Here is a 56,128-nt window from a genome sequence, read left to right on the forward strand (position 1 = left end):
CAACCGCATCGAGATCATGTTTGGCAGGCTCAAGGATTGGCGGCGCGTGGCGACACGTTATGACCGCTGTCCGAAGGTCTTCCTTTCAGCCATCGCCCTCGCCGCAGTCGTCATCTACTGGTTATGAATCCTGACCCTAGATGACGACTGCGCATCCGAAAGCCAGAAGAGATCAGGCATGTTTACCGTTCGGTGTTCGGTCGTGAACCACGCAACCCAGCGGAAATCGATGGGTGCTGACCCTAACCCCGTCCACTTCTTCGGGGTAAGATCAACTCGCTACCGAAAACTCATATTAATATCAATAATGATATTATTGAATGTGAAATCATTATTGGATTAATTAATTAAAACCCTCTTCACTTGTGAAACGAGTTCAACAGGAGGTAATCAACGATGAAAATCAGATCGATTTGCGCCTTGTCAGCCATCGGCTTAATGACATCCGCCCTGACCATCTCGGGGCCTGCAATTGCAGAAGACGTGGTGGAGTTCAATGCAAGCGTCTGGCTCCCCGCCACACACCCGCTCGCGAAACACTCCTATGTTGAATGGTTGCCGCGTCTGGAGGCGGCCTCCAACAGTACACTCATACCCAACCTCTTCACCGGCCCGGTCCTGCTGGCTCCCAACGAGCATTTGAGCGGGATTCGGGACGGCATCGCTCAGGTGGGCTATCACGCTGGCACCTACACTCCCGCCGACATCCCAGAAGACAACGTTCTCGCCCAAGTGGCCTTTGGCTATTCTGATCCCTTCGTCGCTGCCTTCGCGATTACCGAGGCGAACATGACTCTGCCGCAACTCCAGCAGCAGTGGAAAGACAACAACATTGCCTATCTGGGCGGGTATTCCACGTCGCCCTACGCGCTGCTGTGCTCACGCAAGGTGGAAACGCTGGCGGACATGAATGGCGTGAAGGTGCGGGTGCCGGGTGCGGCACAGTCCGACTGGCTCGCAAGCGTTGGCGGTGTTCCAGTCAACGTCCCGTCGAGCGAGATGTATGACGGCCTCGACAAGGGCCAGCTCGACTGCGCAGCGATCTCGGCCATCGACCTGAAAAGCCGCTCGCTCTGGGATGTCGCGGATCACGTGACGCTTCTCAGCCTCGGACTTTACTGGTCCGGCTACTCGCAAGGCGCCAACCGCGATTTCTGGCAAAGCCTCTCGGATGCACAGCGACAGGCATTCTTCGACACGCTGCCCGAAGCGATGATTGATGAGACGATCCAATATGTCGAAGGAGATGCCGAAGCCCTCGCCGAAGCACCCGATCACGGTGTCACCATCGTGGAACCTGCCGACGACCTAGTAAAGTCGATCGACGAGTTCGCAAGCGTCGTACGGAGCAATGCCGTGGCGCTGGGTCGGGACAGGTTCGGTGTCGAAGAGCCGGACAAGCTGCTATCAGATTTCGAAGCGATCATGGCGAAATGGGAAACTCGCCTAAACGACGTGGACCGGAGTGATCGGGATGCGTTGGTCAAGATCGCTCGTAAGGAGCTGTTCGGCAAGGCTGATGCATCCACCTATTCGATGGACTGATGGAACGACAAGGGGATAGCTGAGCAGATGACTAACGCCCTGTTCCGGCTCATTCGAGGCCTAAATATCGTGATCATGGCGATTTCCGGCCTCGTCCTCTTGTCCATGATGCTGATCGTCACCTCGGATGTCTTGTTTACGACCTTCCTTGGCACACCGATCCAGAACGTCATCGAGATCGTTGCGTTCTACATGATGGTCGGCATCGTCTTCCTTCCGCTTGGAAGCGCCGAGCTGCGGGACGACCATATCAAGACAGATATCTTTACTCAGAAACTTCCGCGCAAGGTCTGGCTGGTCAGTCAGGTGCTTGTGGGAGTGATCTCGATCTCAATCCTGTCTCTCCTCACTTACGTTTCGTTCGGCAAGGCGATTGAGGCGACAAGGCGCGGCGAGGTGATGATGGGCACCACCTTGATAGAAATCTGGCCAAGTCGCTGGATACTCCTGCTGGGCTTCGGCTTTTTCGTAGTCTGCGTGCTGTACACGACCCTGTGCCTTGTCTCGAAGACGAAGCCGCCGCACAGCGAAGAAGAGGGCAACTGATGTCGGGCGAAATGATCGGTGTCATCTGCGTTCTCGCGGCCTTCGCGATGATCCTGTTTCGGCTCAGCATCGGATTGTCACTGATCTGCGTGTCCTTCGTCGGCTTCACCTGGATCGTGAACACGAAGGCGGCGTTCAGCATGCTGGCTTCGGTTCCGTTTTCCTTCGTCGGGGACTGGAACCTTTCCGCGATCCCGATGTTCCTGCTGATGGGCTACGTAGCCAGCGGCACGGGCCTCACGGCGGGTCTCTTCCGGGCGGCAAGGCTGTTGCTTTCCCGTCTCCCCGGCGGGCTCGCGGTTTCGAGCGTGGGCGCGAGCGGGCTCTTTGCCGCCGCGTCCGGGTCGAGCATCGCCACCTCGGCCGCTATGGCCAAAATCGCCACACCCGAGATGCTCAATCACGGTTACCATCCCGGCCTCGCCACGGGGGTCATAGCCGCCGGGGGCACACTGGGCTCCATGATCCCGCCCAGCATCTTGTTGCTGCTCTACGGGTATTACGCAGAGGTGTCCGTCGGCCAGCTCTTCATTGCGGGTATCGTCCCCGGCCTTCTCACCATGGCCTTCTACTCGGCAATGATCATCACGCGGTGCAAGCTGGACCCGCGCCTTGCGCCGCCGGTCGAGGAGCACCCGAGCCTTGGCGAAATCATCGAGGCGCTGCGCGATGTCTGGCCTCTGCCGGTTCTGATCGCCAGTGTCATGGTGGGAATATTCGTGGGCTTCTTCACCCCGACGCAGGCCGGTGCCGTCGGCGCGTTCGCCGCCTGTCTTATCGCCATCACCCGCAGGACGTTGACGTTCGGCGCGTTGCGCAGTGCCGTTGAGGAGACACTTTACGGCACGGCTAGCATCTTTCTCATCCTGATCGGCACCACGATGCTGACGAACTTCCTTGCGCTGTCCGGCTTGCCGACCGCCATCTCCGAAAACGTCATGAATTCGGGCATCGGCGTATACACGCTACTGATCGCGATCGCGATCGTTTACATCTTCCTCGGCATGTTCGTGGACTCTATCGGCCTGATGCTGCTCACACTGCCGATCATCATGCCGCTCGCCGATGCCTTCGGCATAGACCTGATCTGGCTGGGGATCATCATCGTCAAGTTGCTGGAAATCGGCCTGATGACGCCCCCCGTGGGACTAAACGTGTACGTCATCAGCAGCGCGCTGGGAAGCAAGGTCGGGCTGAACACGATTTTCCTGGGGGTCTCGTGGTTCATCGCGACGGACCTGCTCTGCTTGTCGGTTATCATTCTCTTTCCTGTACTCGCGACTTTCCTGCCCGGCTTCGTGATGTGACAGGCACGCCACACAACTGAAATACAAAAGGAATACGAGAAACATGAGGGATCAGAAGACCCGTGTCGGGATCGAAGTCGGCGGCACGTTCACCGACATCGTTGCCATTACCGACGGCGTGATGCGGGTGGCGAAGGTGCCGAGCACGCCCGCATCGCCTGACATTGGCGCCATGAACGCCCTTGCCAAGCTCGGCATCGCGCCGGGCAATGTAAGTGAGCTGGTCCATGGCTCTACCGTCGCCACGAACGCGGTTCTTGAACGCAAGGGCGCACGCATGGCCATGCTGGTCACGAAAGGCACCCGCGATATCCTCTCTCTTCAGCGGCATGACCGGAAATCCATCTATGACCTCCAATACAAGAAACCCGAGCCAATCATTCCCCGGAACGACATCTTCGAGATTTCCGGCAGGATATCCGCATCCGGCGACATCGTATCACCGGTCGACATATCCGCGTTGACAGACCTGCTGTCGCAGAACACCGCGTCAGGAAACTACGACGTCATCGTGATCTGCCTGCTCAACAGCTATGCAAATCCGGCACACGAACTCGAGGTAAAGGAGATCGTCCAGACCCTTGCGCCCGGCCTTGCCACGATCTGCTCGCACGAAGTTTCGCGGGAGTTCCGGGAATATGAAAGGGCCTCCACAACGTCCCTCGCCGGGTTCGTTCAACCGGTATTGAAGGGATATCTGGGGCGCTTTGCTGCCACGCTCGAAGAGCAGGGATTTGCAGGTGGCCTCAGCTTCATGCAGTCCAATGGCGGGCGAATGCCGGCCACCGCGGTCGGCGATCAACCCATCACGGCCTTGCTGTCGGGACCGGCTGCCGGCGTTGTCGGTGCCGTCAAGGCGGCCGAGTCGCTGGCTATAGACGATGTCATCACCCTCGACATGGGTGGGACCAGCACGGATGTCGCCATCATCCAGAACGGCCGTCCCGGCCTTACGGCCCAGCTAGAGATCGATGGTCTCCCGATCCGAACGCCGGTTGTCGATATCGTGACAGTTGGGGCGGGTGGCGGCTCGATTGCGTGGATCGATGACGGCGCCATGCTCCGGGTAGGCCCCAAATCCGCGGGAGCGGCGCCTGGTCCAGCCGGGTATGGACGCGGTGGGATTCTGCCGACCGTCACCGACGCCAACCTCATTCGCGGCAGCCTGCGCCCGGACTCACTCGTGGACCAGGAAATCGATGTGGATATGGACGCCGCACGCAAGTCCTTAGACAACCTCGCTCAACGTCTCTCGCTCTCGCATAAGGACATGGCAGACGCCGTCATCCGTGTCGCGGAGTCGAACATCGTGCGTGCAATTCAGAAAGTTTCGACCGAGCGCGGCAAGGACCCGCGCCGGTTCACGCTCGTCGCCTTCGGAGGTGCGGCAGGTCTGCACGCGGCACGCGTCGCCGAGGAGTTGAACATCGGGCGGGTGTTGGTCCCGGTCAATGCGGGCGTCCTTTCGGCGATCGGCCTGCTGAGTTCGGATCATGTACACTACACGGTCGCGACCCACAGATGCGCACTGTCGGAAGAGAATCTCGGTCAGATCAAGGATGTCATCGCGACCCTGAAGACGGACGCACAGAACTATCTGGAAAAGGAAGGGGTCACCGGCGAGCCCATTTTCGAGGTCTTCCTGGAAATGAGGTATGTCGGACAGGCTTTCGAGATATCGGTCAAGATCGACCTGGAAGCGGTCAAGGAGCTGACAACCGGCGCCATCGCCAGATCCTTCGCGGCAGAGCATCACCGGATCTTCGAATTCTCGAAATCCGAGGACGCGCTGGCTGAAATCGTGTCCTTCCGGGTGGGCGCCCGGATCGTCTCGCACAGCCGGCCCCCGAAAAGCACCATCTCCGAAGGCCCAGGCGCTGCCGACCAACCGGATCAGTTGATCTGCCTGCGCGAGAACGAAAGCACACTCGAATGCAGGGTGCTGCGCTCCGAGCGGCTGGGCTCCACGGCCGAACCCGGCCCCCTGCTGATTGAGGACGGCACGACCACCATTCTCGTCCCCGACACATGGTCGGCCCGCCGAACCGAGCCACAGCACATCATCCTTGAAATGAGGACTGACTAAATGATCCTTTCGGACGTCGACAACGCCATCCTGAATCGCGCACTCATCGCGGCAAGTCATGAAATGGGCGCCAAGCTGATCCGGAGCGCGCACTCGCCGATCGTGCGGGAGGCGCAGGATTGCTCCGCCGCACTGACCGATCCGAAGGGCCGGGTAGTGGCGCAGGCGGAACTGACGGCCATCCAGCTTGGCTCGATATCGCACACGCTCGACCGATGCCTGGCGCTCTTTGCGCCCGGAACCCTGACACCGGACGATTTCCTCATCACTAACGACCCCTTCAATGGCGGTCAGCACGTTCAGGATATCTTCCTGTTTTCGCCCGTTTTCTTTCAGGAACAGCTCATCGGGTTCAGCGCGTCGGTCGTGCATCACATCGATGTTGGCGGCGGTGCCCCTGGCCTGAACGCAGAGGCGCGCGACGTGTTCCAGGAGGGCCTGATTTTTCCGCCGACGAAATACAGCTTCGATCGGGATTGGAATGGAGGTCCGCTGGAGAGAATGCTTGGCGCCAATGTGCGGATGCCCGAGGCCACGATCGGAGACATCAACGCGCAGTTTGCAGCTAATCGGATCGGCGCGAAGCGCCTCGCCACTCTTGCGGAGCAATACGGAGTCGACAAGCTGCTTTCGGCTATGGGCCGCGCTCTCGATTACTCCGAGACGCGGATGCGCAATGCGATTGCCGAACTTCCAGATGGCACCTTCTCCGCCGATGCGGAAATTGAGGGCGCGACAGGTGCATCCCCTACGACGAAAATTCGTGTCGAGGTCGAGATTTCAGGCGACCAGATGGACATTTCCTTTGACGGCACCGACCCGCAGCTGAAGAACAACCTCAACTGCCCCTACGCCTCGACGATCGCTGCGGCCATCGCCTGCGTCAAATCCGTTCTGACGAGTGACGATGTGCCATTCAACGAAGGGATTGCGCGTGCGGTGAGGGTCTCAGCACCGCTGGGCTCGATCCTTAATCCACGACCGCCCGCGGCGGTCCGTGCGCGCCTTCTGGCCAGTCATCGCGTTTTCAACAGTATCATGATGGCCCTCGCGCAGGTCTGCCCGGACAAGGTGATAGCAGAAGGCTTCGATACCACGACGCCCATCTGCCTGTCCCACCAGGGTGCCTCCGGCTACAGCATCTATCTCGAGATCCTTGGCGGAGGCTATGGGGCCGGCATGAACAATGATGGTGCTGACGGCGTCGATTGCCCGCTCTCTAATTGCTCTAACATCCCGATCGAAGCACTGGAGATGGATTACCAATTCATGCGCATTGAGAATTACGCATTGCGGCCCGGGTCCGGTGGGGCGGGGCGCAGGCGTGGTGGCCATGGTTTCGAGCGCAGCTATCGCATGCTCAAGGATGATGTGCTCTTCTCCACCTATACCGACCGCTTCAACATCCAGCCACGGGGCCTCATGGGTGGCCAACCCGGTGCGACCTGTTCCATCCATATCGAGCGCGACGGCACAGAGATTCCGCTGACCTCGAAAGCAAGCTGCACGCTCGAGAAAGGGGATCTGCTTGTCGTTAGGACTGGTGGTGGCGCGGGGTTTGGAGAGCCCGAAGAAAGATCCGAGAGAAACATCAGCAAAGATCGTCGTCTCGGTCTCGCGTAACGCACATCAAGGGAGTCAGAAATGAGCGTGAAAGTCCTCTACCTCGTGAAGTACGAGAACGATCAGAAAGCGGCAATGTTGAAATCAGAAGCGATGCGCGAACGCGCCGCGATCCATCGCAAGGCGATCGCCGATTTCGGCGGCGTACCGATCGCTCAATACGGCGCCTTTGGCGAATATGACATGGTGTACATCTACGAGATGCCCGACAACGCCCACCTCGCCGCCAACCTGCACTTGACCGACTCCTTCGGCCTTGCGAAATACTCGAAGGCGATCGTGCTCATGGACGAAGAAGAGTTCTCCCAATCCATGGTGATCGCCGCTGAAACGGAAACCGAGTATTCTCCAGCGACTTGACCGGCGCGAATTTTGCCTTTCATGCTTCCCGGCGACAGGTTTGACTTGATTGGAATGGGGAGTCCACCGGCATGGTTTTACGCCCGACCATAAGGCATCTCGTCGTTTTGAAGACCGTGGTCGAGGTGCGAAACGTGACCAAGAGCGCGGCGTTGTTGAACTCTTCGCAACCCTCGATAAGCCGCACGATCAAGGAACTCGAAGGGATCATCGGGAGGCAATTGTTCGACCGGACCACGAGGTCCATCATCCCGACCAATGCAGGCCGCGAACTCTACAATCGGAGCGTCGAGATCCTTTCGGATGTCGACGCTGCCCTTGCCTCCACTCGCGACGTCGCAGATGGCCGCTCCGGCGTTCTCAAAATCGGCTACATGGATTTCGCCATAGTCGGCCGCTTGCCACAAATCCTTCGCAAGTTCGGCTCCCAGAACCCACGTGTCCGGCTCGATACGCAATGGCACATGACACAGGACCAGGTTCATCTTTTGAGCACTGGCGAACTTGATGTGGGCTTCATCAGCGGCTCTCCGAACCTCTCCGGGCTGGCGAAACGCGAAATTTCCCGCGAACGTTTGTTCGCCGTCTTCCCGGAAGATCACAGACTGGCGGAACAAATTTCGATCAGCCTTGAAGATTTGTCCGGCGAAAATTTTGTCACCGGGGGAGACAATTGGCACCACTACACGGATCTCCTTATAGAGCTCTGTGTGCAGCATGGCTTCGTTCCACGAGTATCTCAAACGGCCTTCACACGAGACGGAATACTCGGCTTCGTTCTCGCGGGTGCGGGGATAACGATCTATCCTGAATGTATTCTGAATGTGCCGCGGCAGGGATTGCGTTATGTCCCTGTAGACGGTGTCGGCCGCCCGGTTATCATTTCGCTGGTTTGGAACGAGGCCAGCCCGAACCCTGTGCTCGCGTCATTCCTAGAACAGATTTAGTCTCTATTGACCTGGTCATGTGTGAGCGGTGTTCTGCCGTCATCTGTGAACCGGCGTGCAATCTTGACCTCGCAATGGAGTGCGCCCCTCGGGACGCACAGAATTAGCGAATTGAATTTAACGGGAGCGGGCTTTGAGAGGAAGAAAGCCCAAGCCAAGACGCCATCGCCGCCATAGCATGGAGTTCAAGCGCCAAGTCAAAGCCGAGCATCATGCCGGTGAGACCCTGCACGCATTCTCGGCGCAGTTTCATCTGCACAGGCCATGTGACAGGCATGGCGCTCCTGAGCGCTCTCACGGGCTCTGTAATGAAGCTGCCTTGAATGACAGGTCACGGTGAGACGCGTTTCGTTGTTGAAAGGTGGAAAAAGGACCTGGCAAGTCGCCTCGCGCGATCTGCATCACGGGCGACCTGCCACGCCGTCAGAACTTCCTGCACACGCGCCTGAGCAGCTGCTCGCGGCGAAGCGTCGGGCGCGGATCGCGACCATTGCCGACCATCCGGAGGAACTCCACCCATGCGACCTCGTTGTCGGTCAGGTCTTCAGGACCTACGGAAAGCGGGCGCGTGCGTGCATGGGCCTCATTGCTGGACGTGGCGCTGGGTGCCTTCATGCCTCTACCTCTTGAAGATCGCCCGGATCGCCGCGCGGCCGCGGCTGGTCATGCGCGGGTCGCTGTGATCCGAAGCCTCGCGGATCTCCTGAAGCCAGCCGAGCTCGTTGCCGGTGATCGGCGTGCCCATGATTTCCACGAGAGCATGCGCGGCGGTATCGCCCTCGATCTGCTCGAGCGTCAGGCGCAACAAATATGCGGGATCGCATTCCAGCGCACGCGCCAGGCTGGGCACGCGATCGAGCGGCAGCTTGCTGGAGCCACCCTTCAGCATCGAGAGCATGTTGACGCTGACGAACCCGGCCTCGACGGCGATCTCGATCTGCGACTTCCGGGGCTTGAGCTCCATCACGCGCTTCTCAATGTATTTCGCGAGCCGGGTCTCAGCGTAAGGTTTCTTCGGCATGGTCTTCCCCTTGATCAGTTGTCTCACAGCGCATCAGCTGCTTGCTTTATTCATAGCAACGGCCTGACGGGGAACGGGCGGGGAACAATGTTTATCCCGATGCCATAACGGCGGGAGAACAGCCATGTAGGAGAGGCGCTCTGTCAACGTGGCTTCCAGGGACCCTCACGCCCCGAGGCGGGAAGCACACCAAAGTATTCGCTGCGCGAGCAAACGTGCGACGTGCGACGTGCGAATCAAGGTGTTCCTGGAACGGGTTGATATGCTTATCTATGCGTCGAAATATGTTGTCCATATCGTGTATCGATGCAGTTAATCGTGTCCATTTTTACGGCGGTTACAAAGTTACAAAAATCATTTTAACTTATTGATTTTATTAATTCATGTCAGAATTCGAGTCCCTCCGGGCCTACCATTTCGATCCTTGTCGTGGCTGCGGGAGCCCGGCGACGATGACCATTCGGATCGCGGCGGTTTCTCAGCGATAGGTGCGTTGCTCCATCGGGGTTGCCTCGATCCGGGCACGCAGGCCCGCGAGCAGGGCCTGTTCGGCGCGGTTGAGCACCGCCTGCGGGTTCCACACCACATGCACATCGACGGCCGCTGTCTGGTCGTAGGGCGGCAATTGCCACAGAAGACCGTCGCGCACGTCGCGCGCGGCCACGTGCAGTGGCAGGGGGCCGATCCCGAGCCCCGCGACGATCATGCGCCGCACTTCCTCCAGATGGCTCGACGTGGCGATGATCTGATCACCCAGTTCGGCCTGCGCGCGCATCAGCGTCACCGGTTTCAGCGCGTCCTGCAAGCGGTCGGTTTCGAAGCTGACGGCACTCTGCCCCGTCAGATCGGCGCGCGTGAGGTTGCTCCGACCGAACAGCGGGTGCGGCGGACCGCAAAAGAGGCCGAAGAACTCGCGGTAGAGGCGCAGGTATTCCAGCCTCGGGTTGCGCTTGTGCACGAGGCAGATCGCGAAGGAGGAGGCGCGCGCAGAGACCGTCTCGATCGCCTGTGCCGAGGAATGCACCTCGATCGACAGGGTCGCACGCGGGTTCTCGGCGTGGAATTCGGCCAGCACCTGGTCAAAAAGCGGGCAAATCACGTGGGACGCCAGCGAGACGCGCACATGACCGGTAACCTCGTCGGTCATGTCGCGCATCAGCGTGGAAAGCCGCAGGATCGCCCCCTGGATATCGAGCGCTTCGCGATAGAGCGTCTCGCCTGCCTCGGTCAGCTCGAACCGCCCCGGCGCGCGGTGAATGAGCCGTTTCTCGACGCGGTTTTCCAACCTTTTCAATGCAGTGGACACCGATGGCTGGGTCAGGCGCAACCGGTTCGCCGCATCGGTGACGGAGCGTGACTGTGCCAGAACGACGAAGGTACGCAAGAGGTTCCAATCCATCTCGCGCATGATGCGTTCGGGGCTGTCGCGGCTCTCCATAGTTTTCATCTATTATCACAATTCTTATTATCTATTTGATTAATGATTGGCCGGTTTGCACCCTCGACGCAAGCCCGCAATGGACGGGCGGCGCATGAAGGGGAGACGCATGTCGGTCGAAGCCCGCGAGGCGAGACAGCCGTGGATATTGCTTTCGCCCGCCCTGGGGGCGGTGCTGTTCCTGCTGATCATTCCGCTGATGTTCATCGTGGTCTATTCCTTCTGGCTGCGCTCGGCCATGGGCGCGGATACGGTCGGATTCTACCTCGACAACTGGCAAAAGGCGCTCTCGGACCGGTTCTATCGCGAAATCCTGCTCAACACGCTCAAGATCGCGGCAATCACCACGGTGATCTGCGGGCTGATGGGCTATCCGGCGGCCTATTTCATCGCGCGTTCACGCGGCAGCAAGATGATCCTGCTGCTGCTTCTGATGCTGCCCTTCTGGATCAGCTACATCATTCGCACGATGAGCTGGATCAACATCCTCGGGACCTCGGGCGCGCTCAACACGTTGCTGATGACGCTCGGGATCATCAATGAGCCGATGCAGATGCTTTATAACGAGGCGACGGTGATCCTCGGCCTCGTGCATTTCCTGCTGCCCTTCATGGTGCTCAATGTCTATGTGAGCCTGGAGGGCATCGACACCAATCTGGAGGATGCCGCCAATTCCCTAGGGGCGACCCGGTGGGAGGCATTTACCCAAGTCACCCTGCCACTGTCGCTGCCCGGCCTCGCCGCCGGGGGTTTGCTGTGCTTCGTGCTGGGCGCGGGCACCTACATCACGCCGGTGATCCTTGGCGGACCGACAGATGCGATGTTTGCCAACCTCGTGTACGAGGCGATCATCACGCAGCTCAACTGGCCGCTCGGCTCCGCGCTGTCGCTCCTGCTGCTCGCTGTGCTGGGCGTGCTGGTGGCGATCTACAATCGCTATCTCGGCATGGCGCAATTGGCGAAGGGGCTGGGCTGATGGGTTGGCAGGCGATCCGAATCTGGACCGTTCTGGTCTATGGCTTCATGTTCCTGCCGGTGGCGGTGGTGGTGCTTCTGTCCTTCAACGCCAATCAGTTCGGCAGTTTCCCGATGACCGGCATGTCGCTGCGCTGGTTCGTGGAATTGTGGAACAACGATGCGGTGATGCGCGCCTTTCAGACCTCGATCGTGCTGGGGCTGATGACGGCGGTGATCTCGACCACCCTCGGCATCCTCGCCAGCCTCGCGCTGGTGCGCTACAGCGTGCCCGGGCGCAACACGATCACCACGCTGCTGATCGCGCCCATCCTGGTGCCCGAGGTGGTGCTCGCCGTGGCGCTCCTGCTGTTTCTAAACTGGCTCGGCCTCGGCAAGAGCTTTGCGCTGCTACTCGCCGGGCACGTGATCTTTACCCTGCCGTTCGTGATCCTCGTGGTGCAGGCGCGGCTGGTCAGCATCAAGCGCGACGTGGAGGAGGCAGCGCTCAGCCTCGGGGCCAGTCCGGTGCAGACGTTTTTTTCGGTCACCCTGCCGCTGATGCTGCCCGCCGTGGCCGCAGGCGCGCTCTTCGCCTTCACCATCAGTTTCGACGACATCACCGGCACGCTGTTCTGGAAACCCGGCGGCGTGGAGACGGTGCCGACGCAGATCTTCTCGATGCTACGCAATTCGATCAGCCCGGAAATCAACGCGCTCGGCACGGTGATGATCGTGATGACCGTGGGCCTGCCGCTGCTCGGTGCGGCAGTGGCTCGCAAACTCGCCATGAAAGGCGGCAACTAAGAACCGCCCCAACCCTCGACAAGGAGATATGACAATGGACAATACCAAGAGATATGAACGACTTCTCGAACGCTACCGCAACGGTGACCTGGACCGGCGCAATTTTCTGGGCCTGATCGGCGCGGCGGGGCTTGCCTATGGGGTGCAGACGCCTTTCGCCAAGTTCGCCCACGCGCAGGAGGTGCAACAGGTCCGATTCGACGGATGGGGCGGTGTCGTCTCCGAGGCGTTCCGCGAACATGCGTTCGAGCCTTATACCAAGGCGACCGGCATCGAGGTCGTGGACGGCACCTTTGCGGGCAGCGACGAGTATCTCGCGCAGGTCCGGTCCAGCCAGGAGGGCACGTACAACATCGCGCACCTCTCGGGCGTGTTCGACTATGCCCGCTACGTGAATTTCGGGCTGACGGTAAAGCTGAACCTCGACAATATCCCCAATATGTCGCTGGTGATGGACGCGCTGACCAACGCGTTCCGAGGGGTGACGCCGGATTACCTCTCGGCGGTGCCTTACGATTACGGCACCACGGGTCTGGCCTATAACCGCAAATATATCTCCGACGAGGAGATGAAGGAAAAGGGTGCCAGCATCCTCATCGACGAGGCCTACAAGGGCAAGATCGGCGGCTGGGGCGAATGGCGCACGCGGATCTGGTATGGCGCGCTCCAGACCGGCCAGGACCCCAACAACATCGAGGATATGGAGGCCGTCTGGGACGCGATCCGCAGCCACCGCGATCTGGCCCTGAAATACTGGTCGTCGGGGGCGGAACTGATGAGCCTGCTGGCGGAGGAGGAAATCTACGTCACCGAAGGCTGGTCGGGCCGTATCGCGGCCTTGCAACAGGAAGGCCACGACATCGGCTATTACGATGCGCCGGGCAGCTTTGCGTGGCAGGAATGCCTGCATGTTCTCAAGGGCAGCCCGGTCGAGGCCTGCGAGGAGTTGTTGAACTTCATGCTCGCACCCGAGACCTCCATCGCCGTGGCCGAGGGGCAGAACTATCCCCCCGCGCTCGACGGGACCAAGGTCGATCTGGGCGACAAGATCCCGACCCTGCCAGCCTATGATCCGACCGGCACGCTGGCCTCGCTCACCTTCGCCGATCCGAATTACTGGAACGGCAACGAGGCGGAATGGTCCGAGACCTTCAGCCGCGTGCAGCGCGGGTATTAAGCCAACGCCGCGCCCCATGCCGGGGCGCGGCTCATCCCCTGACAGGAGCCCCCGATGAGCGCCGTCACCCTGCAAGACATCGTCAAGCGTTTCGGCACCTTCACCGCCGTGCATCGCACCACGCTGGAAATCCCCGAAGGCGCTTTCCTGACGCTGCTCGGCCCGTCGGGCTGTGGCAAGACGACCAACCTGCGCATGATCGCCGGGCTGCTCGACCCGACCGAGGGCGAGATCCTGATCGGCGGCAAGCGCGTCAACGACGTGCCGATTCACAAGCGCAATCTCGGCCTCGTCTTTCAGAACTACGCGCTGTTCCCACACAAGACCGTGGCCGAGAACGTTGCCTTTGGCCTCAAGTATCGTGACGTACCCAAGGCGGACATTCCGGCCAAGGTGCAGGCGGCGCTGGAACTGGTGCAATTGCCCAATGTCGGCGACCGCTACCCCAAGGAACTGTCTGGCGGCCAGCAGCAGCGCATCGCGCTGGCCCGCGCCATCGTGATCGAGCCGGATGTGCTCTTGCTCGACGAGCCGCTCTCGGCGCTCGATGCCAACCTGCGCGAGGATATGCGCGTGGAGTTGAAGCGCATCCAGGAGCGCATCGGCGTGACCACCGTTTTCGTCACCCATGACCAGTCCGAGGCGCTCGCCATGTCGGACCTGATCGTGGTCATGTCCGAGGGGCGCGTGGAGCAGGTGGGCAAACCCGAAGAGGTGTATAACACCCCCGCCTCGGAATTCGTCGCCAATTTCCTCGGCGCATCCAATATCATGGTGGCGAAATGCACCGATCACGGCGCCGCCGTCATGCTCGAAGAGCCCACTTTCGGCCGCGTGCAGGTGCCCGCCGCCAAGGCCCCCAACCTCAAGGGCACGGGCGCGGCCAAGCTCGTGGTGCGCGCAGAAAAGCTGCTTCTGGCCCGCGATCCGGCGCCCGAGGGCGTGGTTTCTGTGCCCGCCACGGTGGAGACCGTGGATTACCAGGGGCAGGCGGTGCGCTACTTCGTGCGTGCGGGCGAGACGCAATTGCAAGCCATCAACTTGATCGACGAACACCCCTTCGCCGCGGGCGATGCGGTCCACCTGCACCTGCGTCCGCAGGATTGCGCGGCGCTGCCGGGATAAGAGAATGAACGTGAAACCCTCTCACCTTTTCTACCAGGGGCGCGAGCGCAAGCCGGTGCTCGATCAGGCGCGCGGCGTCTACATGTGGGACGTGGACGGCAAGCGCTACCTCGATGGATCGTCGGGCGCGATGGTCTGCAATATCGGCCATTCCAACGAGAACGTGCTCGAAGCGATGCGCCGCCAGATGGAAAAATCCACCTTCGGCTACCGCCTGCATTTCGAGACCGAGGCGTCGGAGAAACTCGCCGCCAAGACCGCCGCCCTGTGCCCGGACGGCATGAACCGGGTGTTCTTCGTCTCGGGCGGGTCCGAGGCGGTGGAATCGGCCCTGAAACTCGCCCGGCAATACGCGCTCGCCACCGGCGAAGGCAGCCGCTGGAAGATCATCAGCCGCGCGCCGTCGTATCACGGCTGCACTCTCGGTGCGCTCGCCATCACCTCTTATGCGCCGCTCACCGAGCCCTTTACGCCGCTGATGCAGGCGATGCCGAAGGTGCCCGCGCCCCGCGCCTACCTCGACGGGCTGGACCCCGAGGACGAGGCGACGGGCCACCATTATGCCGACATGCTGGAGGCGAAGATACTGGAGGAAGGCCCCGAGAGTGTGCTGGCCTTCGTGGTGGAGCCCATCGGTGGCGCCTCGACCGGGGCGCTGGTGCCGCCCAAGGGCTACATGGAGCGGGTGCAGGAGATTTGCCGCCGATATGGCGTGCTGCTGATCCTGGACGAGGTGATGACCGGGGCGGGGCGCACCGGCAAGTTTCTCGCCTCCGAGCATTGGAATCTGGAGCCGGACATCATCGTCATGTCCAAGGGCTTTGCCGCCGGTTACGTGCCGCTTGGCGCGATGGTCGCACACGAGCGGCTGGTCGAGGTGGTGCTGGATGCGGGCGGATTTTTGCACGGCTTTACCTATGCTGGTAACCCGCTGGCCTGCGCCGCCGGTCTGGCCGTGATCGACGAGATCGAGCGGCAGGACCTGGTGGGCAACGCGGCGCGCATGGGGGTCAAGCTCAAGGAGCGGCTGGAGGGCCTGATGCAGCGCTATGCCATCATCGGCGACGTGCGCGGCAAGGGGCTGCTGACGGCGTTCGAATTCATGGCCGACCGGGGCAGCAAGGCACCGCTGCCGAAGCACCTTCAGGCCTTCAACCGGTTCGTGCAGATCGCCTATGACAAGGGGCTGATCGTCTATTCGCGGCGCACCCGCGACGGGGTGGAGGGCGACCATATCATCGTCGCCCCGCCGATGATCGCGACCGAGACGCATCTCGACGAGATCACCGAGATGCTGGATGCGTCGCTGTCGGAGTTCACCGAGGAGATCCGCCCGGCGCTGGAGCGGGCGGTGTAATGCGCGAAATCATCATCACCTGCGCGCTCACCGGCTCGATCCACACGCCGTCAATGTCACCGCATCTGCCGATAACCGCCGGTAACATCGCAACGGCGGGCATCGAGGCGGCGGAGGCGGGCGCGGCGATCCTGCACCTGCACGCGCGCGACCCCGAAACGGGCCAACCCTCTGCCGATCCGGAGCATTTTCGTGCCTTCCTGCCGCGTCTGAAACAGGGCTGCGACGCGGTGCTCAACCTTTCCACCGGGGGCAGCGCGGTGATGAGCCTCGACGAACGCCTCGCCGCGCCCAAGGAGGCCGCGCCGGAAATGGCCTCGCTCAACATGGGGACGATGAACTTCGCCCTTTACCCGATGGCCGACCGCATCACCGACTGGCGGCATGACTGGGAAAAGCCGTTCCTCGAAGGCTCCGACGACCTTGTGTTCAAGAACACCCCGCGCGACATCGCCCGCATCCTGACGGAGCTGGGGCAAGAGCGCGGCGCACGATTTGAATTCGAATGCTACGATCTGGGCCATCTTTACATGCTGCGCCATTTCGCGGATCGTGGCCTGATCGAGGCGCCGTTCTTCATCCAGTTCGTGTTTGGTGTACTGGGGGGCATGGGGCCGGACCCTGAGAACCTCACGCACATGGTGCGCATTGCGGACAAGCTGTTCGGCGACGACTACATGTTCTCGGTGCTGGCCGCAGGGCGGCACCAAATGCCGATGGCGGCACAGGCGGCGGCGATGGGCGGGCATGTGCGCGTCGGGCTGGAGGACAGCCTGACGATTGCGCGCGGCACGCTGGCGCGGTCGAACGCCGAACAGGTCGCCAAGGTGCGCGGCATCGTCGAAGCAATGGGGCGCGAGGTGGTGGATGCCGACGGCGCGCGCCGCCTGCTTGCGCTCAAGGGCGCGGACCGGACCGCGATCTAGGTCATGATGACGGAGTTTCGCACGGTGACGACGGAGGCGGACGTGGTTCTTCTGGACCGCGCTCTGCGCGCGTTGAGCGATAATCTGGGGGACAGGCACAAGGCCGGAATGGGCGTGTTGCGCGCGGCGCTGACCGGCACTACTCCGGCGGCTTACGGGCTTTTGGCCTGGGATGGTGACGTTGTCGGAGCGGCGCTCTACAGCCCGGTCTTTTCCACGGCGCGGGGGGCGGCGGGGGTCTATGTCTCGGACCTGTGGGTCGATGGGGCGACGCGCGGACAGGGGGTCGGGCAGAGTATTCTGGCCGAGATCGCGCGGCGGGCCGGGAAGCTGTGGCAGGCAGAATGGATGACGCTGGCAGTCTATGGCCACAGCACCGCCGCGCGCCGGTTCTACGAGCGTCTGGGCTTTGCACCGCAGGAGAGCGTGACACAGATGCGCCTGTCACAGGCAGGGTTTGAAAGACTGAAGGGAGAGGGCAGATGAAGGCCATTTTCGACGACCGCCAGTGGAAGCATGACCCCAAGCATTTCATGGCCAATGGCGTCATCCAGCCCAGCCCCGAACAGCCCGAGCGCATCGCGAGGCTGACGCATGGTGCGCGCGCTGCGGGCTGCGACCTCATTGCGCCTCGTGAGGCCGGGCTTGGCCCGGTTGCCGCTGTGCATACGCCTGAGTATGTTACCTTCCTGCGCAACATCCACACCCGCTGGCAGCGGATCGACGGCGGCGGGCCAGAGGTGATCCCCAATATCCACCCCGCCACGCGCACCGATGGCTACCCCAAATCCGCCGTGGGACAGGCAGGCTATCACCAGGCCGATACGGCCTGCCCCATCGGCGCAGGCACATGGGAGGCCGCCTATTGGTCGGCACAGGTGGCCGTGACCGGGGCCGATCTGCTGGAGCAGGGCGCGCGCGCCGCCTATGCCCTCTGCCGCCCGCCGGGGCACCATGCCTTCGCCGATCTGGCGGGGGGGTTCTGTTTTCTGAACAACGCCGCCATCGCCGCCGAACGGTTGCGTATGGCCGGCCTGCGCCCCGCCATTCTCGACGTCGATGTGCATCACGGAAATGGCACGCAGGGCATCTTCTACGACCGCGACGATGTGCTGACCATCTCGATCCATGCCGATCCCGAACGCTTTTACCCGTTCTTCTGGGGCCATGCGCAGGAACGCGGAGAGGGCCGCGGCACCGGCTACAACCTCAACCTGCCGCTGCCACGCAAGACCGGCGACGACGACTACCTCAAGACCCTCGACAGGGCCCTCGAACGCATCACCAATTTCGGTGCCGATGCCGTGGTCGTGGCGCTTGGCCTCGACGCCTACGAGGGCGATCCGTTCCAGGGGCTTGCCATCACCACCCCCGGCTTCACCCGCATCGGCGCCGCCATAGCAGAGGTGGGACTGCCCACGCTCTTTGTGCAGGAGGGTGGCTATCTCTGCGAGGAACTGGGCCAGAACCTGACCGCCACCCTCACCGGGTTCGAGGGGGCGCAGGCATGACCGATATCCTCGTCATCGGCGGCGGCATCGCGGGCATCAGCGCGGCGGCCGAATGCGCCCGCGCGGGGGCCAGCGTCACCGTGCTGGAGAGCGAACCGCAGATCGGCTATCACGCGACGGGCCGCTCGGCGGCGATCTTCATCCGCAACTACGGCAACGCCACGCTGAGGGCCTTGAACGCCGTGGCGGAGCCGATTTTCGAGCATCCCGGCGAGATCAGCGACAAGCCGATCCTCAGCCCGCGCGGCGAGCTGATGGTCGCCTCCGAAGAAGAACTTCCGGTGCTCGACGCTTATCTCGATGGCGCGGTGGGGGTGGAGCGGCTAACCGGCAAGGAGGCAGCCGAGATCGTCCCCATCCTGCGCCCCGAGCGCATCGCGGGCGCAATGATCGAGCGTAACGCGCGCGGGATCGACGTAGACCTGCTGTTGCAAGGCTATGCGCGGATGCTACGCGCCCGCGGCGGGCGGATCGTCACCGGTGCCGCTGTGCAGGCGCTGCGCCATGAGGCCGGGCAATGGCGGGTAGAGACGGAAAAGGGCACCTTCACCGCGCCCACCATCGTCAACGCTGCGGGCGCATGGGCCGACGAGATTGCCGCGATGGCCGGTCTGCCGCGCCTCGGCCTGCAACCCTATCGCCGCTCCGCCGCAATCATTCCGGCCCCCGAGGGCCACGACACCGAACACTGGCCGATCTTCGGCTCCATCGCCGAGACCTGGTATGCCAAGCCCGAGGCGGGCAAGCTGATGGTCTCGCCCGCCGACGAAGACCCGGTCGATCCCCACGATGCCTGGCCCGAGGACATGGTGCTCGCCGAGGGCCTCCACCGGTTCGAGCAGGCGGTGACGCACGAGGTCACGCGGCTGGAACATAGCTGGGCGGGGCTGCGCACCTTTGCCCCCGACCGCACGCCGGTGGCAGGCTTCGATCCACGCGCACATGGCTTTTTCTGGCTGGCTGGTCAGGGTGGCTATGGCGTTCAGACCGCGCCCGCGCTATCGCGATTGAGCGCGGCACTGTTGACCGGTCGTACACCGGAAATCGACGCGGCCACCCGCGCCGCGCTCGCGCCCGACCGCCTCATCTGACCCAACCGAAAGGCACATTCCATGAGCGACATCACCCGCCACGACACCGGCCAACGCATGAGCCAGATCGTCACCCATAACGGCACCATCTACCTAGCCGGGCAGGTCGGCAACCCGGGTGACAGCGTCGCCGACCAGACCCGCACCTGCCTCGAGAAGGTCGAGACACTTCTGGCCGAGGCCGGATCAGACGCCACGCGCATCCTGCAATGCGTGATCTGGCTCGCCGACATGGCCGATTTCGCAGAGATGAACGCGGTTTGGGATGCCTGGGTGCCCGAGGGCCACGCCCCCGCCCGCGCCTGTGGAGAGGCAAAGCTCGCAACGCCCGCGTACAAGGTGGAACTGATCGTCACCGCCGCGCAGGGATGAGGCCCCTGCCCCGTGCGATTGGTCGCGCGGGGCCACACCTCAGCCGGTACGCCCGGTGATGTAGTTCTCCGTCCGCTCATCCTGCGGGTTGGTAAAGATCATGTCGGTATCGCCATATTCCACCAGGTTGCCGAGGTGGAAGAACGCGGTCTTCTGGCTGATACGCGCCGCCTGCTGCATCGAGTGAGTGACGATCACCACGGAAAACTGCTTCTTTAGCCCGTCGATCAGGTCCTCGATCAGGGCGGTCGCGATCGGGTCGAGCGCCGAGCACGGCTCGTCCATCAGCAGGACCTCGGGTTGCGTGGCCACGGCACGCGCGATGCAGAGCCGCTGCTGTTGGCCGCCCGACAGCCCGGTGCCGGGGGTGTCGAGCCGGTCCTTGACCTCATCCCAGAGTCCCGCGCCCCGCAGGGCGGTTTCCACCACCTCGTCAAGCTCGGCCTTATTGCGGGTCATGCCGTGGATCTTGGGGCCGTAGGCCACGTTGTCATAGATCGACTTGGGGAACGGGTTGGGCTTTTGAAACACCATGCCCACCTTGGCGCGCAACTGCACCGGGTCGACGGAGGGCGCGTAGATGTCCTGCCCGTCGATCCTGATCTCGCCTTCCACGCGGCAGATGTCGATCGTGTCGTTCATGCGGTTGATGCAGCGCAGGAAGGTGGATTTGCCGCAGCCCGAGGGGCCGATGAACGAGGTCACGGTCTTGTCCGCGATATCCACGTTGACATCCTTTATGGCGTGCGTGTCGCCATAATAGACCTGCACGTCTCTCGCGGATATCTTGGTTTCGGCCTGGTCCACGTCGTGCTCCGATTTTGTCACGTCATACATCTTTTCTCGGTCCTTTCTACCATTTCCGCTCGAATTTATGGCGCAGGAAGATGGCGATGGCGTTCATCGTGATGAGGAAGGTCAGCAAGACCAGGATCGCGGCCGAGGTGCGGCTGACGAAGCCCCGTTCCGGGCTGTCGGCCCAGATGAATATCTGCGTGGGCAAGGCGGTCGCGCTATCGAAGGGTGTCGCCGGGGCCGAGGTAATGAAGGCGTTCATTCCGATCAGCAAGAGCGGCGCGGTTTCGCCCAGCGCCTGTGCCAGCCCGATGATCGTGCCGGTCAGGATGCCCGGCATGGCGAGCGGCAGCACATGGCCGAACACCACCTGTTGCTTGGACGCCCCCACGCCCAGCGCCGCCTCGCGGATCGAGGGGGGCACGGCCTTGAGGGCTGCGCGGGTGGCGATGATGATCGTCGGCAGGGTCATCAGCGCCAGCGTCAGTCCGCCCACGAAGGGCACCGAGCGCGGCATCCCGAACCAGCCGATGAACACCGCGAGACCCAGCAGGCCAAATACCACCGACGGCACCGCGGCGAGGTTGTTGATGTTGATCTCGATGAGATCCGACACGCGATTCTTGGGTGCGAACTCCTCTAGATAGATCGCCGCGCCAATACCCACGGGGAAGGCGAGCAGAAAACACACCAGCAGCGCGTAGGCCGAGCCGATGATCGCGCCCTTGAGCCCCGCCAGTTCCGGAAAGCGCGAATCGGCGTTGGTGATCAGTCCCCAGTTTAATGGCTCGGAGACCATCTCCGCCTCGGCGAGCTGATTGAAATTTGCAATCTCGTCATCCTTGAGGCGGCGGTTCTCCTCGGGGGTGTCAGGATCGATCAGCCCCTTGTTGAGCTGATCATAGGGGTCCGAGAGCGGGACGGTCACGCTCACCGTCTCGCCGATCAGGCCGGGGTCAGCGACAACCATGTCGCGGATGGTGAACTGCGCGCCGTTGGACAGAATGCTCGTTAGCTTGCGCAACTCCGCGCGGTCATCGGGCACATCGGGGAATAGCGACTGCATCGTGTTCGTCAGGATCTGGCGGTAATTGCCGCGCTCGGGCGCGTCCGCGCGTATTAGGTCGGGATCAAGCTCCACCTCGATTTCCAGATGGGTCTGCGTAAAGGCGTGATACCCGGTAGATATCAGCGAGCCGATCAGCAAAAGCAGCATCGCGAAGGCGATCGAGATCGCCCCCAGCCCGAGGGATTTGAGCCACAATTCGCTGCGCTTGCGCTTGCGCAGACCGGCCTGGAAGGCGGGGGCCGTCCAGTCGAACTTGTCCGTGGTCGCGTCGGTCATGGCCATGGGTCCTAGTCGTAGATTTCACGGTATTTGCGCACGATGCGCAGGGCGGCGACGTTGATCACCAGCGTCATCAGGAACAGCACCATGCCGAGCGCGAAGGCCGCGAGGGTCTTGGGGCTGTCGAACGCGGTGTCGCCGATCAGAAGGGTCACGATCTGCACGGTGACGGTGGTCACGCTGTCAAGCGGGTTGATCGTCATCTTGGCAATGAGACCGGCGGCCATCACGACGATCATCGTCTCGCCGATGGCGCGGCTCACCGCCAGCAGGATGCCCCCCACGATGCCCGGGATCGCCGCGGGAAAGAGCACCTTGAGAACGGTCTCGGCCGAGGTGGCGCCGACTGCGAGCGATCCGTCGCGCAGGCTGCGCGGCACCGCGCCCAGCGCGTCATCGGCAAAGGACGAGATGAACGGGATCAGCATGATGCCCATGACACTGCCCGCCGCCAGCGCGGTGTTGGGCGCGATAGGCAGGCCCAGATCGCTACCAAAAGAGCGAATCGCGGGGGCAATTACGAGAATGGCGAAAAAGCCGTAGACCACCGTCGGCACGCCGGCGAGTATCTCGAGCACCGGTTTGACCACCGAACGCACCCGGTGCGAGGCGAATTCATGCAGGTAGATGGCCGACAGAAGGCCGATGGGCGTGGCCACCACCATCGCCACCGTGGCGATGACGAGCGTGCCGAGAAACACCGGCAACATGCCAAAGGCGCCTTCTGCCGCGATCTGGTCCTCGCGCAGCGGTATCTGCGGCTCCCACGATGTGCCGAGCACAAAATCCCAAAAGGGGACCATGTTGAAGAAACGGATCGTCTCGAACAGGAGCGACGCGACGATGCCGATGGTCACGAAAATCGCCACCGTCGCGCAAGCCACCATCAGGCCATGCACCATGCCTTCGGTGCCCTGCCGCGCCCGGAAATCGGCGGACACACGGCGACGTGCGCGGGAGAGAAGCAGCGCCGCCAGCGCCGCGGTGACGGCGACCAGAAGCATCCCCGAGGTCACGCGCAGCGACACGAGACGCTCGGCGGCGTCGAGCTTCCATTGCTCGGGCTCACCGAAGATGCGACCGCCCGCGATGGAGCGGATCTCGGCCATGATCAACTGGATTTCGCCGGTTCCGAGGCCATCGAGTTGCCCCGACGGCAGCCCCCCCTTGAGCAGCATCTCGATCACCGTTCCCTGGAACAGCAGCCACAGCACGATGAGAAAGAAGGTCGGGATGAGAACCGATAGCGCGGCATATCCGCCGTGGAACCCGTCGAGCGAATGCATCGTCGTGCCCCCGGCACGGAGGGCGCGCGCCGCGCGCAGATTGAGAACGTATCCGATCACCACGGCGACGAACAGGATCAGAAAGGCGATGAGCGTCATGGGAATGCCTGCCGTTTCAAGTAATGACGCCCCCGCCACTGCGAGAGGGGGCGTCGGGAAGGCGCGGCGTACCGTGCCCGGTCGGCACTATAGCCGTATCAGCTCTTGGGTTCCATGGAGGCACCGTTGATGACGTCGTCCTGGGTCTTGGCGCGCAGATCGTCGGGCAGGGTAACCATGCCGCGCTCCTCAAGATAGCCGCCGGGGGCCATCGCGTCCTCGGACATGTACTCCTCGACGAACTCCTGGAAGTTTGGGATCACGCCGCGATGCGCGTTCTTGACGTAGAAGAACAGCGGGCGCGAGATCGGGTAGGAGAAGTCACCAATAGTGTCGGCAGTGGGTTCGACACCGTTGATGTTCACGCCCTTCAGCTTGTCGAGGTTTTCGTAGAGGAACGAATAGCCGAAGATGCCCATCGCGTTCGGGTCGGCCTCGAGACGCTGCACGATCAGGTTGTCATTCTCGCCAGCTTCGATGAAGGGGCCGTCGGTACGCATGCGCGAGCAGTTTTCCTTGACCCATTTCTTGTCGAAGTCGCCATTCGCGACGTAATCGGTCTCCTTGCAGCCCTCGCGCATCGCCAGCTCGACGAAGGCGTCGCGGGTGCCCGAGGTCGGCGGCGGTCCGAGAACGAGGATCTCGGTCTCGGGCAGGTCGGCGTTGATTTCCGACCACTTGGTGTAGGGGTTATCGACCCACTCGCCATCGACCGGAACCTCGGCACCCAGCGCGAGGTAGATTTCCTCGAGCGACAGGTCCCATGCAAAATCGTTGTCGCGCGACACGCCGATGGACAGGCCGTCATAGCCGATCATCGCCTCGGTGATGTCGGTCACGCCGTTTTCCTCGCACTTGGCCCATTCCGAGGCCTTCATTGCGCGCGAGGCGCCGGTCAGGTCGGGATGGCTTTCGCCGATGCCTTCGCAGAAAATCTGCATCCCGCCGCCGGTGCCGGTGGATTCCACGATCGGCGACGGCGCGCCGGTATTATTCGAGAATTGCTCGGCTACGGCTTGCGTGTACGGGAACACGGTGGACGAACCGACGATGCTGATCTGGTCGCGCGCGGCGGCCGTGGTCGCGGACATGGCGGCCAGCGCCAGCGCCGAGACGGAAAGTTTGGTGTAGGACATGATAGCTCCTGCTGTCAGGTTTAGGTTTGGACAACCACGCGTCGGATAGGCGTCTCGGGTGACATCAGTGCTACGTTTTTGTAACATTTACATGAAGCACGGCATCCAATGCGACTTCTTTACGCGACGTGTGAAGCTGCTTCTCCGAGGTCAAGCGCCAACCCATGGACGACGGTGCTATCTTGAGTCGCCGAACGCGGGCCATGACACACGGAGTCGCGGAGCGCATCAACCCCGGATATGCCTCGAATCGCGAGGAGGTAACGCTCCGTTACCGGTGCCTAGAGCGTTTCGCGTTCATTCGCATTCACGCAACCCGCTCCAACTCATTGATTTCGCGTGTCTGAGAAGCTCAAAACCGGTTCCCACTTTTGAGCGACACGCTCTAGCGCCTACCCTCGCGCAGCCACCCGGCGGTGATAAACCCGGCGGTCAGCAACAACACCAGCCACGGCGGCAGGAGCGCCATCTGCCGCACGCTCACCGTCTCGTAAGCCCCTCGGGGGGTGATCCCGATCCAGCCGCGCCCGGCGGCGGGGCGGCCTGCGCGCACCTCGCGGATCGCCGGCAACCCGTCCTTGAGCGCGCGCACGCCGCCGCCCGTGGGGGCGATGGCGGGCGCGAGCACATCACCGGTGGCCAGCGTTCGCTCGAATTCCACCGGGGCAGCCGGGCCGAGGCCAATCACCGCCGTCTCGTCACCGTTCTCCAGCCGGTAGAGCCCGATCTCGGGCCCCTCGTAGACCGTCTCGAACCGGCCCGGTGCCACCTTTTCGAGCGAGCGGACCACCTCGTCGCCCGAGGGGGTCGTAATGCTCACGTCGGGCACCGATTCGGAGAGCGTGCGGCGGGTGATCCGCATGGTCTGCCCGGTCGCCTCGGCGCGCAGCGCCTCTTCCTCGAGCTCGGGCTCCTTCATCATCCAGTGCGCCAGCCGCCGCAGCAGGTCGAGCTGTGGCCCGCCACCCTCGTAGCCGCGCCCCCACAGCCAGGCATGATCCGAAGCCAAGAGCGCCACGCGCCCCTCTCCCACCCGGTCGAGCACCAGCAACGGGCGCTCTTCCGCGCCGGTCATCACCACCTCGCCATCCGCGTCGGGCTCCACCTCGATCTGGCGCATCCAGCGACCCCAGTCGCCCTCCCAAGCCGCATCGAGTCCCGCTGTCACCGGGTGCCGTTGCCCCAGCTCATTGATCCGCGGTCGATAGCCCTTCTCGACTACGCGCGCGGTGGGGCGCGCAGGGACCATTTCCTCGAACGGGCCGCGATAGATACTCTCGGCCCCGGCAAAATCCGGCCCGGCGGCGAGCAACACCGCACCGCCACGCTCGACATACTGGCGGATGTTCTCGAGATAGATCGAGGGCAGGATACCGCGCCGCCGGTAACGGTCGAAGATGATGAGGTCGAACTCGTCCACTTTCTCGAGAAACAGCTCGCGGGTGGGAAAGGCGATGAGCGACAGCTCGCGCACCGGCACGCCATCCTGTTTCTCGGGCGGACGCAGGATCGTGAAATGCACGAGGTCCACGGAGCTGTCGGATTTCAGCAGGTTGCGCCATGTCCGCGTGCCCGCGTGCGGCTGCCCCGAGACGAGCAGAACGCTCAACCGGTCGCGCACCCCGTTGATCTGCACCAGCGCAGTGTTGTTGCGGTCGGTCAGCTCACCCTCGACGGCGGGTGTGGAGAATTGCAGCACGTTGCGCCCGCCATGCGGCAGGGTGAGCGGCAGCGTCACCTCACGCCCCAGCGGGACGTCGTAGCGCTGCGGCGCCGCACCGTCGACGGCGATATCGACCGGGACTGTGGTCACGTCCTCGGGGGCAGCGCCCTCGTCAGTGATCGTGAGGGTCAGGCGCACCTCCTCGCCGAGGATGGCGAATGCCGGAGCATTGTCGATGCGCAGCCGCCGGTCCCAGTCGTCCTCGCGGCCCGTGTGCAAGAGGTGCAACGGCGCCGGCATGTCGGGGGCGGCCTCCAGATCGTGTACCTGCCCGTCCGACAGCAGAATCGCCCCGGCGACCCGACCGCGGGGCAGCTCTGCCAGCGCCTCGGAAAGCGCGCCCATCACCAGCGAGCCGCGGTTCTCGGGCGCGTCGCCGACGGTGACACGGCGCAGTTCGGTATTGTCGCGCGCCTCGATCCGGGCGGCCAGCGTCTCGGCGGCGGCGGTGGTGGTTTCCGCGCGGTCCGCGAGCCGCTGGCTGGCGCTGCGGTCATCGACCAGCAGGACGATATCACTGAGCGGGTCGCGCTCTTCCTGCCGGTAGGAGGGGCCGGAGAGTGCAGCGATCAGCACCAGCGCGGCCAGCCCACGGAGCGCCCAGCCCGCCAGCCCGAATCGCGCAGCGAGCACCAGCACTGCCCCCGTCACAACTGCCAGCGCAGCGACGAGCCACAGCGGCACGAGCGGGTCAAAGATCACCGTGCCGGTCATTGTCCCAGCCTTTCCAGCAGCGCGGGCACGTGCACCTGGTCGGATTTGTAGTTGCCGGTGAGCACGTGCATCACGAGGTTGACGCCGAAGCGATAAGCCATCTCGCGCTGCCGCTCGCCGGTATAGCCGCGGCCTACGGGAAAGAGCGGATCACCCCGCTCGCTCACGGCCCAGGCCGAGGCCCAGTCATTGCCGCCGATCACCACCGGCGTCACCCCGTCGTTGAGATCGCGGAACGGCATCCCCTCGGCCCGTTCGGCATCGGGCGGGGCAGCCTCGACCCAGACGTCGCGGCCCCTGTGACGGCCGGGAAAATCGCTCAGCAGGTAGAAGGTGCGGGTGAGCACGTGATCCTCGGGCACCGGCTCCAGCGGTGGGATGTCGAGCGGGGCGGCCAGCCGTTGCAACCGCGCGCCGTTGGGCGAGGACGCACCATAGCCCGCGATATCGGCATCGCGCGTATCAAAAAGGATCAACCCGCCATTGCGCAGGTAATCGTTGAGCCTTGCATAAGCATCGGACGACGGCAGCGGCTGATCCGGGGTGACCGGCCAGTAGAGCATCGGGTAGAAGGCAAGCTCGTCGCGTTCGAGATCGACGCCGATGGGGGGCGCGGGCTCGACCGAGGTGCGGAAGGTGAGTACGCGCCCAAGCCCCCGCAGACCGGCGCGCGCGGCGTCATCCACCTGCGGATCGTCGGTGAGAACGTGGGCGAGCACCACCTCGGACGTGGCCTCGATAGCGCGCGCGTCGTCGCTGGCCTGTGCATGCGCCGGACCGGTTGACACAGCGGCGAGCGCGAGCGCGGCCAGGACGGACGCCACCGCCCCGCCGCGCCAGAGCCGCCCCGAGAGCGCCAGCGCCGCAAGGATATCGGCCACCATCAGCGCCAGCGCCGCCGACAGGAGCCAGCCGCCCAGCGGCGTCTCGGGCGCGAGCGCCAGCCCCTCGACGGGCACGCGGGCGGGCCATTCCGACGCCGCAATCCGCGTCTCGGGCCCGATCACGTTGCGCGCCACTCGCCGCTCGGGGCCCTCGTAGATGCCGGGCACAAGGTCGGGACCGAGGGCTGCGTCAAGAAGACGCTCGCCCGCCACGCCGGGCCGCGTGCCCGCGTCCTGCAAGCGCCCGAACCCGTCGAGCACCTGCACCGGCTGCCATATCGTCCCGGCAAGCTCTGCCGGTGACGGTGCCGCCCGGGTCGAGGACACCGCGAGCCGGTCGAGCATCTGCACGAACAGTCCCGACAGCGGCAGCGACGACCACGCGGCGTTGGCCGTAACGTGAAACAGCACCACCTGCCCCGCACCGAGCCGCTTGCGCGTGACCAGCGGCGTACCGTCGCCCAGTTGGGCGATCACGCGGTCGGCAAGGGTGGGATCGGGTTGCGCCAGCACCTGTGCGGTCACGTTGACGTCCTCGGGGATGTCGAGGCCGCGGAACGGGCTGTTCTCGGGGAAGGGGGCCAGTGTCTTGGGCGCGCCCCAGCTCATCGCGCCGCCCACGGTGCGCCCGCCGGCGCGCAGGCGCACCGGCATGAGCGGGGCCTCCTCGCTGCGCGAAACGTCGCTTGCCGCGAGCCTTGGCCCGGCGAAGCGCACCAGCACGCCGCCCGCTTCGACCCACTCGCCCAGCGCAGTCTGTTCCGCTGATGAGAGCGTTGCCACGTCGGCCAGCACCACGGCATCGGGGTTGGCAGGCATGAGATCAAGCAGTGCACCCTCGAGGATGTCGGCATTGGGGGCGAGCGCCTTGCGCAGGTAATAAAGTGGCGACAGAAGCTCGAGCCCCTCGCGATCTTCGCGGCCCGCGACCAGCGCCACTTCGCGCCGCCGCAGCCCATCATCGGCGAGACTGACGGCGCCGGCGTGGCGCGCGCCCTCGATCTCGAACCGGTCGATCCGCGCGCGCAACTCGGGCGGTAGCGAGAGGCGGCCAGTGGCCTCGGTGGCCCCGGGCGCAAACTCCAGAGGCAGGCGCGCCAGCACCCGCTCGGCGCCGCCCGGGTCGCGGCCATGCGCGGCGATCTCAACGTCGCGCGCGCCCTCTGCCCCCGCGCGCAAGGCACGCAGGGCCACCATCCCGTCCTCTAGGCCGGGCGGGGCCAGCGCCAGAACAGGGCGCGCGCTTTCGTGCACCACCACCGGGCCGCGCGCCTCGAGCGCGGAGAGCAGGTCCTCGCGCCCGTCGCGGTCCAGCCCGTCGGAGAACCAGCGCGTCTCTACCGCGCCCTCGGGCAGCAGCGCCGCTGCCTCGGCATAGCTCTCGGGCCGCGCGCTCCACGGGGCGGGCGCGAGCCCCGGCAGGCGGCTACGCAGGTCGGCAGCGGCGCGAAAAACCGGGCGCTCAGGCGCGCTCAACCGCATCAACGCGGCGGTGCGCCCGTCACGCGCGGCCTGTGCAAGCTGCGCCTCTATGGCGGCGCGTTGTGCCGGCCAATCGCGTGCGGCGGCCCAGCCGTCTTCGACCACGATCAGCAGCGGCGCGGTGCTTGCCGTACCGCCGGCATCGCGGGGATTGAGCACCGGACCCGCCAGCCCGACGATGGCCGCCGCCACTGTCAGCATCCGCAGAAGCAATAGCCACCACGGCGTGCGGTCGCTTACGCTGTCCTCGTCGCGCAACCCCAGGAGTAGCGCCACACCGGGGAAGCGCCGCCGCACCGGTGCAGGCGGCACCGCGCGCAGGAGGATCCACAACAGCGGCAGCGCCACCAGCGCCCACAGGAGCCACGACGTGGTGAACCCGATGGACAACAGGCTCATGCGCGCCCTCCCCGTCCCTCGGCGATGGCACTGTGCAGCCACAAGAGCGCTGCCTGCGCGGGGCCGTCAGTGTGGTGGCAGCCGTATTGCCAGCCGGTCGCCGACGCCAGCGACGACAACTCGTCCTTGCGCGCGGCGAGCCGCTCGAGATAGCGCCCGCGCAGATCAGATGCCTTGAGCGTCTCATGGGTGAGCGTGCCGGCGACGCTCTCGAAAATAGTGCGCCCGCGATAGGGAAACGCCTCTTCCACAGGGTCGAGCACCTGCAGGAGCACGCCGCGCACGCCGCGATCCGCCGCCGCAGTCAGCGCGTGGCGCACCGGCCCCGGGTCACCAAGGAAATCAGAGACCAGCAGCGCGCGCCCATACGGCACAAGGCCGGACATGTCGGGCGCTGCGTGATCCTCGCCGCTCTCGGCGATGAGCGCCTCGGCCAGCCGCGCGACCTGTGCCGCACCGCGCCGCGGCGGCAGCGCCGTGCCGGTCATCCCCACCCGCTCACCAGCGCGATCAAGGAGCAGTGCCACCGCCAACGCCAGAAGCCGCGCGCGGTCGGCCTTTTCCGGCAGATCCTTGCGCGAGGCGAAGCGCATCGAGGCGGCGGGATCGACCCAGAGCATCACGCTTTGCGCCAGTTTCCATTCGCGCTGACGGACAAACTGGGCATCCGAGCGTGCCGAGCGGCGCCAGTCGATCATGCGGCGGCTGTCGCCCGGCTGCACGGGGCGGTATTGCCAGAAATCGTCACCGGTGCCCGCCCGCCTGCGACCGTGCTCGCCCATCATCACCGTGCGCGCCAGCCGGTCAGCGCGCGCCAGCAGCGGCGGCAGGCGCGCCGTTTCCGCCTCGGCGCGGGCGCGCAGGCTCGGGGCGGCATCGGCCATCTCAGGCGGCCGCCTCAACCCGGGTGATGTCTTCGACCAGCGTCGAGATCAGAGCGCCGAGGCTGTCGCCGCGTGCCCGTGCCGCGAAGTTGAGCGCCATGCGGTGGATCAGCACCGGCATCGCCATCGCAGCCACGTCGCTCGCATCCGGGGCGAGGCGGCCCTGCAACATCGCCCGCGCGCGCACCGTCAGCATCAGCGCCTGCGCGGCGCGCGGCCCCGGCCCCCAGGCAACGCTTTCGCGCACCGCCTCGGAGACGCCCGGCTCCTCTGGACGGGCGGCGCGCACGAGATCGAGGATCATCTCCATCACGCTCTCGCCCACCGGCATCCGCCGTAGCATCCGCTGCGCGGCGATCAGGTCCGCGGGCGTAAACACGCCATGCGCCTCTTCCTCGTCGGCCCCGGTGGTGGCCAGAAGGATCGCGCGCTCGGTGTCGCGATCAGGGTATGGCACCTCGATCTGCACGAGGAAGCGGTCGAGCTGCGCCTCGGGCAGCGGATAGGTGCCCTCCTGCTCGATCGGGTTCTGCGTGGCCAGGACGTGGAAGGGCTGGTCCAGCGCGCGGGTCTCGCCCGCCACGGTCACCTGCCGCTCCTGCATCGCCTGTAACAGCGCCGATTGGGTGCGCGGACTGGCGCGGTTGATCTCGTCGGCCATGAGAAGCTGGCAGAAGATCGGCCCCTCGATGAACTTGAACGCGCGGCGACCGTCATTCGAGGTCTCGAGCACCTCGCTCCCGAGGATGTCGGCGGGCATCAGGTCGGGGGTGAACTGCACCCGGTTGGTCGCGAGCCCCATCACCGTGCCCAGCGTTTCCACCAGCCGAGTCTTGCCCAGCCCCGGCAAGCCGATCAAAAGCCCGTGCCCACCGCACAGGAGAGCCGAGAGCGACAGGTCGACGACGCGCTCCTGCCCGATGAAGCGCCGGGTGATCGAGGCCCGTGCACGCGCCAGCTTTTCCTCCAGCGCCTCCAGCCCGGCAACGAGATCGGTCTCTTCGGTCATGGCAAAACTCCGGTTGGGCCTATATCCTCATGTGGAATGTATCGTTTCAATTGGAAATGGCAAAAGCAATGAGTGCGAGTAGCGTCACAACCCCGTCAGCCGAGAGCCTCGCCGCCTCGGTGCGTGCCGCGAAATCGGGCGGCCGTGACCTGCCGCCGGTGCATGAGTGGAACCCGCCCTTCTGCGGCGATCTCGACATGCGGATCGCCCGTGACGGGACGTGGTTCTACCAAGGCACGCCCATCAACCGCCACGGGCTTGTGCGGCTGTTTTCCACCATTCTCCGCAAGGACGGCGACAGGTACTTCCTCGTCACCCCGGTCGAGAAGGTGGGAATCACCGTCGATGACGCGCCCTTCGTCGCGGTCGATTTCGAGCGTGACGGCGAGGGCGAGGGCCAGAACCTGCGATTCGAGACCAACGTCGGCGATCACGTCACCGCCGGGCCGGATCACCCGATCCGGGTGGAGCGCGACCCGGAGACCGGCGAGCCGTCGCCTTATGTCCATGTCCGCGCCGGTCTCGACGCGCTGATCGACCGCAAGAGCTTCTACCGGCTTGTCGAGATCGGGGACCGCCGCGACGGGTGGTTCGGGCTGTGGTCGGGCGGCGCGTTCTTTGCCATGATCCCCGAGGCGGAGCTGCCGGAATAGCGCGCGCTTTGCTCTTGCGGCGCGGGCGCATTTGCGGGTAATCAAGGCGCGTCGCGGGTGTAGCTCAATGGTAGAGCAGCAGCTTCCCAAGCTGACGACGAGGGTTCGATTCCCTTCACCCGCTCCAATCCCATCAGGCAGGTCCGGCTGAGACCGGCGCGACGCAGTGGCCGCGCCGGAGGGGCTCAGGCGTGGATCGCGCCGTCGCCGCAGGCCAGCGCCGCCTCGCGCACCGCCTCGGAATAGGTGGGGTGCGCGTGGCAGGTGAGGGCGAGGTCCTCGGCGCTTGCGCCGAATTCCATCGCGACGCAGATCTCGTGGATGAGATCGCCCGCCATCGGCCCGATGATATGCGCGCCGAGGATGCGGTCGGTCGCCTTGTCGGCGAGGATCTTGACGAAGCCGTCGGCGGCGAAATTGGCCTTGGCGCGGCCGTTGCCCATGAACGAGAACTTGCCGACCTTGTAGGCACGCCCTTGATCTTTCAGGGTTTCTTCGGTCTCGCCCACGTTGGCCACCTCGGGGTGGGTGTAGATCACGCCGGGGATGACGCCGTAGTTGACGTGGCCATGCTTGCCCGCCAGCACCTCGGCCACGGCCATGCCCTCGTCCTCGGCCTTGTGGGCGAGCATCGGGCCGTCGATGGCGTCGCCGATGGCGTAGACGCCCTTGACGTTGGTCTGCCAATCGCCGCCCACCGCGACCTGTCCGCGCTTGGTCATCTCGACACCGAGGCTGTCGAGGCCGAGCCCCTCGGTATAGGGCTTGCGGCCCGTGGCGACGAGGACGACATCGGCGTCGAGCTGATGCTCGCTGTCGTCCTTGCGCAGCTTGTAGTGCACCTTGGCCTTGGTCTTGAGCGTCTCGACAGTGTGGACGGCGGCGCCCATGACGAAATCAATGCCTTGTTTCTTCAGCATTTTCTGGAAGTTCTTCTGCACCTCACCGTCCATGCCCGGGGTGATGGCGTCGAGGAATTCGACCACCGTGACCTGCGCGCCGAGCCGGGCATAGACCGAGCCCATCTCGAGCCCGATCACGCCGCCGCCGATCACCACCATGCTCTTGGGAACCTTGGACAATTCCAGCGCGCCGGTGGAGGTGACCACGATTTTTTCGTCGATGGTGACATCGGCGCCGGGGACGTTGGCGGATTCAGACCCCGAGGCGATGACGATGTTCTTTGCCTCGTGGGTCTCGTCGCCGACCTTGACCTTGCCCGCCCCGGGGATCGAGGCCCAGCCCTTGATCCAGTCTATCTTGTTCTTCTTGAACAGAAATTCGATGCCCTTGGTATTCTGGCCGATGACGTCGTCCTTGTACGCCTGCATCTGTTTCCAGTCGACCGAGGGCGACTTGCCCTTGAGGCCCATCTTGGCGAAATTGTGTTCTGCTTCATGGAGTTGGTGGGTGGCGTGCAGGAGCGCCTTGGAGGGGATGCAGCCGACGTTGAGGCAGGTGCCGCCAAGTGTGGAGCGGCCCTCGACCACGGCGGTTTTCAGGCCGAGTTGCGCGCAGCGGATGGCGCAGACATAGCCGCCGGGGCCGGCGCCGATGATGATCACGTCATAGGAGGCCATGGGTCAGAGTCCTTTCATTTTGCGCGTCGGTATCGCGTCGGTATTCTGTCGGTATTGCGTCGGTGGTTTGGGGGCGCTGCCCCCGTCGCCTCGCGGCGACTCCCCCGGGATATTTCGGGCAAGATGAAGCATCAGACGAGCGCCGCCAGCAGCATGAGGAGCGTGGCGAAGAAGCCCACCGCCCAGATCAGCGAGCGCCACGGGCGCAGGCCGAGGTAATAGGCCGGGATATAGGCGACGCGGGCGGCGAGGTAGGTCCACGCGCAGGCGGCGGTCAGGGGGGTGGATTGGTCGCCGAGCGTGACGGTGACGACGGCGATGGTAAAGAGGATCAGCCCCTCGAAATGGTTGGTCAGCGCCCGGCCCAGACGGGCGGTGCCGTCGGACATCTGTTTGGTCGGTTCGCGGTCGCGGGCGGACATGGTGTAGCCGGGGCCAAGCTCGAGATTGGCGGGGACCGCGTAGAGCAGGTATTGGACGACCTGCAGGAGTGCGGCGAGGGTAAGGGCGGTGAGTTCGGGGGTCATTTGTTCCCCTTCGCGCTTTGCGCTTCGTCTAAGCTTTCCGGTAACCGCATGTGGTCGGCAAGTGAACCTTCTCTCCAAAAGACCGGATCATCGTCCAGGTCGGGCCATTCCAAGCCTCTGAGAATCTCCGCGGAATTAGGACCACTTTCTACAATTTGGCGAAAAATCAAAGGCCTGCGATCTCTTATCAAGGTAATCTCTTCAATCATATCAGGATCATTCTTCGCAAGAATTAGAACTGAGCTTTGGAGCGCATCCAAATCGTTTTCGATTTTTTTAAAAGTTAGAGAAAGTCGGCCCAGCCTAGCGCTTATCAACTTTACTCTCCGATCAATGCGTTGGAGGTAAAATCCACAAGCGATGATGAGAGCGAGGATTGCATACAAAGGCCAGCTTTCAATCATTTCTACGACGTCACCCCTCTTTGTTCAGTGTCGTTGTGGTGGCTGAACCCCACCATTTCTTTTTGAGGCCGCCGGGAGCGGCGGGGCGGGCGGTCATGGAGCTTGCCTCCGGTTGGATTGGTGGCGGGGTGAACCCCGCCCTACGGTAGGCCGGGGTGAACCCCGGCCCGCGATCACAAATCCATCAACAACCGCCGGGGATCCTCAAGCGCCTCTTTGACCCGCACCAAGAACGTCACCGCGCCCTTGCCGTCGACGATGCGGTGGTCGTAGCTCAATGCCAGGTACATCATCGGGCGGGCCTTGATCTCGCCGTTCACGACCATGGGCCGTTGCTGGATCTTGTGCATGCCCAAGATGCCCGATTGCGGCGGGTTGAGGATGGGCGAGGACATCAGTGAGCCGTAGACGCCGCCGTTGGAGATCGTAAACGTGCCGCCCTGCATTTCGGCCATCGAAAGCTTGCCGTCGCGGGCGCGGGCGCCTTTCTCGGCGATGGCCTTTTCAATCGCGGCGAAGCTCATGGAATCGGCGTCGCGGATCACCGGCACGACGAGGCCGGTGGGCGTGCCCGCGGCGATGCCCATGTGGACGAAATTCTTGTAGACGATCTCGGTGCCGTCGATCTCGGCGTTGACCTCGGGCACCTCCTTGAGCGCGTGGCAGCAGGCCTTGGTGAAGAAGGACATGAAGCCGAGTTTCACGCCGTGCTTCTTCTCGAACTCGGCCTTGTACTCGTTGCGCAGGTCCATCACCGCGGTCATGTCCACCTCGTTATAGGTGGTGAGCATGGCGGCGGTGTTCTGGCTGTCCTTGAGCCGCTTGGCGATGGTCTGGCGCAGGCGCGTCATCTTGACCCGTTCCTCGCGCGCGGCGTCCTCTGCCGGGGAGGGCGCGCGGGGGGCCTGCGCAGGGGCGGCAGCGGGGGCCGGTTTCGGGGCGGCGCCGGCCTTGGCCACGTCTTCCTTCATCACGCGGCCATCGCGGCCGGAGCCCTCGACCTGATCGCGGCTGACGCCCGCCTCGGCCATCGCCTTTTTCGCCGAGGGGGCATCCTCGACATCCTTGCCGGATGATTTGGCCGAGGTTTTGGCGGGGGCGTCGCCGTCGCCCTCGCTGGCCTTGGCGGGGGCCGCCGCGCCCGCGCCCGAGGACATGAGCGCGAGCTTGCCGCCCGCCTGCACGGTCTCGCCCTCGCCGGCGAGGATTTCCGTCAACGTACCCGAGGCGGGGGCTGGCACCTCGACCGAGACCTTGTCGGTTTCCAGCTCGCACAGCATCTCGTCGGCCTCGACGGCGTCGCCCACCGCCTTGAACCATGTGGCGACGGTGGCCTCGCTCACGCTCTCGCCAAGGGTGGGGACCATGACGTCGATGCTCTCGCCGGAACCGCCGCCGCTGTCCTTCGGGGCCGCGGTCTCGGCCTTCTTTTCTTCCTTGGGGGCGGGTTTGCCCGCGCCTTCGGTGATGGTGGCAAGGAGCGCATCGACGCCCACGGTTTCGCCCTCATGCGCGACGATCTCGCCCAGCGTGCCGGCAGCGGGGGCGGGCACCTCTACCGTCACCTTGTCGGTTTCAAGCTCGCACAGCATCTCGTCGACGGCGACGCTGTCGCCGGGTTTCTTGAACCAGGTGGCGACGGTCGCCTCGGAGACGGATTCGCCCAGGGTGGGGACACGGACTTCGGTGCTCATCACTTATTTCCCTTCGATGGTCAGCGCGGCATCCACCAGCGCCTCTTGTTGTGCTTTGTGCTGTTTGGCGAGGCCCGTGGCGGGCGAGGCAGCGGCGGGGCGACCGGCGTATTGGGGCCGCTTGTGCCTGGCCTTGATGCGCGTGAGCACCCATTCGATATTCGGCTCGATGAAGGACCAGGCGCCCTGGTTCTTGGGCTCTTCCTGGCACCAGACCATTTCCGCCTGCTTGAAGCGCTCAAGCTCCTTGACCATGGACATGGCCGGGAACGGGTAGAACTGCTCTATCCGCATCAGGTAGACATCGTCGATGCCGCGCTTGTCGCGCTCTTCGAGCAGGTCGTAATAGACCTTGCCCGAGCACATGACCACGCGCTTGATCTTCTTGTCGGGGACAAGCTCGGTATCGGAATTGCCGTATTGGGCGTCGTCCCACAGCACCCGGTGGAACGACGAGCCGGTGGTGAAATCCGCCGCGACCGAGACCGCCATCTTGTGGCGCAGGAGCGATTTCGGCGTCATCAGGATGAGCGGCTTGCGGAAGGTGCGGTAAAGCTGGCGGCGCAGGATGTGGAAGTAGTTGGCCGGGGTGGTGCAGTTGGCCACGATCCAGTTGTCGCCGCCGCACATGGTCAGGAACCGCTCCAACCGGGCCGAGGAGTGTTCGGGGCCCTGCCCCTCGTAGCCGTGGGGCAGCAGGCAGACGAGGCCCGACATGCGCAGCCATTTCGCTTCGCCCGAGGAGATGAACTGGTCGAACATGATCTGCGCGCCGTTGGCGAAATCGCCGAACTGCGCCTCCCAGAGGGTGAGCGCCTTGGGCTCGGCGAGGCTGTAGCCATACTCGAACCCGAGAACGGCATATTCCGAGAGCATCGAGTCGATGACCTCGTATTGCGCCTGGCCCTCGCGGATATGGTTGAGCGGGTAGTAGCGGTCCTCGGTCTCCTGGTCGATCAGCCCGGAATGACGCTGGCTGAAGGTGCCGCGGGTGCTGTCCTGGCCCGAGAGGCGGACGCCGTAGCCCTCTGTCAACAGAGAGCCGAAGGCGATCGCCTCGGCGGTGGCCCAGTCAAAGCCCTCGCCCGTCTCGAACATCTGGCGCTTGGCGTCGAGCAGGCGGCCCACGGTCTTGTGCAGGTTGAAGCCCTCGGGCGCACGGCTCAGCGCGGCGCCGATCTCCTTGAGCGTTTCGGGCTTGATCGAGGTCTCGCCGCGTTCGTAATCGCCCTTGTGGGGGTTGAGGTCGGACCACACGCCGTCGAGCCAGTCGGCCTTGTTGGGGCGATAGTCCTTGCCCGCCTCGAACTCGTCGCCGAGATGCGACTGGAACGCCGCCTTCATGTCCTCGACCTCGCCCTCGGGGATGAGGCCGTCCTTGACCAGCCGGTCGGTGTAGAGGGCGAGCGTGGTTTTCTGCTGCTTGATCTTCTTGTACATCAGGGGGTTGGTGAACATCGGTTCGTCCCCCTCGTTATGGCCGAAGCGGCGGTAGCAGATGATGTCGATGACCACGTCCTTGTGGAACTTCTGGCGGAATTCCGTGGCGACGCGAGCGGCGTGCACCACCGCCTCGGGGTCGTCGCCGTTGACGTGGAAGATCGGCGCCTCGACCATCAACGCGATATCGGTGGGATAGGGCGAGGAGCGCGAGAAGTGCGGCGCGGTGGTAAAGCCGATCTGGTTGTTGACCACGATGTGCATGGTGCCGCCGGTCTTGTGCCCCTTTAGCCCCGAGAGGCCGAAACACTCGGCCACCACGCCCTGCCCGGCAAAGGCCGCGTCGCCATGCAGCAGGATGGGTAGGACCTTGGTGCGCTCGGTGTCGTTCAACTGGTCCTGCTTGGCGCGGACCTTGCCGATGACCACCGGGTTCACCGCCTCGAGGTGCGAGGGGTTGGCGGTGAGCGACAGGTGAACGGTGTTGCCATCGAATTCGCGGTCGTGGCTGGCACCGAGGTGGTATTTCACGTCGCCCGACCCGTCGACATCCTCGGGCTTGAAACTGCCGCCCTGGAACTCGTGGAACAGCGCGCGATAGGGCTTGCCCATCACGTTGGCCAGCACGTTCAGCCGCCCGCGGTGCGGCATGCCGATGACGATGTCCCGCACGCCGAGCTGGCCGCCGCGCTTGATGATCTGCTCCATCGCCGGAACCAGGCTTTCGGCACCGTCGAGGCCGAAGCGCTTGGTTCCCATGTACTTTACATGGAGGTATTTCTCGAAGCCCTCGGCCTCGACCATCTTGTTCAGGATCGCCTTGCGCCCGTTCCGCGTAAAGCTGATTTCCTTGTCGTAGCCCTCGATCCGCTCCTTGAGCCAGCCGGACTGCTCGGGGTCGGAGATGTGCATGTATTGCAGCGCGAAGGTGCCGCAATAGGTGCGCTTGACGATGGCGAGGATCTCGCGCAGCGACGCGACCTCGAGCCCGAGCACGTTGTCGATAAAGATCGGACGGTCCATGTCGCCCTCGGTGAACCCGTAGGATTTCGGGTCGAGCTCGGGGCGGTGGCCGTGATCGCGCAGGCCCAGCGGGTCAAGCTCTGCGATGAGGTGGCCGCGGATACGATAGGCGCGGATCAGCATGAGCGCGCGCACCGAGTCGAGCACCGCGCGCTTGACCTGTTCGTCGGTGACCTCAATGCCCTTGTCGGCGGCCTTGGCGGCGATCTTCTTGCCTGCGTCCTTGATCTCGGGCTCGGCGGGCCATTCACCGGTCAACGCGGCGGTAAGGTCGTCCGAGGGCTGCGGCGGCCAGTCGCCGCGCGCCCAGGAGGGGCCGGCGGCCTCGCGCGTCACCTCTGATCCGGAATCGCCCAGATCGTCGAAGAACTTCTTCCACGCCTCGTCCACCGCACCGGGATCGCTGGCGTAGCGCGCGTAGAGTTGCTCGAGATACTCGGCGTTGTGCCCCTGCATGAAGGAGGAGGCGTGGAACTGGTCGTTGGAAGATTGGTCGGTCATGATGGCACCTCGGAGGAGCTTGGAACCTTGCGTGTCTGGGCAGGCCGAGGATGCCCCGGCCTGCCGAATGCGTCACCCGATCGCTTCGAGCACGGCCTCGCCGAGGCCTGCGGGGCTGTCGGCGACGACGATACCGGCGGAGCGCATCGCCTCGATCTTGTCATCGGCGCCGCCTTTGCCGCCCGCCACGATGGCGCCCGCATGGCCCATGCGGCGGCCCGGAGGGGCGGTGCGCCCGGCGATGAAGCCTGCGACCGGTTTCTTGCGGCCCTTCTTGGCCTCGTCCTTGAGGAACTGCGCGGCGTCCTCCTCGGCGGAGCCGCCGATCTCGCCGATCATGATGATGCTCTCGGTCTCGTCATCGGCGAGGAACCATTCCAGCACGTCGATATGCTCGGTCCCCTTGATCGGGTCACCGCCGATGCCGATGCAGGTGGACTGTCCCAGCCCCGCATCGGTGGTCTGCTTGACCGCCTCGTAGGTGAGCGTGCCGGAGCGCGAGACCACGCCGCAGGAGCCGCGCTTGTGGATATGGCCGGGCATGATGCCGATCTTGCAGGCGTCGGGAGTGATGATGCCGGGGCAGTTGGGCCCGATCAGGACCGATTTGCTGTCCATCAGCGCGCGCTTGACGCGCATCATGTCGAGCACCGGGATGCCCTCGGTGATGCAGACGATCAATTCCATCTCGGCGTCGAGCGCTTCGAGGATGGAATCGGCGGCAAAGGGGGGCGGCACGTAGATGACGGAGGCGTTGGCCTGCGTTTCGTGTTTCGCCTCGTGCACCGAGTTGAACACCGGCAGATCGAGATGCGTGGTGCCGCCCTTGCCCGGCGTCACGCCGCCGACCATCTGCGTGCCATAGGCGATGGCCTGTTCGGAGTGGAACGTGCCCTGGCTACCGGTGAGCCCCTGACAGATGACCTTGGTTTCCTTGTCTACGAGGACTGCCATTTCTCTGGCTCCTTCCTTTGGTGTTGCTGTTTGTCGTCAGGAGCGCCCTGGAGGCGCGCCTTGCATGGGTGGATCAGGGGGCCTTCTCCTCGGCTGCGTGTCGGTCCAGAGCCTCGACCACCTGCGCGCGCGACCACAGGCCCATCGACCGCTGACGGCGGCCACGGGCGGTATCGAGGAACGCGGGATCGAGGTTGATATCGCCGGTTTCGGGGATTGTCTCCAACGGGTCGGAGAAGTTGAACGGGGCAATGCACGGGTTGAACGGCGCAAAGTCGCCATTCTTGTTCAGCCGCCGGTTCACCGGCGTGTGGTGCATGCTGGTGAGCAGGTACGGGATGCCGCTCTCCACGAAATTTTCGAAGAATTTCCAGCGCAGCCACCACTTGAGGTGAAACAGGCAATCACGGCACATCATCATGTCGGCCCGTGGCAAGGGGTCGGCGGTGATGTCGAGATGGACGAATTCGCGGACCGGGCCCGCGTGTTGGGCCGCGACCGCATCGAGCACGTCGCGGGCGATATCGGCGCCGATGTAATGGACATCGCCCAGATCGACATGCTGCATCCAGAACCAGTCGCCGCAGGGCGCGTCGAGGAAGCGGCGCACGTTGTGGCGGGCCAGCAGCCCAGGTAGCGCGGCGCGCAGGGCGGTCGTGGCCTCGAGCGTGGAGCCCGCGCCGGAGCGCGATTCGACCTTGCGCCCCGACCAGTCCTTGGCCTCGAATTCCGATCTCAGAGCGTCACGCATGGGAAATCCCTCCCGCTCCTGACCACGGCACGCCGCGTGCTCACCCCTTCACCGCCTTCACGATCTTCTGTGCGGCGTCGGCGAGGTCGTCGGCGGCAATCACGTCGACGTCGGAATTGTTGATGATCTCCTTGCCCTTTTCGACATTGGTGCCTTCGAGCCGGACGACGAGGGGCACCTGCAGGCCCACCTCCTTGACCGCGGCGACCACGCCCTCGGCGATCACGTCGCAGCGCATAATGCCACCGAAGATGTTGACTAGGATGCCCTTCACGTTCGGGTCGGAGGTGATGATCTTGAACGCCTCGGTGACCTTTTCCTTGGTCGCGCCGCCGCCCACGTCGAGGAAGTTGGCAGGCTCGGCGCCATAGAGCTTGATGATGTCCATCGTCGCCATGGCGAGGCCCGCGCCGTTGACCATGCAACCGATCTCGCCGTCGAGCGCGATGTAGTTGAGGTCGTACTTGGAGGCTTCGAGCTCCTTGGGATCTTCCTCGGTCGTGTCGCGCAGTTCGGCGATGTCGGAGTGGCGGTAGATGGCGTTGGAGTCGAAACCCATCTTGGCGTCGAGACACTTGAGATCGCCCTTGTCGGTGACGATCAGCGGGTTGATCTCGAGCATCTCCATGTCCTTTTCCACGAACATGCGGTAGAGCGTGCCCATCAGCGCCACGCATTGCTTGACCTGCGGTCCCTTGAGGCCGAGGTTGAAGGCGATGCGGCGTCCGTGGAACGGCTGATAGCCGGTCGCGGGGTCGACCGAGAAGCTGAGGATCTTCTCGGGGGTCTTGGCCGCGACCTCCTCGATATCCATGCCGCCCTCGGTGGAGGCGACGAAGCTCACCCGGCTGGTGCCGCGATCCACGAGCAGGGCAAGGTACATCTCCGTCTCGATGCCCGATCCGTCCTCTATATAGATGCGGTTGACCTGCTTGCCCGCGGGGCCGGTCTGCTTGGTCACGAGCGTGCGCCCGAGCATCCGGCGCGCCTCTTCGGCGGCCTCCTCGACGGACTTGGCGAGGCGCACACCGCCAGCCTCGCCGGCGCCGGGCTCCTTGAAGGTGCCCTTGCCGCGCCCGCCCGCGTGAATCTGTGCCTTGACGACCCAGAGCGGCCCGTCGAGCGCGCCCGCTGCGGTCTTGGCTTCTTCGCCGCGCAGGACCACGCGACCATCCGACACCGGGGCGCCAAAAGAGCGCAGGAGCGCCTTGGCCTGATACTCGTGGATATTCATGAAACTGTCCCGTTTTGCTGCGATTAACACAGGTATAGGCACAGATTCGCGCGCGCATTAAATGGTTTTTTGCGCTTTCGGGGCAATTGGGGCAAATTTCGGGGTTTTGTGATCACGGCGATAAATCGTGTGATCACAAAAGAGACTGAAGGGAATTTATGCTGCCTGAAAAGAATCGGGGCTGGAAATTATCCAGCCCCGGCCGATCTGTATCGGTCGCCTTGTCAGGCGAGCGAGTTGTCGATGCCCTTGCAGGCCTCCACGAGGCCCTTCACCGCGTCAACGGATTTGTCGAACATCGACTGCTCTTCCTTGTTGAGCTTGATCTCGACGATGCGCTCGATGCCGCCATCGCCGATCACCGTGGGCACGCCCACATACATGCCCTTGACCCCGAACTCGCCGTTGCAATGGGCGGCGCAGGGCAGGACGCGCTTTTGGTCCTTGAGATAGGCCTCGGCCATCTCGATCGCCGCGGTCGCGGGGGCGTAGAAGGCCGACCCGGTCTTGAGCAGACCGACGATTTCGGCACCGCCGTCGCGGGTGCGTTGCAGGATGGCGTCGAGCTTTTCCTGCGTGGTCCAGCCCATCTCGATCAGGTCCGGCAGCGGGATGCCCGCCACGGTGGAATAGCGCACCGAGGGCACCATCGTATCGCCATGCCCGCCAAGCACGAAGGCCGAAACGTCGCGCATCGAGACGCCGAATTCGAGGCTGAGGAAATGGCGGAAGCGCGCGCTGTCGAGAACGCCGGCCATGCCGCAGACCTTGTGCGCGGGGAGCCCTGAGAATTTCTGCAAGGCCCAGACCATCGCGTCGAGCGGGTTGGTGATGCAGATCACGAACGCGTCGGGCGCGTTGGCGGCGATGCCCTCGCCGACCGACTTCATCACCTTGAGATTGATGCCGAGAAGGTCATCCCGGCTCATCCCCGGCTTGCGCGGGACACCGGCGGTGACGATGCAGACATCCGCCCCGGCGATGTCGGCATAGTCCTGCGTGCCCTTGAGATTGGCATCGAAGCGGGCGGAGGGGCCGGATTCGGCGATGTCGAGCGCCTTGCCTTCGGGGGTGCCTTCGGCGATGTCGAAAAGGACGACGTCGCCGAGTTCCTTGAGCGCCGCGAGATGGGCGAGCGTGCCGCCGATCTGTCCGGCGCCGATCAGCGCGATCCTGGGTCTGGCCATTGGATTTGTCTCCGTGGGTTGCAAAGCTGCGGCAGGGCGTAGTCCGATTTGTGGCCCCATGCAAGCCCGCGGCACTGCGGCGGATTGGGACGACGGGGTTTTGTATGCGGCAGTATGCTGAGAAATGAGTTCTGAGCCGAAGGGTTAGGAGAATGGACGTCACTTGGGACTTGCTTGCCGTCGGGGCGGTCGCGGCGCTGTTCGCGGGTGTCTCGAAGGGGGGATTCGGCTCTGGCGCAGCCTTTGCGGGGGCGACGATTCTGGCGCTGGTGATCCCGCCGGGGATGGCGCTGGGCATCATGCTGCCGCTGTTGATGATGATCGACCTCGCGACGCTGCGGCCCTATTGGCGGCAATGGGGCGTCACCGAGACGGCGCTGCTGATCCTCGGGGGCCTTCCGGGCGTGGCGTTGGGGGCCGCGTTCTACCGGGTGGCCGACGCTGATCTGCTGCGGCTGCTCATCGGGGCGATCGCGCTGGGGTTCGTCGGCTGGCAGGTGGCGCTCCGGTCCGGTGCGATCCGTGGCGCGGCGCGGCCCTTGCCGGGCTGGGCGGGCCTGATGGCGGGCCTCGTGGCCGGCTTTACCAGTTTCGTCAGCCACGCGGGCGGGCCGCCGGCGGCCGTTTACCTGCTGTCGCGAGGCCTCGGCAAGACCGGCTATCAGGCGAGCACGGTGGCGTTGTTCTTCGTGCTCAACATCGCCAAGGCCGTGCCTTACGGTTTTCTCGGCCTGTTCACCGCCGAGACGCTGCGCATCGACCTGATGCTGGCACCGCTGGCGCTATTGGGGGCATGGATTGGCGTGCGCGCGCACCGGGCGGTGCCGGAGCGCGCGTTTTTCGCGATCACCTACGTGCTGTTGACCGTGACGGGCCTCAAGCTGGTGATCGACGGTCTCTGACGCGCCGTCAGGCGTCGTTGCCCGGGGCGGGCAGGCTGTCGGCGATCGTCTCGAAGCCCTTACCGGCGGCGATCAGGCAGGTGATGCCGTCGGTGCCGGTCACGGTGATGGTCCAACTGCCGGAGGTGGCGGAGGCGAACACCTCGACCACCGCGTTGTTGGCCCCCAGCCCCATCGACTGCGGGGTTTCGCCATAGGCCTCGGCGAGGCGCTGCACCACCGTCTCTCGCGGGGCGCACTGGCCCGATTGCGCCGCCGCTTGCGCGGCCAGAAGACAGGTGAGGGCCGCGGTCAGGCTCAGATTCCTTTTCCTTGCGATCATCGTCACACCCATTCACTTGTTGGTCCCTGCCGTCCCGCGAAAGGATGCCGGAGGAGACGTGAAGACTTGGTTAATGCGGGGTGACGGGGTTCGGGCATGCTGCGTCGCGGCGGAAACTGCTTGAAGTTTTGTGGCAATAAATGGCATTCCTGCGAACGATTGTTACTTCTCAGCGCAAGGACAGATCATGGCCAGCCCCTCCCATCCCTATCGCTCGGTGCTCTACATCCCCGGCTCGAAGGAACGCGCGCTGGAGAAGGCGCGGGATCTGCCGACCGATGCGATCATCTTTGACCTGGAGGATGCCGTCGCCCCCGACGCCAAGGCCGAGGCGCGCGACACGCTGGTCGCGGCGCTGCGCGCGGGCGGTTATGGCAAGCGCGCGCGAATCGTGCGGATCAACGCGCTGACCACCGAGTGGGGGCTGGAGGATGCCCGCGCGCTGTGCGAGGCGGGGCCCGATGCGATCCTGTTGCCCAAGGTCAACACGCCCTCGGACATCGACAACCTGACCGAGGTGATCGGCCCCGACCTGCCGGTCTGGACGATGATGGAGACGCCGGTGAGCGTGTTCAACGCGCGCGAAATCGCCGCGCACCGGCAGGTGACGGGGCTGGTGGCAGGCACGAACGACCTGACCAAGGATCTCGGCTGCCGGGTGCGCGCCGACCGCCTGCCGCTTATGACCGCGTTGCAGATGGTCGTGATGGCGGCGCGCGCGGCAAGGATCGTGGCGGTGGACGGGGTCTATAACCGGTTCCGCGACGGCGACGGGCTCAAGGCGGAATGCGAACAGGGGCGCGACCTCGGCTTCGACGGCAAGACGCTCATTCACCCGGCTCAGATCGAGATCGCCAATACCGCCTTTGCCCCCACCAATTCCGAGATTGAACTGGCCGAACGGCAGATCGCAGCCTATGAAGAAAGCCGGGCCTCGGGACAGGGGATCGCTGTGGTGGACGGGCAGATCGTCGAGAACCTGCACATCGTCGCGGCTCAGCGCATTCTCGACCGGGCGCAGGCGATACGGGACATGGCAGCGGAGTAGCGACCTATGGTTTACCTCATTCTCGGGCTGATCCTCTGGACGGCGGCGCATCTGTTCAAGCGGGTGGCCCCCGAGTTACGCGCGGGGATGGGAAACGTCGGCAAGGGGCTGGTGGCCGTGGGCGTTCTCGCGGGGCTCGGGCTGATGATCTACGGCTACCGGCAGGCGGAGTTCATCAATATCTGGTTCCCTCCCGCGTGGACCGTGCATCTCAACAACCTGATGATGCTGGGGGCCGTGTTCCTCTACGGGATGAGCGCCACCAAGGGGCGGCTGCGCGGCGCACTCCGCCACCCGCAACTGACCGCCGTCAAGGTCTGGGCGGTGGCGCACCTGCTGGTGAACGGCGATCTCGCGTCGCTGATCCTGTTCGGCGGCCTGCTCGCCTGGGCGGTGCTGGAAGTGGTGGTCATCAACCTCTCCGAAGCGTGGGAGCGCCCCGCACCGGGCGAGGCAAAGCGCGACATCATCCTCGGCGTCATCACGGTGGTGCTGTTCTTTGGCATGACCTTTGTTCACAACTGGCTGGGCGTCTGGCCGTTCCCGGGGTAAGGCGATGAAACTCTACCGTTTTCTCAGCGCCGACGACACGTCGGCATTTTGCCACAAGGTGACGGCCGCCCTCAACGACGGCTGGGAGCTGCACGGCGGGCCCACCTATGCCTTTGACGCGGCCAACGGCGTGATGCGCTGCGGTCAGGCCGTGGTGAAAGAGAAAGACGGCAGCTATTCGCCCGACATGAAGCTGGGAGAGCAATAGCGATGAAGACCAATCCGGGCCGGTTCTTCGAGGATTATACCCTCGGCGAGGTGATCCGCCACGCGGTGCCGCGCAGCGTCTCGGGCGGCGAACGTGCGCTTTATCACGCGCTCTACCCGGCGCGGCACGCGCTTTATTCATCGAACGAGTTCGCGCGTGCGAGCGGCCTGCCCGACAGCCCGATTGACGACATGGCGGCGTTTCACATCGTCTTTGGCAAATCGGTGCCGGATATCTCGCTCAACGCCGTGGCCAATCTCGGCTATGCCGAGGCGCGCTGGCTGCGCCCGGTCTATCCCGGCGACACGCTGCGCAGCGAATCCGAAGTGATCGGGCTCAAGCAGAACTCTTCGGGCAAGACCGGGGTGGTCTACGTGCGCACCACGGGCATCAATCAGCATGATCTGCCGGTGATGGAATTCACCCGCTGGGTCATGGTGCGCAAGAACGACATGAGCGCCCCGGCGCCCGACGCGGTGGTGCCGCCGACGGCGGCGGTGGTGGACCCGAACGACCTCATCATCCCTGCCGGGCTCGACTTCACGAATTACGATTTCGGGCTGGCCGGAGAGCCGCACCGGCTGGGCGATTACGAGATCGGCGAGCGGATCGACCATGTGGACGGCGTGACTATCGAGGAAGCCGAGCACATGATGGCGACGCGGTTATGGCAGAACACGTCCAAGACGCATTTCGACGCCACGCCCCGCGCCGACGGCAAGCGGCTGATCTATGGCGGGCATGTGATCTCGATGGCGCGCGCGCTGTCGTTCAATGGGTTGGCCAATGCGCAGATGATCGCCGCGATCAATGCAGGCAGCCACGCCAACCCCTGTTTCGCGGGCGACACGGTGCGCGCGTGGTCCGAGGTGCTCGACCGTGCAGAGGTGGACGCGCCGGGGGTGGGCGCGCTCCGCCTGCGGCTGGTGGCGACCAAGGGCGGTGCGCCCTTCACCCTCAGGGGCGAGGACGGCAAGTACCTGCCCCACGTGTTGCTCGACCTCGATTACTGGGCGCTGATGCCGACCTGAGCCACTGCATTCAGAGGCTGCGCAGGATCGCCTTCAGCTCGGGCTCCCGCACTAGCTTGGCGGCCTTTTTCGCCGGTACCCAGAGCCGCTTGCGCTCTGCCGCCTCGGGGAAGCTGTCGGCAAGATCGCCCTTGCGCAGCCGCACCTTGTAGAGATGCGCGACGATCGGGATCACATTGCCATCGTCGAGCGCCTTGTCATAGAAGAACTGTCCGGCAGGGCGGGCCTTGTCGGCGCCCGCGCGCACGCCAGCCTCTTCCCACGCCTCGCGCATGGCCGCCTGCGCGTCGCTCAGCCCCTTGATCGGCCAACCCTTGGGCACGATCCAGCGCCCGGTGTCGCGGCTGGTGATGAGCAGCACTTCCTTGCGACCCTTTTCCTTGCGCCAGCACAGCGCCGCCACCTGCCGTTCCGGCGGATAGGCAGTGCGCGCGCCAGAGCGCTCGGTTACGGATTGCATCTTTACCATTTGGTCTGCCCTGCCCGGCATGTTCGCATTTTTTCGTCTATTACCGTTTAGGTTATGCGAAAACCGGGCGCCATGCAAATCACCGTGTGTTTCGCGGCGTGTTTCGCGGCTTCGCCCGCAACGTCGGGTCCGCCTCGGTCGGGTCCTCGGGCCAGGGGTGCCGGGGGTAGCGGCCGCGCATGTCCTTGCGCACATCCGCGTAGGAGGTGGCCCAGAAACCGGGAATGTCGGTGGTGGTCTGCACCGGTTTCTGCCCCGGCGACAAGAGCGTGACGCGCAATCGCCGCCCGGCAACGACGGGGTGCTCGGTCTGGCCGAACATTTCCTGCAGGCGCAGGGTGATCTCCGGCTCCTCGCCGGAATAGTCGATGGGGACCTTGCGCCCCAGCGGCGTGAGGAAATGCGCAGGCGCGCTGCTGTCGAGCGCCTGCATCTGCGCCCATGTGAGCCTTGCGCGAAGCGCGTCCAGAATATCGAACGCCTTCCAGTCCCGTGCCGTTTTCACGCCACCGAGAAACGGCAGCAACCATGTCTCGAGCGTGTCCATGAGCGCCGCCTCGGACATGTCGGGCAGGTCCGGCATGCTCTCGCGGCAGAGCGTCACGCGGGCGGCGAAGCGGCGGGCGGCGTCGGTCCAGCTCAACCCGAGGTCGCGCACTCCGTCAAGCATGGCGCGGGCGACCGCCTCTTGCGGCGCGCCCTTCCAGAGCCGGTCATCAAGGATCAGCGCGCCGAACCGCTCCTGCTGCCGGGCGACGACGCGCCGGGCGCGCCGATCCCATGCGCAGACATCCTCCCAGCCGATGCGGTCACCGTAGAGGTCGCGCACTTCTGCCTCGCCGATCTCGATGGCCTGCCGGATGCGCGCCTCGCGCGGGTCGCCGTCGAGGTCGCTGGCGACGATGAGCCGCGCGCCGGACATCGGATCGCCCTCGGGCATGACCGCCCCCTTGCCACCCGAGAGCACGTAGCGCGGGTCATCGCCCTTGCGGCGCAGACCGACGCGGTCAGGATAGGCCAACGCGGCCATCCCGGCATCGCTCATCCCGGCCTCTGCACCCCCGGCCTGTCGGGCCAGGCGTTTCGCTTCGGCGCGGATACGTTCGACCGCGCCGCGATTGGCAGGATGCGGGTGCCGCTCGGCATAGGCGCGCGGATCGCGAATCGCGGCCATGCGCAGGGACAGGTCCACAGGCGCGCCTCGCGCCAGCGGGTCGCGATCCGCCAGCAGCGCCGCCATCGGGGCGGCACCGGGGCCCGCGACGGCCAGCATATGTGCAAGCCGCGGATGCAGGGGCAGCGCGGCCAGCGCGCGCCCGTGATCGGTGATGCGCCCCTTGCCGTCGAGCGCGCCCAGCATTGTCAGAAGCGCGCGCGCCTCGGCGTAGCTGCCGGAATTGGGCGGCGTGAGAAAGGGCAGTGCTTCTGGTTCCGCCCCCCACAGAGCCAGTTCCAGCGCCAGCCCGGCGAGGTCGGCGGCCTCGATCTCGGGCGGCGGGAAGGGGGCGAGTGCGCCCTCCTCGCCGCGCGTCCAGAGCCGGAAGCATAGGCCCTCGGCCACCCGGCCCGCGCGGCCCGCGCGCTGCGTGGCCTCGGCGCGGGTGACCCGCTCGGTCACCAGCCGCGACATGCCCGAGCCGGGATCGAACCGCGCCCGCCGCGCACGCCCCCCGTCCACCACGACACGGATATCCTCGATGGTGAGAGAGGTCTCGGCGATGGCGGTCGCGAGCACGATCTTGCGGCCCTCCGGGCACGGGGCGATGGCGGCGCGCTGCGCGGCGAAATCCATCGCGCCGAAGAGAGGGCGCAGGTGACAGCCGGATGGCAGGCGACCCTTGAGCAACGCCTCCACCCGCCTGATTTCCCCCTCGCCGGGAAGGAAGACGAGCACACCGCCCTCTGTCTCCGCGACCGCGCGCTCCACCAGATCGGCCACGCCTTCCTCGAAGGGCTGCCGCTTGGGCCGCGGGCGGTCGAGCCAGCAGGTCTCGACCGGGTAGCTGCGCCCCTCGGACGTCACCACCGGCACGTCGCCCATCAGCCGCCCCACCGGCTCGGCATCGAGCGTGGCGGACATGGCGAGCAGGATCATGTTCTCGCGCAGCGCGCCTGCCACCTCGAGGCACAGGGCGAGGCCGAGATCGGCGTTGAGCGAGCGTTCGTGAAACTCGTCGAAGATCACGGCGCCGACACCGGGCAGGTCCGGTGCGGACTGGATCATGCGGGTGAGTATGCCCTCGGTCACGACCTCGATCCGGGTCGTCCTCGACACCTTTGCCTCGCCCCGGATACGGTAGCCGACGGTCTCACCCACCCGTTCGCCGAGGGTCTCGGCCATGCGTTCGGCGGCGGCGCGGGCAGCGAGACGGCGCGGCTCCAGCATGACGATGCGGCCCGTCGTCAGCTCCGCGCGCAGCATCTCGAGCGGCACAACGGTGGTCTTGCCCGCCCCCGGCGGGGCCTGCAACACCGCGCGCCCGCGCCCACGCAGCGCGTCGAGCAGGGCGGGGATGGCGTCGTGGATGGGCAGAGTTTGGGTCATGCCCCGGTTATCCGACAGCGGCGCGCGCTTGGCCAGAGGGGGCGTTTCGCGGCCTCTTCTTGGCGAAAATACCCAAGCCCCGGCCTTTGCGGCCCGCGCGGCGCCGGGGTATTTGGACCAAGAAGAAACAACGGGCGTACGCCCCGGTCTGGACATTCCCCGCGCCGCCAAGGCAAGAAGGCGCGGACAGATCAGGCAACCCGGCGGGCGCATGGATATCGAAGAGACGAGCGAGCGGATCATCGCGGGCGACCGGCGGGCACTGGCGCGGGCGATCACGCTGATCGAGAGCGGGCGCGCCGATCACCGGGCGCAGGCCACCGACCTGCTCGAGGCGGTGCGTGGATCGGGGCGCGAGGCGATCCGGATCGGGCTGTCGGGCACGCCGGGGGTGGGCAAGTCCACCTTCATCGAGAGCTTCGGCCTGATGCTGACCGGACAGGGGCTGAAGGTGGCGGTGCTGGCTGTCGATCCAAGCTCGGCGCGGTCGGGCGGCTCGATCCTCGGCGACAAGACCCGGATGGAGCGGCTCTCGCGCGAGCCGGGCGCGTTCATCCGCCCCTCGCCCAGCCGCAGCCACCTGGGCGGCGTGGCGCGGCGCACGCGCGAGGCGGTGGCGCTGTGCGAGGCGGCGGGCTTTGACGTGGTGCTGATCGAGACGGTAGGTGTAGGACAATCCGAGACAGTGGTGGCGGAGATGTCCGACATCTTCGTGCTGCTGCTCGCACCGGCAGGCGGCGACGAGTTGCAGGGCGTCAAGCGCGGGATCATGGAGATCGCCGATCTCATCCTCGTAAACAAGGCCGATGGCGATCTGAAGGCGGCGGCGCAGCGGACGCGGTCGGATTATGCCGGGGCGCTGCGGCTGTTGCGCAAGCGCGCGCAGGACCCCGAGGGCTTTCCCAAGGCGATCTGCGTCTCGGCGCTGGAGGATGAGGGGCTCGAAGGCGCATGGGAAGAGATGCGCGCGCTCATCGACTGGCGCCGGGCCGAGGGGCATTTCGCGGCCCGCCGCGCGGCGCAGGCGCAAAGCTGGTTCGTCGAGGAACTGCGGCAGGGCTTGCTGGCGCGGCTCGACGCGCCGGAGGCGCGGGCCGAGATGGAGCGCTATTCACGGGACGTGGCCGCAGGGACGATCACACCGGCGGCAGCGGCCTCCGAGATGCTGGAAAAGCTCGGCCGCTGAGCCCGCTCACCCCCCCGGCTCGCGAAGGTAGACGCCCTCTGGCAGGTCGAGCGCCACGCCGAGATCGCGTAGCTGGCTCATCGACAGGGTGATCCGCAGCACCGTATCGGTGCGCGGGTCGTATTGCTCGACCGTCACGCATTCCTCGAAGGCGTTGACGACGACGTCTTCCTTGAGAGGGGCGGCCCCCTCGTCGACGAGGGTGATGACGGTCGAGTCGAACTCGTGCTCTATGGAAAACATGATTGCAGGCTACCCGTTCGACGGCGGATTGCAAACCGTTGATGGGCGGCGCGTCGGGGGCTGTAAGAAGGTCGAGAGCCTGCTACAAGACAGATGTGGAGATCGACCCGAGGAGATCAGATGCGCTGGATTGCCTGCCTTGCCCTTGGTCTCGTCGCTTCTTGCGTCGAGGTGTCAGAGACCGCCCAGACCCGACAGCCCGCTGCCGAGCGCCCCGCGCCGACGGTCACTCGCGCAAAAGTGCAGCAATTCCTGACTGTTGTGCAGCGCATCGAGCCGGTGGCCGAGCGCAATTGCCGCGACCGCGCGCCACGCTCTAACTGCGATTTCCGCATCGTGGTGGATGACCGGCCCGGCCAGCCGGTCAATGCCTACCAGACGCTCGACCGCACCGGGCGGCCGGTCGTCGCCTTCACGTTGCCGATGATCGGCGCGGTCCGCAATGCCGACGAGCTGGCGTTTGTCATGGGGCACGAGGCCGCGCATCACATCGCCGGTCACATCCCGCGCCAGCAGCAGAGCGCGATGGCGGGGGCTGTCATTCTCGGCGGTATCGCCGCGATCACGGGAGCCGGGCAATCGGTGGTCGACGGGGCCGTCGATCTTGGCGCCGGCGTGGGCGGGCGTGTCTTTTCAAAGGATTTCGAGCTTGAGGCGGATGCGCTGGGCACCGTGATCGCGCATCGCGCGGGCTATGATCCGGTCCGCGGCGTGGCGTTCTTTTCGCAGATTCCCGATCCCGGCAACCGGTTCCTCGGGACGCATCCGCCCAATGCACAAAGGGTAGAAACGGTGCGGCGGGTGGCGGCGGGGCTTTGACCGAGATCAACGACGCGAGGGAATCCGCATGGCAGGCTAATGGCCGGAGTACAGGGAGACTTGCCATGCAACACAGCCTGATTCTCAAGCGTCATGCCGACCTCGTGGACCGGATGGCGGCGGCGCACGGTGTTGATCTGGAAGAAACAATGATGGAGGGGCACCTCACCCCCGGAGAGCTGGGCGAGGCGGTTCTGGCCTGCACCGGATGTGCCGCGCCGGAGGCATGCGAGCACTGGCTGGCAGCCCATGAAGCGGGCGAGGCGGTGCCGGATTATTGCCGCAACAGCGCGCTTCTGGCCGAGCTGACCGCACGGTTCAAGCGCTGAACCGCAAGGTTCAGAGTGCCGCAGCGACCGCCGTGTTAATACCTATGAAGAAGCAGGCCGAGGCCAGCGCGACGAAGACGTGCCAGATCGCGTTGGCGAAACGCAGGCTTTCCCACGCGTAGAAGATCACGCCGACGCAGTAGAGCAGCCCGCCGCCCACGATGAACGCGAGGCTGAGGCCCGGCAGCACGCCCGAAAGCGGCAGGATCAGCGCGACCCCGGCCCAGCCCAGCGCCATGTAGGGCAGCCAACCGGTGGTCATGGTCCCGCGCGGCATACGCAGCTTGGACAGCGCGCCGAGACAGGCCAGCGCCCAGACCCCCGCCAGCACCATGTAGCCGAAGGCAGTGCCCAGCAGGATGCCGAGCGGCGTGAAGGTGCCCGCGATCTTGACATAGATCGCCGCGTGATCGAGCCGCCGCAGGATCGGGCGCAGCGGCGTGTGCGCGAGCAGGTGATAGGCCGCCGAGGCGCCGAGCATCGCGAGCAGCGACAGCGAGTAGACCGTGACCGCGAGGAACGTGACCCCGTCCATGTGCAGGGCCCAGAGCGAATAGACCGCCGCCACCCCGGCGAGCGCCGCAACCAGGCCCATGACATGCACGACGCCATCGGCGATGCGTTCTGCCGGGGAATAGAGCGGGTAGGACATCTGCGTCATTCCTGCATGGTTACACGATCTTGCGGACATATCCTTAATAACCCCCAATTCCGGCCATCATGCGACATGATCGGGGCAGGTCCGATGCATACGTGCAACGTGCCGTGCGTAGAGTCGCGGCGCAAGTACGCGCTCGTAGACGAGATGCGCCGCGTGGCGCAGCCCCGGCAGCGCCACGATGCGCGCCAGCCAGCGGTAGCGCGGCAGCGCGCGCCACAGCGCCAGAAACGCGTCCACACCCGACACCACGCGCCCGCCCTGACGCACATGCAGCCGCCGCGCCGCCATGTCGGGATCGATCCCCCACTCTGCCAGATCGCGGGTGTTGAGATCGTGGAACGCCACCGGAAGACCGCGCGCCTCTGAATGGGCGCGGTAATGGTCGATCTCGGCGCGGCAGACCGGGCAGCGCGCATTGTAGAGGACGTGGGTTTCGCTCGGGTTTGTCATGTCCGGGGACTTATGCCGGGCGCGGGCGCGGGCAAGGGCTACGGGTGGAAAAGGCGGTTGCGTTGGTGGATCTTATTTCTTATAATTTTTGTCAGAAATAATCGAAGCCGAAGGATCAACACCATGCACCTGCCTGCCCTGCCCGCTCTTGCCGCCACCCTCGTGCTCGGTCTCGGCGTCCTGCCCGCCACCGCCGCCGAGGAGGTCGAGCATTATGCCGCCGCGTCCTCTGAAACCCTCGCGGAGGCGATGGAGAACCTCGCCGCCTACAACGCCAAGGTGGAAGCGGTCATGGCGCGCGACAATCTGGGCGTGCAGGACATGGAAGAAGTGCACGAATACACCTACACGATGGAACAGGCCGTGGCACGCATCGCCTCGGAGGTAGAAAAGATCGCCGTCGTGCTGGAACGGGTTCACCTGTCCTCTGAAGGTGACAACCCGCATGCCCTGCGCGGGGCGACCGAGGTCTACCTGGAAATGACCGCGCCGCTGACCGAGTGAGGGGGCATGGCCCCAAGGAAACCGAGCCAAAGGCGGCTGTCAGATGATGGCCGCGAACTGGTCGGGGTGGGGGTTGTCTGGAGATGTCTGGCCTGGAACCGACGTTGGGCATTTGGCGATGAGCCGCGCAGCGCCCGACCGCCGGGTGGGCGCGGTTTGGCTCGTGCTGTGCGATTTATGGTGCAAGATACTTCAATGATCACAGCTATTTGCGCCGTTGCAGAAGCGCCCGCCCGATGGGGCGGTCGGGCGCTGCGCGGCGGCGCGTAAACGCGCCTTGTCCCGCGCATTGGCACCAAGACCTGAATGACCGCATCAGACCAAAACCGCACGTCTCTCTCCAAGCGCCCCGGCGCCCGCGTTCCGCTTGGAGGATGATCGCCCCTAGAAATCCAGGTTCGCGACGCTGAGCGCGTTTTCCTGGATGAACTCGCGGCGCGGCTCGACCACGTCGCCCATCAGCTTGGTAAAGAGGTCGTCGGCCTCGGCCACGTCGTCGATCTTGACCTGAAGCAGCGTGCGCGCCTCGGGATCGAGCGTCGTCTCCCAGAGCTGGTTGGGGTTCATCTCGCCCAGCCCCTTGTAGCGCTGGAGCGTGAGGCCCTTTTCCCCCTCTTTCAGGATCGCGGCCAACAGGTCGAGCGGGCCGAAGATGGGCTGCGAGCGGTCCTTGCGCAGGAGCGTTGCGCGCTCGCGGTAGATGTCGCGCAGCGCCTGCGTCATCTGCGCAAGGCGGCGCGCCTCGCCGCCGCGCAGCACCGGGCCGTCGAGCGTGCGGATTTCCTCGACGCCGCGCACGGTGCGGGTAAGACGTAGCCCGTGATCCTGCGTCGGGCGGCCCTGCCAGCCGCGCTCGTACTCGTTGGAGATCATGTCGAGCCGGGTGGCCACGGTATCGGCCACGCCCTGCAGATCGGCATCCACGCGCCCGGGCAGGAACGCCTCGGCGATGGCTGCCT

55 protein-coding genes and 1 tRNA gene (1 of these 56 cut by a window edge) are annotated in these 56,128 nt (G+C 64.8%); 29 read left to right on the forward strand and 27 right to left on the reverse strand.

Translation table 11 applies throughout. The annotated features are described in order from the left end of the window. The 8 genes from AC13D8_RS05175 to AC13D8_RS05210 all read left to right on the forward strand — a co-directional run. Positions 1-127, forward strand: a 127-nt coding sequence (locus AC13D8_RS05175; protein WP_348361624.1) for a transposase, incomplete at its 5' end; no start/stop codon positions are given. Between the two features lie 269 nt (positions 128-396). Beyond that, entirely contained in the window at positions 397-1,545 is a 1,149-nt protein-coding gene (locus AC13D8_RS05180; RefSeq protein WP_482967944.1) for a C4-dicarboxylate TRAP transporter substrate-binding protein, read from the forward strand. A gap of 27 nt (positions 1,546-1,572) precedes the next feature. Further along, complete coding sequence (locus AC13D8_RS05185) at positions 1,573-2,091, forward strand: TRAP transporter small permease (RefSeq protein ID WP_482967945.1); 519 nt, start codon at positions 1,573-1,575, stop codon at positions 2,089-2,091. Further along, positions 2,091-3,398 (forward strand): TRAP transporter large permease, encoded by a 1,308-nt coding sequence (locus tag AC13D8_RS05190; protein WP_482967946.1) that lies wholly within the window; start codon positions 2,091-2,093, stop codon positions 3,396-3,398. Before AC13D8_RS05185 ends, AC13D8_RS05190 begins: the two co-directional genes overlap by 1 nt. A gap of 43 nt (positions 3,399-3,441) precedes the next feature. Then, entirely contained in the window at positions 3,442-5,484 is a 2,043-nt protein-coding gene (locus AC13D8_RS05195) for a hydantoinase/oxoprolinase family protein (protein ID WP_482967947.1), read from the forward strand. Further along, positions 5,485-7,107 (forward strand): hydantoinase B/oxoprolinase family protein, encoded by a 1,623-nt coding sequence (locus tag AC13D8_RS05200; RefSeq protein WP_482967948.1) that lies wholly within the window; start codon positions 5,485-5,487, stop codon positions 7,105-7,107. Between the two features lie 21 nt (positions 7,108-7,128). Next, the gene (locus tag AC13D8_RS05205) at positions 7,129-7,467 is read left to right on the forward strand and encodes a GYD domain-containing protein (protein ID WP_482967949.1); all 339 of its coding nucleotides are present in this window, start codon (positions 7,129-7,131) and stop codon (positions 7,465-7,467) included. Positions 7,468-7,538: 71 nt separating this feature from the next. After that, complete coding sequence (locus tag AC13D8_RS05210) at positions 7,539-8,414, forward strand: LysR family transcriptional regulator (RefSeq protein WP_482967950.1); 876 nt, start codon at positions 7,539-7,541, stop codon at positions 8,412-8,414. Positions 8,415-8,837: 423 nt separating this feature from the next. Here AC13D8_RS05210 and AC13D8_RS05215 read toward each other — a convergent pair whose 3' ends face one another. From AC13D8_RS05215 to AC13D8_RS05225, 3 genes are all read right to left on the reverse strand, one after another. Further along, complete coding sequence (locus AC13D8_RS05215) at positions 8,838-9,029, reverse strand: hypothetical protein (RefSeq protein WP_482967951.1); 192 nt, start codon at positions 9,027-9,029, stop codon at positions 8,838-8,840. 4 nt (positions 9,030-9,033) lie between these two features. Beyond that, positions 9,034-9,462, reverse strand: coding sequence for an XRE family transcriptional regulator (locus AC13D8_RS05220; RefSeq protein WP_482967952.1), 429 nt, complete (start codon positions 9,460-9,462; stop codon positions 9,034-9,036). Positions 9,463-9,913: 451 nt separating this feature from the next. Continuing rightward, positions 9,914-10,873 (reverse strand): LysR family transcriptional regulator, encoded by a 960-nt coding sequence (locus AC13D8_RS05225; protein WP_129431501.1) that lies wholly within the window; start codon positions 10,871-10,873, stop codon positions 9,914-9,916. Between the two features lie 109 nt (positions 10,874-10,982). On the opposite strand from AC13D8_RS05225, the gene AC13D8_RS05230 reads away from it, so the two are divergent. The 10 genes from AC13D8_RS05230 to AC13D8_RS05275 are packed head-to-tail and all read left to right on the forward strand — an operon-like array spanning position 10,983 to position 20,193. Beyond that, positions 10,983-11,849, forward strand: coding sequence for an ABC transporter permease (locus AC13D8_RS05230; protein WP_482967953.1), 867 nt, complete (start codon positions 10,983-10,985; stop codon positions 11,847-11,849). Further along, positions 11,849-12,634: an ABC transporter permease gene (locus AC13D8_RS05235; RefSeq protein ID WP_482967954.1), complete on the forward strand. Its 786-nt coding sequence runs from the start codon at positions 11,849-11,851 to the stop codon at positions 12,632-12,634. Before AC13D8_RS05230 ends, AC13D8_RS05235 begins: the two co-directional genes overlap by 1 nt. A gap of 34 nt (positions 12,635-12,668) precedes the next feature. Then, entirely contained in the window at positions 12,669-13,811 is a 1,143-nt protein-coding gene (locus AC13D8_RS05240) for an ABC transporter substrate-binding protein (RefSeq protein ID WP_104018308.1), read from the forward strand. A 54-nt stretch (positions 13,812-13,865) separates the two neighbouring features. Next, a complete protein-coding gene (locus AC13D8_RS05245; protein ID WP_482967955.1) occupies positions 13,866-14,936 on the forward strand; it encodes an ABC transporter ATP-binding protein in 1,071 nt (356 codons plus the stop codon). A gap of 4 nt (positions 14,937-14,940) precedes the next feature. Continuing rightward, complete coding sequence (locus AC13D8_RS05250; protein WP_482967956.1) at positions 14,941-16,293, forward strand: aminotransferase family protein; 1,353 nt, start codon at positions 14,941-14,943, stop codon at positions 16,291-16,293. Next, a complete protein-coding gene (gene kce, locus AC13D8_RS05255) occupies positions 16,293-17,219 on the forward strand; it encodes a 3,5-dioxohexanoate:acetyl-CoA acetone transferase (protein WP_482967957.1) in 927 nt (308 codons plus the stop codon). The genes AC13D8_RS05250 and kce overlap by 1 nt, the downstream gene beginning before the upstream one ends. A 6-nt stretch (positions 17,220-17,225) precedes the next feature. Further along, complete coding sequence (locus AC13D8_RS05260) at positions 17,226-17,705, forward strand: GNAT family N-acetyltransferase (RefSeq protein WP_482967958.1); 480 nt, start codon at positions 17,226-17,228, stop codon at positions 17,703-17,705. Continuing rightward, positions 17,702-18,730, forward strand: a complete 1,029-nt coding sequence (locus tag AC13D8_RS05265) for a histone deacetylase family protein (protein ID WP_482967959.1) — start codon at positions 17,702-17,704, stop codon at positions 18,728-18,730. Before AC13D8_RS05260 ends, AC13D8_RS05265 begins: the two co-directional genes overlap by 4 nt. Further along, on the forward strand, positions 18,727-19,821 hold the full coding sequence (locus AC13D8_RS05270; RefSeq protein ID WP_482967960.1) for an NAD(P)/FAD-dependent oxidoreductase: 1,095 nt from the start codon (positions 18,727-18,729) through the stop codon (positions 19,819-19,821). The genes AC13D8_RS05265 and AC13D8_RS05270 overlap by 4 nt, the downstream gene beginning before the upstream one ends. A 21-nt stretch (positions 19,822-19,842) precedes the next feature. Then, on the forward strand, positions 19,843-20,193 hold the full coding sequence (locus tag AC13D8_RS05275; protein ID WP_104018302.1) for a RidA family protein: 351 nt from the start codon (positions 19,843-19,845) through the stop codon (positions 20,191-20,193). Positions 20,194-20,232: 39 nt separating this feature from the next. Here AC13D8_RS05275 and pstB read toward each other — a convergent pair whose 3' ends face one another. The 8 genes from pstB to AC13D8_RS05315 all read right to left on the reverse strand — a co-directional run bounded on the left by pstB (position 20,233) and on the right by AC13D8_RS05315 (position 31,952). Continuing rightward, positions 20,233-21,030 carry a phosphate ABC transporter ATP-binding protein PstB gene (gene pstB, locus AC13D8_RS05280; protein ID WP_129431455.1) on the reverse strand — a complete coding sequence of 266 codons (798 nt, stop codon included), beginning with the start codon at positions 21,028-21,030 and terminating at the stop codon, positions 20,233-20,235. Positions 21,031-21,046: 16 nt separating this feature from the next. Beyond that, complete coding sequence (gene pstA / locus AC13D8_RS05285) at positions 21,047-22,333, reverse strand: phosphate ABC transporter permease PstA (protein ID WP_482967961.1); 1,287 nt, start codon at positions 22,331-22,333, stop codon at positions 21,047-21,049. Between the two features lie 11 nt (positions 22,334-22,344). Beyond that, positions 22,345-23,721 (reverse strand): phosphate ABC transporter permease subunit PstC, encoded by a 1,377-nt coding sequence (gene pstC, locus AC13D8_RS05290; RefSeq protein ID WP_129431453.1) that lies wholly within the window; start codon positions 23,719-23,721, stop codon positions 22,345-22,347. 98 nt (positions 23,722-23,819) lie between these two features. Further along, the gene (locus AC13D8_RS05295; RefSeq protein WP_129431452.1) at positions 23,820-24,857 is read right to left on the reverse strand and encodes a substrate-binding domain-containing protein; all 1,038 of its coding nucleotides are present in this window, start codon (positions 24,855-24,857) and stop codon (positions 23,820-23,822) included. A 385-nt stretch (positions 24,858-25,242) separates the two neighbouring features. Further along, a complete protein-coding gene (locus tag AC13D8_RS05300) occupies positions 25,243-27,294 on the reverse strand; it encodes a glutamine amidotransferase (protein WP_482967962.1) in 2,052 nt (683 codons plus the stop codon). Next, positions 27,291-30,059 carry a DUF4159 domain-containing protein gene (locus tag AC13D8_RS05305; protein WP_482967963.1) on the reverse strand — a complete coding sequence of 923 codons (2,769 nt, stop codon included), beginning with the start codon at positions 30,057-30,059 and terminating at the stop codon, positions 27,291-27,293. The genes AC13D8_RS05300 and AC13D8_RS05305 overlap by 4 nt, the downstream gene beginning before the upstream one ends. After that, positions 30,056-30,943 (reverse strand): DUF58 domain-containing protein, encoded by an 888-nt coding sequence (locus tag AC13D8_RS05310; protein ID WP_482967964.1) that lies wholly within the window; start codon positions 30,941-30,943, stop codon positions 30,056-30,058. The genes AC13D8_RS05305 and AC13D8_RS05310 overlap by 4 nt, the downstream gene beginning before the upstream one ends. 1 nt (position 30,944) lies before the next feature. Next, positions 30,945-31,952 carry an AAA family ATPase gene (locus AC13D8_RS05315; RefSeq protein ID WP_482967965.1) on the reverse strand — a complete coding sequence of 336 codons (1,008 nt, stop codon included), beginning with the start codon at positions 31,950-31,952 and terminating at the stop codon, positions 30,945-30,947. A gap of 68 nt (positions 31,953-32,020) precedes the next feature. Here AC13D8_RS05315 and AC13D8_RS05320 point away from each other — a divergent pair, with 68 nt between their 5' ends. Continuing rightward, positions 32,021-32,605 (forward strand): DUF1285 domain-containing protein, encoded by a 585-nt coding sequence (locus AC13D8_RS05320; protein ID WP_482967966.1) that lies wholly within the window; start codon positions 32,021-32,023, stop codon positions 32,603-32,605. Between the two features lie 53 nt (positions 32,606-32,658). Next, positions 32,659-32,732, forward strand: a tRNA-Gly gene (locus AC13D8_RS05325). Positions 32,733-32,790: 58 nt separating this feature from the next. Here AC13D8_RS05325 and lpdA read toward each other — a convergent pair. The 9 genes from lpdA to mdh all read right to left on the reverse strand — a co-directional run bounded on the left by lpdA (position 32,791) and on the right by mdh (position 43,900). Continuing rightward, entirely contained in the window at positions 32,791-34,185 is a 1,395-nt protein-coding gene (gene lpdA / locus AC13D8_RS05330) for a dihydrolipoyl dehydrogenase (RefSeq protein WP_482967967.1), read from the reverse strand. A gap of 131 nt (positions 34,186-34,316) precedes the next feature. Beyond that, positions 34,317-34,712, reverse strand: a complete 396-nt coding sequence (locus AC13D8_RS05335; RefSeq protein ID WP_482967968.1) for an MAPEG family protein — start codon at positions 34,710-34,712, stop codon at positions 34,317-34,319. Then, the gene (locus AC13D8_RS05340) at positions 34,709-35,116 is read right to left on the reverse strand and encodes a hypothetical protein (protein ID WP_482967969.1); all 408 of its coding nucleotides are present in this window, start codon (positions 35,114-35,116) and stop codon (positions 34,709-34,711) included. Before AC13D8_RS05340 ends, AC13D8_RS05335 begins: the two co-directional genes overlap by 4 nt. A gap of 173 nt (positions 35,117-35,289) precedes the next feature. After that, positions 35,290-36,810 (reverse strand): 2-oxoglutarate dehydrogenase complex dihydrolipoyllysine-residue succinyltransferase, encoded by a 1,521-nt coding sequence (odhB, locus tag AC13D8_RS05345; protein ID WP_482967970.1) that lies wholly within the window; start codon positions 36,808-36,810, stop codon positions 35,290-35,292. A gap of 3 nt (positions 36,811-36,813) precedes the next feature. Next, the gene (locus tag AC13D8_RS05350; protein WP_482967971.1) at positions 36,814-39,774 is read right to left on the reverse strand and encodes a 2-oxoglutarate dehydrogenase E1 component; all 2,961 of its coding nucleotides are present in this window, start codon (positions 39,772-39,774) and stop codon (positions 36,814-36,816) included. Between the two features lie 72 nt (positions 39,775-39,846). Continuing rightward, positions 39,847-40,728, reverse strand: coding sequence for a succinate--CoA ligase subunit alpha (gene sucD, locus AC13D8_RS05355; protein WP_482967972.1), 882 nt, complete (start codon positions 40,726-40,728; stop codon positions 39,847-39,849). Positions 40,729-40,801: 73 nt separating this feature from the next. After that, positions 40,802-41,479: a class I SAM-dependent methyltransferase gene (locus tag AC13D8_RS05360; RefSeq protein ID WP_129431440.1), complete on the reverse strand. Its 678-nt coding sequence runs from the start codon at positions 41,477-41,479 to the stop codon at positions 40,802-40,804. A gap of 40 nt (positions 41,480-41,519) precedes the next feature. Beyond that, a complete protein-coding gene (gene sucC / locus AC13D8_RS05365; protein WP_482967973.1) occupies positions 41,520-42,713 on the reverse strand; it encodes an ADP-forming succinate--CoA ligase subunit beta in 1,194 nt (397 codons plus the stop codon). Positions 42,714-42,937: 224 nt separating this feature from the next. Next, positions 42,938-43,900 (reverse strand): malate dehydrogenase, encoded by a 963-nt coding sequence (mdh, locus tag AC13D8_RS05370; protein ID WP_482967974.1) that lies wholly within the window; start codon positions 43,898-43,900, stop codon positions 42,938-42,940. Between the two features lie 152 nt (positions 43,901-44,052). Between mdh and AC13D8_RS05375 the strand changes: the two genes are divergently transcribed. Further along, positions 44,053-44,802 (forward strand): sulfite exporter TauE/SafE family protein, encoded by a 750-nt coding sequence (locus AC13D8_RS05375; RefSeq protein WP_482967975.1) that lies wholly within the window; start codon positions 44,053-44,055, stop codon positions 44,800-44,802. Positions 44,803-44,809: 7 nt separating this feature from the next. On the opposite strand, the gene AC13D8_RS05380 is transcribed toward AC13D8_RS05375, so the two are convergent. Further along, entirely contained in the window at positions 44,810-45,136 is a 327-nt protein-coding gene (locus AC13D8_RS05380; RefSeq protein WP_482967976.1) for a hypothetical protein, read from the reverse strand. A 175-nt stretch (positions 45,137-45,311) separates the two neighbouring features. Here AC13D8_RS05380 and AC13D8_RS05385 point away from each other — a divergent pair, with 175 nt between their 5' ends. Genes AC13D8_RS05385 through AC13D8_RS05400 form a run of 4 tightly spaced genes read left to right on the forward strand, consistent with a single transcriptional unit; the run spans position 45,312 to position 47,963 of the window. Then, complete coding sequence (locus AC13D8_RS05385; RefSeq protein ID WP_482967977.1) at positions 45,312-46,172, forward strand: HpcH/HpaI aldolase/citrate lyase family protein; 861 nt, start codon at positions 45,312-45,314, stop codon at positions 46,170-46,172. A 6-nt stretch (positions 46,173-46,178) separates the two neighbouring features. Beyond that, positions 46,179-46,724, forward strand: a complete 546-nt coding sequence (locus AC13D8_RS05390; protein ID WP_104018281.1) for an NnrU family protein — start codon at positions 46,179-46,181, stop codon at positions 46,722-46,724. Between the two features lie 4 nt (positions 46,725-46,728). Next, the gene (locus tag AC13D8_RS05395; protein WP_129431434.1) at positions 46,729-46,932 is read left to right on the forward strand and encodes a DUF1737 domain-containing protein; all 204 of its coding nucleotides are present in this window, start codon (positions 46,729-46,731) and stop codon (positions 46,930-46,932) included. A 2-nt stretch (positions 46,933-46,934) separates the two neighbouring features. Beyond that, positions 46,935-47,963: a MaoC family dehydratase gene (locus tag AC13D8_RS05400; RefSeq protein WP_482967978.1), complete on the forward strand. Its 1,029-nt coding sequence runs from the start codon at positions 46,935-46,937 to the stop codon at positions 47,961-47,963. A 10-nt stretch (positions 47,964-47,973) separates the two neighbouring features. On the opposite strand, the gene AC13D8_RS05405 is transcribed toward AC13D8_RS05400, so the two are convergent. Together AC13D8_RS05405 and hrpB are read right to left on the reverse strand one after the other, a co-directional pair. Further along, positions 47,974-48,423: an NUDIX hydrolase gene (locus AC13D8_RS05405; RefSeq protein WP_129431432.1), complete on the reverse strand. Its 450-nt coding sequence runs from the start codon at positions 48,421-48,423 to the stop codon at positions 47,974-47,976. Positions 48,424-48,511: 88 nt separating this feature from the next. Next, a complete protein-coding gene (gene hrpB, locus AC13D8_RS05410; RefSeq protein ID WP_482967979.1) occupies positions 48,512-50,977 on the reverse strand; it encodes an ATP-dependent helicase HrpB in 2,466 nt (821 codons plus the stop codon). Positions 50,978-51,188: 211 nt separating this feature from the next. On the opposite strand from hrpB, the gene meaB reads away from it, so the two are divergent. After that, complete coding sequence (gene meaB / locus AC13D8_RS05415) at positions 51,189-52,163, forward strand: methylmalonyl Co-A mutase-associated GTPase MeaB (protein ID WP_482967980.1); 975 nt, start codon at positions 51,189-51,191, stop codon at positions 52,161-52,163. Between the two features lie 6 nt (positions 52,164-52,169). Here meaB and AC13D8_RS05420 read toward each other — a convergent pair whose 3' ends face one another. Continuing rightward, positions 52,170-52,406: a hypothetical protein gene (locus AC13D8_RS05420; RefSeq protein WP_482967981.1), complete on the reverse strand. Its 237-nt coding sequence runs from the start codon at positions 52,404-52,406 to the stop codon at positions 52,170-52,172. Positions 52,407-52,526: 120 nt separating this feature from the next. On the opposite strand from AC13D8_RS05420, the gene AC13D8_RS05425 reads away from it, so the two are divergent. Next, positions 52,527-53,225, forward strand: coding sequence for a M48 family metallopeptidase (locus AC13D8_RS05425; protein WP_482967982.1), 699 nt, complete (start codon positions 52,527-52,529; stop codon positions 53,223-53,225). A 65-nt stretch (positions 53,226-53,290) separates the two neighbouring features. Then, positions 53,291-53,554: a DUF6455 family protein gene (locus tag AC13D8_RS05430; protein WP_482967983.1), complete on the forward strand. Its 264-nt coding sequence runs from the start codon at positions 53,291-53,293 to the stop codon at positions 53,552-53,554. A gap of 10 nt (positions 53,555-53,564) precedes the next feature. Here the strand turns inward: AC13D8_RS05430 and trhA are convergent, their stop codons facing one another. Together trhA and AC13D8_RS05440 are read right to left on the reverse strand one after the other, a co-directional pair. Continuing rightward, positions 53,565-54,206, reverse strand: coding sequence for a PAQR family membrane homeostasis protein TrhA (gene trhA, locus AC13D8_RS05435; RefSeq protein WP_482967984.1), 642 nt, complete (start codon positions 54,204-54,206; stop codon positions 53,565-53,567). Positions 54,207-54,272: 66 nt separating this feature from the next. Beyond that, positions 54,273-54,665 carry a thiol-disulfide oxidoreductase DCC family protein gene (locus AC13D8_RS05440; protein WP_482967985.1) on the reverse strand — a complete coding sequence of 131 codons (393 nt, stop codon included), beginning with the start codon at positions 54,663-54,665 and terminating at the stop codon, positions 54,273-54,275. Between the two features lie 123 nt (positions 54,666-54,788). Between AC13D8_RS05440 and AC13D8_RS05445 the strand changes: the two genes are divergently transcribed. Then, positions 54,789-55,169: a DUF6746 family protein gene (locus tag AC13D8_RS05445; RefSeq protein WP_482967986.1), complete on the forward strand. Its 381-nt coding sequence runs from the start codon at positions 54,789-54,791 to the stop codon at positions 55,167-55,169. Between the two features lie 384 nt (positions 55,170-55,553). Here AC13D8_RS05445 and gyrB read toward each other — a convergent pair whose 3' ends face one another. Then, on the reverse strand, positions 55,554-56,128 hold the 3' portion of the coding sequence (gene gyrB, locus AC13D8_RS05450) for a DNA topoisomerase (ATP-hydrolyzing) subunit B (protein WP_482967987.1). It continues 1,843 nt past the right edge of the window; only the last 575 of its 2,418 coding nucleotides appear in the window; its start codon lies beyond the right edge, outside the window — the gene reads right to left on this strand; the stop codon is at positions 55,554-55,556.

The sequence above is a fragment of the Roseovarius sp. B-10 genome (genome assembly GCF_056859295.1).

Bases quoted from the DNA above. Each gene is read 5' to 3' on its own strand.
- AC13D8_RS05395 (WP_129431434.1), top strand. From the start codon at position 46,729: ATGAAACTCTACCGTTTTCTCAGCGCCGACGACACGTCGGCATTTTGC.
- AC13D8_RS05270 (WP_482967960.1), top strand. From the start codon at position 18,727: ATGACCGATATCCTCGTCATCGGCGGCGGCATCGCGGGCATCAGCGCG.
- AC13D8_RS05200 (WP_482967948.1), top strand. From the start codon at position 5,485: ATGATCCTTTCGGACGTCGACAACGCCATCCTGAATCGCGCACTCATC.
- AC13D8_RS05305 (WP_482967963.1), bottom strand. From the start codon at position 30,059: ATGAGCCTGTTGTCCATCGGGTTCACCACGTCGTGGCTCCTGTGGGCG.
- AC13D8_RS05260 (WP_482967958.1), top strand. From the start codon at position 17,226: ATGACGGAGTTTCGCACGGTGACGACGGAGGCGGACGTGGTTCTTCTG.
- AC13D8_RS05310 (WP_482967964.1), bottom strand. From the start codon at position 30,943: ATGGCCGATGCCGCCCCGAGCCTGCGCGCCCGCGCCGAGGCGGAAACG.
- AC13D8_RS05340 (WP_482967969.1), bottom strand. From the start codon at position 35,116: ATGATTGAAAGCTGGCCTTTGTATGCAATCCTCGCTCTCATCATCGCT.
- AC13D8_RS05250 (WP_482967956.1), top strand. From the start codon at position 14,941: ATGAACGTGAAACCCTCTCACCTTTTCTACCAGGGGCGCGAGCGCAAG.
- mdh (WP_482967974.1), bottom strand. From the start codon at position 43,900: ATGGCCAGACCCAGGATCGCGCTGATCGGCGCCGGACAGATCGGCGGC.
- AC13D8_RS05190 (WP_482967946.1), top strand. From the start codon at position 2,091: ATGTCGGGCGAAATGATCGGTGTCATCTGCGTTCTCGCGGCCTTCGCG.
- AC13D8_RS05360 (WP_129431440.1), bottom strand. From the start codon at position 41,479: ATGCGTGACGCTCTGAGATCGGAATTCGAGGCCAAGGACTGGTCGGGG.
- AC13D8_RS05195 (WP_482967947.1), top strand. From the start codon at position 3,442: ATGAGGGATCAGAAGACCCGTGTCGGGATCGAAGTCGGCGGCACGTTC.
- AC13D8_RS05225 (WP_129431501.1), bottom strand. From the start codon at position 10,873: ATGGAGAGCCGCGACAGCCCCGAACGCATCATGCGCGAGATGGATTGG.
- AC13D8_RS05180 (WP_482967944.1), top strand. From the start codon at position 397: ATGAAAATCAGATCGATTTGCGCCTTGTCAGCCATCGGCTTAATGACA.
- AC13D8_RS05405 (WP_129431432.1), bottom strand. From the start codon at position 48,423: ATGCAATCCGTAACCGAGCGCTCTGGCGCGCGCACTGCCTATCCGCCG.
- AC13D8_RS05430 (WP_482967983.1), top strand. From the start codon at position 53,291: ATGCAACACAGCCTGATTCTCAAGCGTCATGCCGACCTCGTGGACCGG.
- meaB (WP_482967980.1), top strand. From the start codon at position 51,189: ATGGATATCGAAGAGACGAGCGAGCGGATCATCGCGGGCGACCGGCGG.
- AC13D8_RS05295 (WP_129431452.1), bottom strand. From the start codon at position 24,857: ATGTCCTACACCAAACTTTCCGTCTCGGCGCTGGCGCTGGCCGCCATG.
- sucC (WP_482967973.1), bottom strand. From the start codon at position 42,713: ATGAATATCCACGAGTATCAGGCCAAGGCGCTCCTGCGCTCTTTTGGC.
- AC13D8_RS05440 (WP_482967985.1), bottom strand. From the start codon at position 54,665: ATGACAAACCCGAGCGAAACCCACGTCCTCTACAATGCGCGCTGCCCG.
- AC13D8_RS05230 (WP_482967953.1), top strand. From the start codon at position 10,983: ATGTCGGTCGAAGCCCGCGAGGCGAGACAGCCGTGGATATTGCTTTCG.
- kce (WP_482967957.1), top strand. From the start codon at position 16,293: ATGCGCGAAATCATCATCACCTGCGCGCTCACCGGCTCGATCCACACG.
- AC13D8_RS05380 (WP_482967976.1), bottom strand. From the start codon at position 45,136: ATGGGTGTGACGATGATCGCAAGGAAAAGGAATCTGAGCCTGACCGCG.
- AC13D8_RS05390 (WP_104018281.1), top strand. From the start codon at position 46,179: ATGGTTTACCTCATTCTCGGGCTGATCCTCTGGACGGCGGCGCATCTG.
- AC13D8_RS05275 (WP_104018302.1), top strand. From the start codon at position 19,843: ATGAGCGACATCACCCGCCACGACACCGGCCAACGCATGAGCCAGATC.
- hrpB (WP_482967979.1), bottom strand. From the start codon at position 50,977: ATGACCCAAACTCTGCCCATCCACGACGCCATCCCCGCCCTGCTCGAC.
- pstB (WP_129431455.1), bottom strand. From the start codon at position 21,030: ATGTATGACGTGACAAAATCGGAGCACGACGTGGACCAGGCCGAAACC.
- AC13D8_RS05350 (WP_482967971.1), bottom strand. From the start codon at position 39,774: ATGACCGACCAATCTTCCAACGACCAGTTCCACGCCTCCTCCTTCATG.
- AC13D8_RS05425 (WP_482967982.1), top strand. From the start codon at position 52,527: ATGCGCTGGATTGCCTGCCTTGCCCTTGGTCTCGTCGCTTCTTGCGTC.
- sucD (WP_482967972.1), bottom strand. From the start codon at position 40,728: ATGGCAGTCCTCGTAGACAAGGAAACCAAGGTCATCTGTCAGGGGCTC.
- AC13D8_RS05245 (WP_482967955.1), top strand. From the start codon at position 13,866: ATGAGCGCCGTCACCCTGCAAGACATCGTCAAGCGTTTCGGCACCTTC.
- AC13D8_RS05375 (WP_482967975.1), top strand. From the start codon at position 44,053: ATGGACGTCACTTGGGACTTGCTTGCCGTCGGGGCGGTCGCGGCGCTG.
- pstC (WP_129431453.1), bottom strand. From the start codon at position 23,721: ATGACGCTCATCGCCTTTCTGATCCTGTTCGTCGCCGTGGTGATCGGA.
- AC13D8_RS05420 (WP_482967981.1), bottom strand. From the start codon at position 52,406: ATGTTTTCCATAGAGCACGAGTTCGACTCGACCGTCATCACCCTCGTC.
- AC13D8_RS05210 (WP_482967950.1), top strand. From the start codon at position 7,539: ATGGTTTTACGCCCGACCATAAGGCATCTCGTCGTTTTGAAGACCGTG.
- AC13D8_RS05265 (WP_482967959.1), top strand. From the start codon at position 17,702: ATGAAGGCCATTTTCGACGACCGCCAGTGGAAGCATGACCCCAAGCAT.
- odhB (WP_482967970.1), bottom strand. From the start codon at position 36,810: ATGAGCACCGAAGTCCGTGTCCCCACCCTGGGCGAATCCGTCTCCGAG.
- AC13D8_RS05315 (WP_482967965.1), bottom strand. From the start codon at position 31,952: ATGACCGAAGAGACCGATCTCGTTGCCGGGCTGGAGGCGCTGGAGGAA.
- AC13D8_RS05185 (WP_482967945.1), top strand. From the start codon at position 1,573: ATGACTAACGCCCTGTTCCGGCTCATTCGAGGCCTAAATATCGTGATC.
- AC13D8_RS05300 (WP_482967962.1), bottom strand. From the start codon at position 27,294: ATGACCGGCACGGTGATCTTTGACCCGCTCGTGCCGCTGTGGCTCGTC.
- pstA (WP_482967961.1), bottom strand. From the start codon at position 22,333: ATGACCGACGCGACCACGGACAAGTTCGACTGGACGGCCCCCGCCTTC.
- trhA (WP_482967984.1), bottom strand. From the start codon at position 54,206: ATGTCCTACCCGCTCTATTCCCCGGCAGAACGCATCGCCGATGGCGTC.
- AC13D8_RS05235 (WP_482967954.1), top strand. From the start codon at position 11,849: ATGGGTTGGCAGGCGATCCGAATCTGGACCGTTCTGGTCTATGGCTTC.
- AC13D8_RS05400 (WP_482967978.1), top strand. From the start codon at position 46,935: ATGAAGACCAATCCGGGCCGGTTCTTCGAGGATTATACCCTCGGCGAG.
- AC13D8_RS05205 (WP_482967949.1), top strand. From the start codon at position 7,129: ATGAGCGTGAAAGTCCTCTACCTCGTGAAGTACGAGAACGATCAGAAA.
- AC13D8_RS05240 (WP_104018308.1), top strand. From the start codon at position 12,669: ATGGACAATACCAAGAGATATGAACGACTTCTCGAACGCTACCGCAAC.
- AC13D8_RS05385 (WP_482967977.1), top strand. From the start codon at position 45,312: ATGGCCAGCCCCTCCCATCCCTATCGCTCGGTGCTCTACATCCCCGGC.
- AC13D8_RS05445 (WP_482967986.1), top strand. From the start codon at position 54,789: ATGCACCTGCCTGCCCTGCCCGCTCTTGCCGCCACCCTCGTGCTCGGT.
- AC13D8_RS05215 (WP_482967951.1), bottom strand. From the start codon at position 9,029: ATGAAGGCACCCAGCGCCACGTCCAGCAATGAGGCCCATGCACGCACG.
- AC13D8_RS05320 (WP_482967966.1), top strand. From the start codon at position 32,021: ATGAGTGCGAGTAGCGTCACAACCCCGTCAGCCGAGAGCCTCGCCGCC.
- AC13D8_RS05335 (WP_482967968.1), bottom strand. From the start codon at position 34,712: ATGACCCCCGAACTCACCGCCCTTACCCTCGCCGCACTCCTGCAGGTC.
- lpdA (WP_482967967.1), bottom strand. From the start codon at position 34,185: ATGGCCTCCTATGACGTGATCATCATCGGCGCCGGCCCCGGCGGCTAT.